This window comes from Brevundimonas nasdae, assembly GCF_016654005.1.
Taxonomy (GTDB): Bacteria; Pseudomonadota; Alphaproteobacteria; order Caulobacterales; family Caulobacteraceae; genus Brevundimonas; species Brevundimonas nasdae.
The window spans coordinates 113,654-169,134 of the sequence record NZ_JAEPWN010000009.1; the positions used below are offsets into that span (position 1 = coordinate 113,654).

Annotated in this window: 58 protein-coding genes and 1 riboswitch (1 of these 59 cut by a window edge); of the genes, 13 read left to right on the plus strand and 45 right to left on the minus strand. The window is 65.2% G+C overall.

Features of this window, described 5'->3' with window-relative positions; translation table 11 throughout:
- Window positions 1-307, plus strand: the 3' portion of a protein-coding gene (locus JKF87_RS13885) for a VOC family protein (protein WP_201100494.1). The gene continues 119 nt to the left of window position 1, outside the view; only the last 307 of its 426 coding nucleotides appear in the window; its start codon lies beyond the left edge, outside the window; its stop codon occupies window positions 305-307.
- Here JKF87_RS13885 and bla read toward each other — a convergent pair.
- From bla to JKF87_RS13905, 4 genes are all read right to left on the minus strand, one after another.
- Complete coding sequence (bla, locus tag JKF87_RS13890) at window positions 304-1,179, minus strand: subclass B3 metallo-beta-lactamase (RefSeq protein WP_201100495.1); 876 nt, start codon at window positions 1,177-1,179, stop codon at window positions 304-306. The genes JKF87_RS13885 and bla overlap by 4 nt on opposite strands.
- Window positions 1,180-1,265: 86 nt before the next feature.
- Window positions 1,266-2,669, minus strand: a complete 1,404-nt coding sequence (locus JKF87_RS13895; protein WP_201100496.1) for a Do family serine endopeptidase — start codon at window positions 2,667-2,669, stop codon at window positions 1,266-1,268.
- 56 nt (window positions 2,670-2,725) lie between these two features.
- Window positions 2,726-4,036 carry a TCR/Tet family MFS transporter gene (locus JKF87_RS13900; RefSeq protein WP_201100497.1) on the minus strand — a complete coding sequence of 437 codons (1,311 nt, stop codon included), beginning with the start codon at window positions 4,034-4,036 and terminating at the stop codon, window positions 2,726-2,728.
- 77 nt (window positions 4,037-4,113) lie between these two features.
- On the minus strand, window positions 4,114-5,358 hold the full coding sequence (locus JKF87_RS13905; protein WP_201100498.1) for an alkaline phosphatase family protein: 1,245 nt from the start codon (window positions 5,356-5,358) through the stop codon (window positions 4,114-4,116).
- Window positions 5,359-5,456: 98 nt separating this feature from the next.
- Between JKF87_RS13905 and JKF87_RS13910 the strand changes: the two genes are divergently transcribed.
- On the plus strand, window positions 5,457-6,368 hold the full coding sequence (locus JKF87_RS13910; RefSeq protein ID WP_201100499.1) for an ABC transporter ATP-binding protein: 912 nt from the start codon (window positions 5,457-5,459) through the stop codon (window positions 6,366-6,368).
- Complete coding sequence (locus tag JKF87_RS13915) at window positions 6,358-7,215, plus strand: ABC transporter permease subunit (RefSeq protein WP_201100500.1); 858 nt, start codon at window positions 6,358-6,360, stop codon at window positions 7,213-7,215. Before JKF87_RS13910 ends, JKF87_RS13915 begins: the two co-directional genes overlap by 11 nt.
- Here the strand turns inward: JKF87_RS13915 and JKF87_RS13920 are convergent.
- The 31 genes from JKF87_RS13920 to JKF87_RS14070 all read right to left on the minus strand — a co-directional run bounded on the left by JKF87_RS13920 (window position 7,187) and on the right by JKF87_RS14070 (window position 24,810).
- Window positions 7,187-8,104 carry a LysR substrate-binding domain-containing protein gene (locus JKF87_RS13920; RefSeq protein WP_201100501.1) on the minus strand — a complete coding sequence of 306 codons (918 nt, stop codon included), beginning with the start codon at window positions 8,102-8,104 and terminating at the stop codon, window positions 7,187-7,189. The two genes, JKF87_RS13915 and JKF87_RS13920, sit on opposite strands and share 29 nt — an antisense overlap.
- Window positions 8,105-8,174: 70 nt before the next feature.
- Window positions 8,175-8,639 (minus strand): GNAT family N-acetyltransferase, encoded by a 465-nt coding sequence (locus tag JKF87_RS13925; protein WP_201100502.1) that lies wholly within the window; start codon window positions 8,637-8,639, stop codon window positions 8,175-8,177.
- Between the two features lie 90 nt (window positions 8,640-8,729).
- The gene (gene rplQ / locus JKF87_RS13930; RefSeq protein WP_201100503.1) at window positions 8,730-9,149 is read right to left on the minus strand and encodes a 50S ribosomal protein L17; all 420 of its coding nucleotides are present in this window, start codon (window positions 9,147-9,149) and stop codon (window positions 8,730-8,732) included.
- 105 nt (window positions 9,150-9,254) lie between these two features.
- On the minus strand, window positions 9,255-10,274 hold the full coding sequence (locus JKF87_RS13935; RefSeq protein ID WP_201100504.1) for a DNA-directed RNA polymerase subunit alpha: 1,020 nt from the start codon (window positions 10,272-10,274) through the stop codon (window positions 9,255-9,257).
- 91 nt (window positions 10,275-10,365) lie between these two features.
- A complete protein-coding gene (gene rpsK / locus JKF87_RS13940; protein WP_201100505.1) occupies window positions 10,366-10,755 on the minus strand; it encodes a 30S ribosomal protein S11 in 390 nt (129 codons plus the stop codon).
- Window positions 10,756-10,769: 14 nt separating this feature from the next.
- Window positions 10,770-11,138 (minus strand): 30S ribosomal protein S13, encoded by a 369-nt coding sequence (rpsM, locus tag JKF87_RS13945; RefSeq protein ID WP_201100569.1) that lies wholly within the window; start codon window positions 11,136-11,138, stop codon window positions 10,770-10,772.
- A gap of 128 nt (window positions 11,139-11,266) precedes the next feature.
- The gene (locus JKF87_RS18530) at window positions 11,267-11,998 is read right to left on the minus strand and encodes an energy transducer TonB (RefSeq protein ID WP_201100506.1); all 732 of its coding nucleotides are present in this window, start codon (window positions 11,996-11,998) and stop codon (window positions 11,267-11,269) included.
- Between the two features lie 51 nt (window positions 11,999-12,049).
- Window positions 12,050-12,610, minus strand: a complete 561-nt coding sequence (locus JKF87_RS13955; protein WP_201100507.1) for an adenylate kinase — start codon at window positions 12,608-12,610, stop codon at window positions 12,050-12,052.
- 41 nt (window positions 12,611-12,651) lie between these two features.
- Window positions 12,652-14,031, minus strand: a complete 1,380-nt coding sequence (gene secY / locus JKF87_RS13960) for a preprotein translocase subunit SecY (RefSeq protein ID WP_201100508.1) — start codon at window positions 14,029-14,031, stop codon at window positions 12,652-12,654.
- A gap of 130 nt (window positions 14,032-14,161) precedes the next feature.
- Window positions 14,162-14,755 carry a 50S ribosomal protein L15 gene (gene rplO, locus JKF87_RS13965; protein WP_201100509.1) on the minus strand — a complete coding sequence of 198 codons (594 nt, stop codon included), beginning with the start codon at window positions 14,753-14,755 and terminating at the stop codon, window positions 14,162-14,164.
- Window positions 14,756-14,899: 144 nt separating this feature from the next.
- Window positions 14,900-15,088: a 50S ribosomal protein L30 gene (gene rpmD / locus JKF87_RS13970; RefSeq protein ID WP_201100510.1), complete on the minus strand. Its 189-nt coding sequence runs from the start codon at window positions 15,086-15,088 to the stop codon at window positions 14,900-14,902.
- Window positions 15,089-15,090: 2 nt separating this feature from the next.
- Window positions 15,091-15,699, minus strand: coding sequence for a 30S ribosomal protein S5 (rpsE, locus tag JKF87_RS13975; RefSeq protein ID WP_201100511.1), 609 nt, complete (start codon window positions 15,697-15,699; stop codon window positions 15,091-15,093).
- Between the two features lie 12 nt (window positions 15,700-15,711).
- Complete coding sequence (rplR, locus tag JKF87_RS13980) at window positions 15,712-16,068, minus strand: 50S ribosomal protein L18 (protein ID WP_201100512.1); 357 nt, start codon at window positions 16,066-16,068, stop codon at window positions 15,712-15,714.
- A gap of 3 nt (window positions 16,069-16,071) precedes the next feature.
- Entirely contained in the window at window positions 16,072-16,605 is a 534-nt protein-coding gene (rplF, locus tag JKF87_RS13985) for a 50S ribosomal protein L6 (protein ID WP_201100513.1), read from the minus strand.
- Between the two features lies 1 nt (window position 16,606).
- Complete coding sequence (gene rpsH / locus JKF87_RS13990; protein ID WP_008262310.1) at window positions 16,607-17,005, minus strand: 30S ribosomal protein S8; 399 nt, start codon at window positions 17,003-17,005, stop codon at window positions 16,607-16,609.
- A 15-nt stretch (window positions 17,006-17,020) separates the two neighbouring features.
- Window positions 17,021-17,326, minus strand: a complete 306-nt coding sequence (gene rpsN, locus JKF87_RS13995; protein ID WP_201100514.1) for a 30S ribosomal protein S14 — start codon at window positions 17,324-17,326, stop codon at window positions 17,021-17,023.
- Between the two features lie 19 nt (window positions 17,327-17,345).
- The gene (gene rplE / locus JKF87_RS14000) at window positions 17,346-17,906 is read right to left on the minus strand and encodes a 50S ribosomal protein L5 (RefSeq protein ID WP_201100515.1); all 561 of its coding nucleotides are present in this window, start codon (window positions 17,904-17,906) and stop codon (window positions 17,346-17,348) included.
- A complete protein-coding gene (rplX, locus tag JKF87_RS14005; RefSeq protein WP_201100516.1) occupies window positions 17,906-18,214 on the minus strand; it encodes a 50S ribosomal protein L24 in 309 nt (102 codons plus the stop codon). The genes rplE and rplX overlap by 1 nt, the downstream gene beginning before the upstream one ends.
- A gap of 1 nt (window position 18,215) precedes the next feature.
- Window positions 18,216-18,584 (minus strand): 50S ribosomal protein L14, encoded by a 369-nt coding sequence (rplN, locus tag JKF87_RS14010; RefSeq protein WP_003164378.1) that lies wholly within the window; start codon window positions 18,582-18,584, stop codon window positions 18,216-18,218.
- 18 nt (window positions 18,585-18,602) lie between these two features.
- Window positions 18,603-18,845 (minus strand): 30S ribosomal protein S17, encoded by a 243-nt coding sequence (rpsQ, locus tag JKF87_RS14015; protein ID WP_017506051.1) that lies wholly within the window; start codon window positions 18,843-18,845, stop codon window positions 18,603-18,605.
- Window positions 18,846-18,855: 10 nt separating this feature from the next.
- Window positions 18,856-19,053 carry a 50S ribosomal protein L29 gene (gene rpmC, locus JKF87_RS14020; protein ID WP_201100517.1) on the minus strand — a complete coding sequence of 66 codons (198 nt, stop codon included), beginning with the start codon at window positions 19,051-19,053 and terminating at the stop codon, window positions 18,856-18,858.
- Window positions 19,053-19,490, minus strand: coding sequence for a 50S ribosomal protein L16 (rplP, locus tag JKF87_RS14025; RefSeq protein ID WP_201100518.1), 438 nt, complete (start codon window positions 19,488-19,490; stop codon window positions 19,053-19,055). Before rplP ends, rpmC begins: the two co-directional genes overlap by 1 nt.
- Window positions 19,491-19,493: 3 nt before the next feature.
- Window positions 19,494-20,249 carry a 30S ribosomal protein S3 gene (rpsC, locus tag JKF87_RS14030; protein WP_201100519.1) on the minus strand — a complete coding sequence of 252 codons (756 nt, stop codon included), beginning with the start codon at window positions 20,247-20,249 and terminating at the stop codon, window positions 19,494-19,496.
- Window positions 20,249-20,629 (minus strand): 50S ribosomal protein L22, encoded by a 381-nt coding sequence (rplV, locus tag JKF87_RS14035; RefSeq protein ID WP_201100520.1) that lies wholly within the window; start codon window positions 20,627-20,629, stop codon window positions 20,249-20,251. Before rplV ends, rpsC begins: the two co-directional genes overlap by 1 nt.
- Before the next feature lie 3 nt (window positions 20,630-20,632).
- The gene (gene rpsS / locus JKF87_RS14040) at window positions 20,633-20,911 is read right to left on the minus strand and encodes a 30S ribosomal protein S19 (protein ID WP_007442184.1); all 279 of its coding nucleotides are present in this window, start codon (window positions 20,909-20,911) and stop codon (window positions 20,633-20,635) included.
- Window positions 20,912-20,913: 2 nt separating this feature from the next.
- On the minus strand, window positions 20,914-21,750 hold the full coding sequence (gene rplB, locus JKF87_RS14045) for a 50S ribosomal protein L2 (protein ID WP_201100521.1): 837 nt from the start codon (window positions 21,748-21,750) through the stop codon (window positions 20,914-20,916).
- A 4-nt stretch (window positions 21,751-21,754) separates the two neighbouring features.
- Window positions 21,755-22,057 (minus strand): 50S ribosomal protein L23, encoded by a 303-nt coding sequence (locus JKF87_RS14050; RefSeq protein ID WP_087119318.1) that lies wholly within the window; start codon window positions 22,055-22,057, stop codon window positions 21,755-21,757.
- Window positions 22,057-22,695 carry a 50S ribosomal protein L4 gene (gene rplD, locus JKF87_RS14055; protein ID WP_201100522.1) on the minus strand — a complete coding sequence of 213 codons (639 nt, stop codon included), beginning with the start codon at window positions 22,693-22,695 and terminating at the stop codon, window positions 22,057-22,059. The genes JKF87_RS14050 and rplD overlap by 1 nt, the downstream gene beginning before the upstream one ends.
- Window positions 22,695-23,444, minus strand: a complete 750-nt coding sequence (rplC, locus tag JKF87_RS14060) for a 50S ribosomal protein L3 (RefSeq protein ID WP_201100523.1) — start codon at window positions 23,442-23,444, stop codon at window positions 22,695-22,697. The genes rplD and rplC overlap by 1 nt, the downstream gene beginning before the upstream one ends.
- Before the next feature lie 21 nt (window positions 23,445-23,465).
- Window positions 23,466-23,771 carry a 30S ribosomal protein S10 gene (gene rpsJ, locus JKF87_RS14065; RefSeq protein WP_003164367.1) on the minus strand — a complete coding sequence of 102 codons (306 nt, stop codon included), beginning with the start codon at window positions 23,769-23,771 and terminating at the stop codon, window positions 23,466-23,468.
- A 259-nt stretch (window positions 23,772-24,030) separates the two neighbouring features.
- On the minus strand, window positions 24,031-24,810 hold the full coding sequence (locus tag JKF87_RS14070) for an acyl-CoA thioesterase (RefSeq protein ID WP_236261389.1): 780 nt from the start codon (window positions 24,808-24,810) through the stop codon (window positions 24,031-24,033).
- A 297-nt stretch (window positions 24,811-25,107) separates the two neighbouring features.
- Window positions 25,108-25,312, minus strand: a riboswitch (cobalamin riboswitch).
- Window positions 25,313-25,560: 248 nt separating this feature from the next.
- On the opposite strand from JKF87_RS14070, the gene JKF87_RS14075 reads away from it, so the two are divergent.
- A complete protein-coding gene (locus tag JKF87_RS14075; protein ID WP_201100524.1) occupies window positions 25,561-26,337 on the plus strand; it encodes a porin in 777 nt (258 codons plus the stop codon).
- 148 nt (window positions 26,338-26,485) lie between these two features.
- Here JKF87_RS14075 and JKF87_RS14080 read toward each other — a convergent pair whose 3' ends face one another.
- The 3 genes from JKF87_RS14080 to JKF87_RS14090 all read right to left on the minus strand — a co-directional run bounded on the left by JKF87_RS14080 (window position 26,486) and on the right by JKF87_RS14090 (window position 29,574).
- On the minus strand, window positions 26,486-27,379 hold the full coding sequence (locus tag JKF87_RS14080; RefSeq protein WP_201100525.1) for a head GIN domain-containing protein: 894 nt from the start codon (window positions 27,377-27,379) through the stop codon (window positions 26,486-26,488).
- 112 nt (window positions 27,380-27,491) lie between these two features.
- On the minus strand, window positions 27,492-28,400 hold the full coding sequence (locus JKF87_RS14085) for a cupin domain-containing protein (protein ID WP_201100526.1): 909 nt from the start codon (window positions 28,398-28,400) through the stop codon (window positions 27,492-27,494).
- A gap of 13 nt (window positions 28,401-28,413) precedes the next feature.
- A complete protein-coding gene (locus JKF87_RS14090) occupies window positions 28,414-29,574 on the minus strand; it encodes a GNAT family N-acetyltransferase (protein WP_201100527.1) in 1,161 nt (386 codons plus the stop codon).
- A 170-nt stretch (window positions 29,575-29,744) separates the two neighbouring features.
- Here JKF87_RS14090 and JKF87_RS14095 point away from each other — a divergent pair, with 170 nt between their 5' ends.
- Entirely contained in the window at window positions 29,745-29,906 is a 162-nt protein-coding gene (locus JKF87_RS14095) for a hypothetical protein (RefSeq protein ID WP_201100528.1), read from the plus strand.
- A 46-nt stretch (window positions 29,907-29,952) separates the two neighbouring features.
- Window positions 29,953-31,005, plus strand: coding sequence for a L,D-transpeptidase family protein (locus JKF87_RS14100; RefSeq protein WP_201100529.1), 1,053 nt, complete (start codon window positions 29,953-29,955; stop codon window positions 31,003-31,005).
- Here JKF87_RS14100 and JKF87_RS14105 read toward each other — a convergent pair.
- The 5 genes from JKF87_RS14105 to rpsL form a co-directional block, all read right to left on the minus strand.
- On the minus strand, window positions 31,002-32,597 hold the full coding sequence (locus JKF87_RS14105; protein ID WP_201100530.1) for a carboxylesterase/lipase family protein: 1,596 nt from the start codon (window positions 32,595-32,597) through the stop codon (window positions 31,002-31,004). The two genes, JKF87_RS14100 and JKF87_RS14105, sit on opposite strands and share 4 nt — an antisense overlap.
- A gap of 177 nt (window positions 32,598-32,774) precedes the next feature.
- Window positions 32,775-33,965, minus strand: coding sequence for an elongation factor Tu (gene tuf / locus JKF87_RS14110; RefSeq protein WP_201100531.1), 1,191 nt, complete (start codon window positions 33,963-33,965; stop codon window positions 32,775-32,777).
- A 110-nt stretch (window positions 33,966-34,075) separates the two neighbouring features.
- A complete protein-coding gene (fusA, locus tag JKF87_RS14115) occupies window positions 34,076-36,154 on the minus strand; it encodes an elongation factor G (RefSeq protein ID WP_201100532.1) in 2,079 nt (692 codons plus the stop codon).
- Between the two features lie 151 nt (window positions 36,155-36,305).
- The gene (rpsG, locus tag JKF87_RS14120; protein ID WP_201100533.1) at window positions 36,306-36,779 is read right to left on the minus strand and encodes a 30S ribosomal protein S7; all 474 of its coding nucleotides are present in this window, start codon (window positions 36,777-36,779) and stop codon (window positions 36,306-36,308) included.
- Between the two features lie 94 nt (window positions 36,780-36,873).
- Window positions 36,874-37,248 (minus strand): 30S ribosomal protein S12, encoded by a 375-nt coding sequence (gene rpsL / locus JKF87_RS14125; RefSeq protein WP_021697983.1) that lies wholly within the window; start codon window positions 37,246-37,248, stop codon window positions 36,874-36,876.
- Window positions 37,249-37,701: 453 nt separating this feature from the next.
- Here rpsL and JKF87_RS14130 point away from each other — a divergent pair, with 453 nt between their 5' ends.
- Both JKF87_RS14130 and JKF87_RS14135 read left to right on the plus strand, forming a co-directional pair.
- A complete protein-coding gene (locus JKF87_RS14130; protein ID WP_201100534.1) occupies window positions 37,702-38,388 on the plus strand; it encodes a hypothetical protein in 687 nt (228 codons plus the stop codon).
- Window positions 38,385-39,206, plus strand: coding sequence for a hypothetical protein (locus JKF87_RS14135; RefSeq protein WP_201100535.1), 822 nt, complete (start codon window positions 38,385-38,387; stop codon window positions 39,204-39,206). Before JKF87_RS14130 ends, JKF87_RS14135 begins: the two co-directional genes overlap by 4 nt.
- Window positions 39,207-39,270: 64 nt before the next feature.
- Here the strand turns inward: JKF87_RS14135 and rpoC are convergent, their stop codons facing one another.
- Both rpoC and rpoB read right to left on the minus strand, forming a co-directional pair.
- Window positions 39,271-43,467 (minus strand): DNA-directed RNA polymerase subunit beta', encoded by a 4,197-nt coding sequence (rpoC, locus tag JKF87_RS14140; RefSeq protein WP_201100536.1) that lies wholly within the window; start codon window positions 43,465-43,467, stop codon window positions 39,271-39,273.
- Window positions 43,468-43,571: 104 nt separating this feature from the next.
- Window positions 43,572-47,687, minus strand: coding sequence for a DNA-directed RNA polymerase subunit beta (gene rpoB / locus JKF87_RS14145; protein WP_201100537.1), 4,116 nt, complete (start codon window positions 47,685-47,687; stop codon window positions 43,572-43,574).
- A 391-nt stretch (window positions 47,688-48,078) separates the two neighbouring features.
- Here rpoB and JKF87_RS14150 point away from each other — a divergent pair, with 391 nt between their 5' ends.
- The 5 genes from JKF87_RS14150 (at window position 48,079) to JKF87_RS14170 (ending at window position 55,450) form a co-directional block, all read left to right on the plus strand.
- Complete coding sequence (locus JKF87_RS14150) at window positions 48,079-49,641, plus strand: thioredoxin family protein (RefSeq protein WP_201100538.1); 1,563 nt, start codon at window positions 48,079-48,081, stop codon at window positions 49,639-49,641.
- A 68-nt stretch (window positions 49,642-49,709) separates the two neighbouring features.
- Window positions 49,710-50,555, plus strand: coding sequence for an alpha/beta hydrolase family protein (locus tag JKF87_RS14155; RefSeq protein WP_201100539.1), 846 nt, complete (start codon window positions 49,710-49,712; stop codon window positions 50,553-50,555).
- Window positions 50,556-50,592: 37 nt separating this feature from the next.
- Window positions 50,593-51,159: an FKBP-type peptidyl-prolyl cis-trans isomerase gene (locus JKF87_RS14160; protein WP_201100540.1), complete on the plus strand. Its 567-nt coding sequence runs from the start codon at window positions 50,593-50,595 to the stop codon at window positions 51,157-51,159.
- 67 nt (window positions 51,160-51,226) lie between these two features.
- On the plus strand, window positions 51,227-53,200 hold the full coding sequence (locus JKF87_RS14165) for a M61 family metallopeptidase (protein ID WP_236261390.1): 1,974 nt from the start codon (window positions 51,227-51,229) through the stop codon (window positions 53,198-53,200).
- A 273-nt stretch (window positions 53,201-53,473) separates the two neighbouring features.
- Window positions 53,474-55,450, plus strand: coding sequence for a M61 family metallopeptidase (locus JKF87_RS14170; RefSeq protein ID WP_201100541.1), 1,977 nt, complete (start codon window positions 53,474-53,476; stop codon window positions 55,448-55,450).
- Window positions 55,451-55,481: the final 31 nt, after the last annotated feature.

Below are 55,481 nucleotides of genomic sequence, written 5' to 3' on the forward strand. Positions count from 1 at the left end.
GCTGGACCGCAGACTGGCCGACGACGGCGAGCGCCTGATCCACGCCCATCTGAAGATCAACGGCGCCAGCGTCATGCTGAACGACGAGTTCCCGGAATACACAGGTCAGGCCAACATCCGCCCCGTCGGCGTCACCCTGCACCTGCAGGTCACAAACCCCGACGCCTGGTGGACCCGCGCCATGGTCGTCGGCGGCGCCGAGCCGGTCATGGACATGGCCGACCAGTTCTGGGGCGACCGCTACGGCCAGCTCCGCGACCCCTTCGGCCACACCTGGTCGATCGGCGGGCCAAAGAAGGACGCTTAAGGCGCAGCCTCTCGGTCCAGTCGCGCTTGCAGTCGTCCCCTCGCCCGTTCGGCATAGGCGCGGCAGGCCGTTGGATCGAGGAAGGGGTTGGGCGTCGCGCCCGCCTCAAGCGCCGCGATCTTGCGGTCGCCGCCCGAATTGTCGGGATGGGCTGAAATCAGCAGGCCGCAGTCCAACCCCTCAATCCGGTCGATTGACGCGCGCAATCCTGCGGTCACCTCTGGATGCCTCGTATAGGTGAAAGGCCCTGCCGCCACCGCATTCAGGCTGGAGGCGAAAACGACGTCCACGCAGGCTTCGCCCTCGCAGGATTTCCACGTCCAGCTGACGCTGCCCGGCGTGTGGCCCGGGGTGAACACCGCCGTCACCGCCGTATTCCCCAGCCGCAGCACTTCGCCATCCGCGATGCCCCGCGCATTGGGCACAGGCGGCGAATTGGAGATGTCGCTCTCCTGCGGGTCGCCCGCGGCGACAAGTCCAGCCCGCAATGCGGCCGCGCCAATCGGGCTGGTGATCACCTGGGCGCCGCTGTCGCGCGCAAGAGCCGCCAGTCCGCCCGCATGGTCGAAGTGGGCTTCGGTGTTCAGGATAAAGCGGATGTCCTCCACCCGGAAACCCAGTTTGCGAATATTCGCCTCGGTCATCGCCACGGTCTGCGGCAAGGCGCCATCGACCAAAATCAGGCCGTCGCCCGTGTCGATCAGCACGATGCTGAGCCCGCCCGTGCCGACAAAATAGGTGTTTGCGTACAGTTTCAGCGGCGCCTGCGGCTTAACCCAATCCGGGTTCGCCGGCAGCGGCTTCGTCAACGGGTCGTCGTGAACACCAGTCCAGGCGCCGGACATCAGGGCGGCCGCGACCGCGAGAGGCATCAGAGCTTTCATGAGCCCATCCCCCACATCGGCGGCGGAAGCACAAGCCGACGTGGGGATGGAGCAGCGACGCGGCCGTGGAAAACCTATCTCAAGACGCCGCGGATCTGACGGCCGCCGCGATTGATCACGACATCCCATGGGCCGCGACCGGCGCTGGCGGCTTCCACGTCGCGGGCCGTGTTGATGGCGCGGCCGTTGATGCTGACGATCAGGTCGTTCTGGCGGAACCCAGCGCGCGCGGCGTACCCCCGACCGGACACGCCGGTGATGATCACGCCCGTGGTGAAGGGATCGCCGCCCAGACGGTCAGCCAGCGCCGGGTTCAGGGCGACGACCGATGCGCCCGAGAACGGCCCCGCCTCAATCGTCGTTCCCTGCTTGGGATCAGCGTCGCCCGGCAGAGGCTGGACACGAGCGTTCAACGTCTGGGCGCGCCCGTCACGCAGGATGGCGACCTGGACCTGATCGTTGGGATTGCGCGATCCGACGCGGTAGTTCAGCCCGCCCTGATCGTTGACCTCCTGGCCATCGACGGCGGTGATCACGTCGCCCTGACGCACGCCCGCGCGGGCGGCCGGACTGTTGGCGTAAACGTCGGTCACCACGATCCCCTGCGGGCGGCTCAGCCCCAGGCTGCCTGCGATGTCGCCGGTGACGGTGTTGCCCTTGACGCCCAGCCAGGGCCGAACCACGGCGGTGGCGCCGCCCAGGGCGGAATCGACCACCCGCTTCACCATCACCGCAGGCACGGCGAAGCCAACTCCCGCCGATGATCCCGAGCGCGAGAAGATGGCGGTGTTGATGCCGATCAGGTTGCCGTCCATGTCCACCAGCGCCCCGCCCGAGTTGCCGGGATTGATGGCCGCATCGGTCTGGATGAAGGAGCCACTGTCGGAAATGCCGGTCTCGGTCCGGTTCAGGGCCGAGATGATGCCGTTGGTCACCGTCTGGCCCACGCCGAACGGGTTGCCGATTGCCAGGACCAGATCGCCGACCTGCTGTTCTTCCTTGTCCTCGATAGCCAGGACCGGCAGGCGGTCGCTGACATTATCAAGCCGCAGCACGGCGATGTCGCTGCGCTCGTCGGCCAGGATGACGGTGGCGGGGAACTCGCGCCGGTCGTTCAGCACGACCTTGATCTGCTGGGCGCCATCGATGACGTGGTTGTTGGTGACGACGATGCCGTCCGAGCGGACGATGACGCCTGAGCCAACGGACTCGGCCACCCGCGCCTGCGGAATGCCGCCGCCGAAGAACTGAAAGAAGGGATCGGCCTGCACCCGCTGGACGCTGCGCGCCGAGATATTGACCACGGCGGGGGCGGCGGCCCGCACCACGGGGGCGAAGCTGGACTTCATTCCCGCCGCGTCATTGGGCGCGGTGCGCGTGGGCTGGGCGAACTCGCCCTCCTGCGCCTTGGAAGGTTGAGGGTTGCCGCAGGCGGTCAGGGCCAGGGCGGCGACAAGCACGATCGATCGGGTCTGCATATTCATCCGGCGTTTGATCTCAAGCATCGCCATTCCGCACCCGATTTCGGGCTGGATCAAGGCCTGCGCGCGGCATCAACGGACGAGGTTTCGGCCCGTTCCGCCCGCCGCGCTGTAATGAAGGCCGCCACGAAAGCCAGCACCAGCACGATGGCGGACAGGTAGAAAGCCAGACCCGGTGCATGAACAAATGCGTCGATCAGCCCCAGCCCGTGCGCGCCCAACCAGTCGGCCAGCGGTTCGAACCCGCCGCCCACCGACAGCGAATAGATCCAGCCGAAGAACAAGGGCGAGGCGACGCCGGCGATGGAGGCGACGCTCATGGTCGCGCCTTGCAGCTGGCCCTGCTCGCTCTCGGACACCTGGCGCGTCATCAATGACTGCAGCGTCGGCATGGCCAGTCCCCAAAGCGCGTTGGGTAACATGGCCGCGACAAAGGCCCAGCCGACCGGCGCCCAGCCCATCAGCGCCATGCCGATGGTGCCGCCGAACAGCCCCAGCAGCATGGTTTTGCGGTCGCCCAGCGCCTTGGTCACCGGCCCGACGACCAGCCCTTGCGTCGCCATATCCAGCAGACCGACCATGGCCAGCAGCATCCCGACCTCCTTGGGTCCCCAGCCGTAGCGGAACTGGGCGTACAGGACGAAGACGGCCGAAAAGACGTGGTGCGAGAAATGCAGCAGGAAGGTCACCCCCGCCAGACCCGACAGCTCGCGATGCCGCCCCAGCAGCACCATCGCCCCGACCGGATTGGCGCGCCGCCAGCTGAACTTCATCCGCTTTTCGCGGGGCAGGCTCTCGGGCAGGATCACCAGCCCATAGAAGAAGGCGATGCCCGACATGGCGGCGGCGGCCCAGAAGGGCGCGCGCGGGTCATAGTCGCCCAGGAAACCGCCGATCACCGGCCCCAGCACAAACCCGCCCGAGAAGGCCGCGCCGATCAGACCATAGGCCCGGGCGCGTTTCTCGGGCGCGGTGATGTCGGCCATATAGGCGTAGATGGTGGTGAAGCTGGACGAGGTGATCCCCGCCACGATCCGCCCCAGCGCCAGCCACCACAGGTTTGGCGCCAGCGCCATCAGCACATAGTCGATGGCCAGGCCTGCACAGCTGATCAGGATCACCGGGCGGCGGCCATACTGGTCCGACAGCGAGCCGATGATCGGCGAGGCGACGAACTGCATCCCCGCCCACAACGCAACGAACAGGCCATTGATTATGCCCGCCCGCGCGTTTGACCCGACGAATTCCTCGATCAGCTGCGGCAGCACCGGAATGATGATGCCCATGGCGACGATGTCCAGCACCGCCGTCACGAAGATGAAGCCGATGGCCGCCTTCAGCCGCTTTTCAGGAATGATCGACATGAGGCGCGCTTCCTAGCCGTGACGGACGGCGGACGACAGGGGAAATCAGCGGCTCCCCTCACCCGCCATGGCCTCCGTCAGGGCTGCGTCACCGCCAGGGTGTCCGCCGTCTTGCCGTCCACGACCGGCCCGGTCAGGCCCAGAACCCGCACTAGGAAGGGCTGGACATCCACGCTCTGCAGACCGGTCAGACGCCGCCCGACGACCACGCCCGGTCCGTGAGCGATGAAGATGGCCTGCATTTCCGGCGCCTGATTGTCATAGCCGTGCGCCCCGCCGTCCTTCTCGACCGGGCGATCACGCGACGTCACTGTCCAGCCCGTCTCGACCAGGCACACCACCTGGGCCACGCGCGGATTGGTTCCATAGGCCAGGCGCGCGGGCACATCCGCCTTGTTCCAGCATTCCAGATGCGGATGCCGCCCCACCAGCTTCTGCTCCATCTCGGCCTCGCGCCCCGGCGCCGGATCGGCCGACACGAAGGCACCCGCCGAGGTGATCTGCAGCGCCGCCGGATCAATGATGTCGTCGATCCACACCACCCGCTCGGGCGAGGTCGCGGCCATGCCGTGGTCGGACACGATCACCAGCAGGGTCTTGTCGTACAGACCCCGCGCCTTCAGCCCCTCAACCAGCCGTCCGATGGAGGCGTCGACCGAAGCGACCGCCGCCCGTGTCTCTTCGGCGTCGGGGCCATAGTGGTGCCCCGCCGTATCGACGATGTCGAAATACAGGGTCTCCAGCTTGGGCCGCTGCCCCTCGGGTAGGTCCAGCCACGACAGGATGCGGTCCACGCGCGCGTCGCCCAGCACGTCCTTGTCATAGGCCTGCCACAGGCTGGGGCGCAGGCCGTGGTTCTCGGTCTCTGATCCGGGCCAGAACATGGTGCCGGTGCGCACGCCCTGACGTTCCGCCGTGATCCAGATCGGCTCGCCCTGCGCCCAGAAGCCGGGCTCCTTGCTGGCCATGGTGAAGACGCCCAGCTCGGCGTCGTTGAACCTGTTGCCGACAATGCCATGGTGATCCGGGTGCAGGCCGGTCACCAGCGTATAGTGGTTGGGAAAGGTCACGCTGGGGAAGGACGGACGCATCGGCCCGAACGCACCACCCGCAACCAGACCATCCATCACCGGCGTCTGGCCCTTGCCCAGATAGTCCGGTCGGAAGCCGTCGATGGAGATCAGGATCACCTGCTGGGGCGCGGCCGCCGGGGCCGTGGCGCTGGCCGGGACCAGCGGCGCCATCGGCGTGCGGTGCGCAGACGGCGCAGTTGTGCAGGCGGCGGCCAGAAGGGCGAAGGCCAGCGGCAGAAGGCGGTTCATGGGACGCTCCGAATACGAATTCGAAGATTGCCTAACCTTAATCCGCGACATACGCACGACGCCTTGTGGGAACACTGTTCCCGCGCCAAGGTCAGGTCATGGAAACCGTCATCGACATTCGCGGTCTGACCAAGACCTATGGCACAGTCAGGGCGCTGGACGGCCTGACCCTGTCGATCCCGCGCGGCGGGGTTTACGGCATTCTGGGACCAAACGGCGCGGGTAAGTCCACGCTGTTCCGCACCCTGCTGGGGCTGATTCGTCCGACAGCAGGCGACGCCACGATCATGGGCGGCCCCATCGGCGCCCCGACTTCGATGCGGCGCATGGGCTCGATGATCGAGACGCCTCGCTTCCCGCCCTTCCTGACCGCCCGCCAGGTGCTGGAATGGCTGGGCCGCGCCCACGGCGGCGTGACATCGACCGAGATCGACCATTGGCTGCAGCGCGTCGGCCTGGCCGAGGCGGCGGACCGGCGGGTGCGCGGGTTCTCGGTCGGGATGCTGCAGCGGCTTGGCGTCGCGGCGGCGCTGATGACCAAGCCGGACCTCGTCATCCTGGATGAACCGACCAGCGGCATGGACCCGCCCGGCATTCAGGAGATGCGCGCCCTGATCCGCAGTCTGGCGGACAACGACGGCGTCACCATCATCCTGGCCAGCCACCAGCTTCAGGAGGTCCAGCGCGTCTGCGACCGCGTGGCCATCTTCAACAAGGGCAAGGTCGTCACCGAAGGCCGCGTCTCCGACCTGACGGCGGCGGGCGAGCGCCTGCGCCTGTCGGTCACGCCCCTGGCTCGCGCCCTGGCTGTGCTAGGCGACCGCGCCAGCCTGGACGGCGACGCCGTTTTGGCCTCTGTCCCGCGCGCCGAAGGCCCCGCCGTCATCAAGGCCCTGGTCGAGGGCGGCGTCGATATCGAAGAGGCCCGCTGGATCGGCGCTGATCTGGAAGATGTCTTCATGGACCAAACCGGCTGGACCGGCGTGCAGGAGCTGAACCATGCTGGCTGACGCCATCCGCTCCGAAACCTATCGCCTGTCCAAGAACCGCACCGCCCTGTTCTGGAGCGTGCTGTTCATCCCGATCATCAGCGTCGTCCTGGGCGTCATCGCCATCATCGTGGCCAAGGCGCATGAGGCCGATCTGGCCGGCAAACTGCCGCCTGAACTGCTGCAGCGCGCCCCGCTCAATCTGGCCGAGTCGCTGGTCAAGTCCGCCGCCGATTTCGCCAATCCGATCGTGCTGCTGTTCATCCTGATCGGCGCGGCGACCATCTATGCCGGCGACTACCGCTGGGAGACCTGGCGTCTGATCAGCGCACGCAACACGCGGCCAAACCTGCTGACAGGCAAGGTCGTCGTCGTCATCGGCCTGACGGTTCTGGCGACCGTGGCGGGCCTGCTGGCCGACATCGTCACCCACCTTGTCCAGGCCGTGATCCTGTCGCGCAGCCTCAGCTTCTCGACTGATGGCGCGGGGTTCACCGACTTCGTGCAACTGACCCTGCTGTCGTGGGCGCGGATCATCCAGTTCACCATGCTGGCCTTGCTGGCGGCGACCGTCACCCGCTCGCTTCTTGCGGCCCTGTTCGTCCCGCTGGTCATCAGCGTGGCCCAGTTCTTCCTGCCGCAGATGCTGATGCAGATGGGCGTCTCGCCGGAAGGCTGGGTAGCCCCCCTGCTCTCGCCCGGCCTGGCTACCGATCTTTTGAAGGCGGTCATTCACGGCGGCATGGAGGCGGCCGGGCTGCCGCCGCAGGCTGCGCTCAAGGCCGTAACCGGCCTGGCGCTTTGGATCGTGGGGCCGTTTGTGGCTGCGGTCGCCTACTTCAAGCGCCAGGACCTGTCGAAGGAATAGGCGGCGGCGGGCTTCGCTCGCCTTCTGCGACCAGCCAGTCGCGGAAGGCGTCCACCGCCGCGTCCCTGCGCCCCTCAGGCCTCAGGAAGGCGAACCACGACGGCCGCTTCACAAAGCCGAACGGCGCGGCCAGCCGTCCCGCCAGCACATCCGGCGCCACAAACAGCCACGGCGCAACAGCGACACCCATCCCGGATATGGCCGCTTCGACCAGCGAATGATTGTGCGCGAACTCCCGCTCCTCCACGGCGGGCGCCAACTCCACCCCCGCAAGTTCGGCCCACGACGCCCAGGCCTGTCGGAATGTCGCAGACCGCAGCCGCGTCGCGCCCGACACCGTCTCAAGGTCAGGCAGGGCCGCCATCAGCGAAGGCGCGCCAACCACGCCCTGGTGATGGTCCAGAAACCGCGTCGCCTCCGCTCGGGCGTGAATGGCGTTCGGCTCGACGATGCGGATGGCGCCGTCGAAGCGGTCCCGCCTGAAATCGACGGGGGCATAGGATTCCGACACCCGGACCCGCACCTCCGGGTGCGCCGCTAGAAATCCCGGCAAACGGGGTATCAGCCATTTCAACGCAAACGTGCCCAGGCACGAGATCTCGATCTCCCGCGCGCTCCCCTGACGGGCCCCCTGCACCGCATCCTCAATGGCGCCGAAAGCAGGCGTCAGCCGGTCGGCCAGGGCCAGCCCCGCCTCGGTCAGCGTCAGGGCATGTCGGGGACCACTGACCAGCACCACGCCCAGCGACGCCTGCAGGGCCGCGATCTGGCGGCTGACCGCGCCGTGGGTCACGCACAACTCGTCGGCGGCGCGGGTCATGCTGCGGTGGCGCGCGAAGACCTCAAAGGTCCGAAGCGCATTCAGCGGCGGTGAAGCTGCACGCTTCATGTGACCTCCCCTCACAAGTCGGCCTTGGCCTAGTCGATTTGGGCGTCAGGGGAAATGCAGGCCGCCTGCCCTACAGACGCTTTTCCATGAACACGTCCACCCGATCCCCGGAATAGGGCGTGTCGCGCGGCGCCAGATATTCAAATCCGAACGTCTCATACAGCCTGATGGCGGGCTCCAAGCGGCTGTTGGTCTCCAGATACAGAAACCTCGCGCCCATCTCCCGCGCTGCGGCTTCACAGGCGGCCAGCAACTTCCGCCCCAACCCGGTCCCGCGTGCAGCGGGCGACACCGTCATCTTGCAGACCTCGAACCCGTCGCCCATGCGGATCAGGGCGCCGCAACCGACGGCCAGTCCCTCGCTCTCGGCGATGAAGATGCGCCCGCCCGTGTCCAGAAACACGCCCTGGGGATCGTCCATCGACTGGCGGTCCTTGGCCTCAATGGCGAAACTGCCCTCCGTCAGCCAGGCTTCGGTCAACCGCGCCCAGGCCTGGGCATGTTCAGGCCGATAGTCGACAATCTCGATGCTCATTTCCACATCCTGATGATAGCGCCATAGCAAAAGGGCGACCGGATCGCTCCGGCCGCCCTTTCAGCGTTCAGTCAGAAAGAGACGTAAGGCTTAGGCCTCGTCGTCGCCTTCGAAGACCAGGACCGGACCGGAGTCCTTGCCCTTGGCTTCCACGTCGCGATCGACAAACTCGATCACGGCCATCGGGGCGTTGTCGCCGTGACGGAAGCCGGCCTTCATGATGCGGATGTAACCGCCGTTACGTTCGGCGTAGCGCGGGCCGAGCGTTTCGAACAGCTTGCCGACCTGCGGAACGTCGCGGACCTGGCTGATGGCCTGACGGCGAGCGTGCAGGTCGCCCTTCTTGGCGAGGGTGACCAGCTTCTCGACGAAGGGACGCAGTTCCTTCGCCTTGGGCAGGGTCGTGGTGATCTGCTCGTGCTTGATCAGCGAGGCGGCCATGTTCGCGAACATGGCGGTGCGGTGGCTGGTCGTACGACCGAGTTTACGGTGGGCGGCGCCGTGGCGCATCTGGGTCTCTCCTACTCCGGCCCCGGTATCTCCTCAGAGACCTAGGGCCGTAATCTTCTAACCGCCCCGGCATTCTCCCAGTGGGAGACGGGCGGAGGGTTGAACTTAGATCTGGTCGTCGAACTTCTTGGCCAGATCTTCGATGTTTTCAGGCGGCCAGTTCGGCACATCCATGCCGAGGCTGAGGCCCATCGTCGCGAGAACTTCCTTGATCTCGTTCAGCGACTTGCGGCCGAAGTTCGGGGTGCGAAGCATTTCGCCCTCGGTCTTCTGGATCAGGTCGCCGATGTAGACGATGTTGTCGTTCTTCAGGCAGTTGGCCGAACGAACCGACAGCTCCAGCTCGTCCACCTTCTTCAGCAGCGCCGGGTTGAAGGGCAGGTCGGGCTTGCCGTCCGACTGCTCGACAGCCTTCTTGGGCTCTTCGAAGGTGATGAAGATCTGCAGTTGGTCTTGCAGGATGCGCGCAGCGTAAGCCACAGCGTCAACCGGCGTAACCGCACCGTTGGTTTCGACTTCCAGCAGCAGCTTGTCATAGTCCAGAGACTGGCCCTGACGGGTCGGCTCGACGCGATAGGCGACGCGCTTGACCGGCGAGTACAGGGCGTCGACAGCGATCAGGCCGATCGGCGCGTCTTCCGGACGGTTGAACTCAGCGGCGACATAGCCCTTGCCGTTCTGCACGGTAAGCTCCATGCGGATCGAGGCGCCGTCGTCGAGCGTGCAGATGACGTGATCGGGGTTCAGAACCTCGATGTCGGCCGGCACGTCGATCTGGCCAGCGGTGACAGCGCCGGGGCCTGTGGCGCGCAGGGTCATGCGCTTGGGGCCTTCGGCGTGCATGCGCAGCGCCAGTTGCTTGATGTTCAGAACGATGTCGACCACGTCCTCGCGCACGCCTTCCAGCGACGAGAATTCATGAACAACGCCGTCGATTTGGATGGCCGTGACTGCCGCGCCTTGCAGCGAGGACAGCAGAACGCGACGGAGCGCGTTGCCGAGCGTCACACCGAAGCCACGCTCGAGAGGTTCGGCAACCAGGCGCGCCTTGCGCTGGGCGTCGGAACCGATCTCGATCTGCGGCTTCTCGGGACGGATCAGCTCTTGCCAGTTTCTTTCGATCATTTTGTCCCTCGAACGGGTTTCGTCGGCTCCGGCCTTGTCGACGAGGCCATGGTGGAGCCGACGGAGATGGGGGTGCTCTTAGCGGGGTCGATTAGACGCGACGACGCTTGGGCGGACGGCAACCATTGTGCGGCATCGGGGTGACGTCGCGGATGGTCGTGATCGTCAGGCCGACCGACTGCAGAGCGCGCAGAGCCGACTCACGACCGGAACCCGGACCCGAGACGTTCACTTCCAGCGTCTTCACGCCGTGCTCTTGAGCCTTCTTGCCTGCGTCTTCAGCCGCCATCTGGGCCGCATACGGGGTCGACTTACGCGAACCCTTGAAGCCCATGTGACCGGCCGACGACCAGGAAATCGCGTTCCCTTGTGCGTCGGTGATGGTCACCATGGTGTTGTTGAAGCTGGCGTTCACGTGGGCGACGCCCGACGTGATGTTCTTGCGTTCGCGGCGCTTTACGCGACCCGGTTCCTTGGCCATCGATCAGCTCTCTCTTACTTCTTCTTGCCGGCGATCGGCTTGGCCGGACCCTTGCGGGTGCGAGCGTTGGTGTGGGTGCGCTGGCCGCGGACCGGCAGGCCCTTGCGGTGACGCAGGCCGCGGTAGCAGGCAAGGTCCATCAGACGCTTGATGTTCATCGAGGTCTCGCGGCGCAGGTCGCCCTCAACCGTGTGATCCTTGTCGATCGTTTCGCGGATCGACAGCACTTCGGCGTCCGTCAGCTGGTTCACGCGGCGGGCAGACTCGATGCCCACCTTCTCGGTGATGTCCTTGGCGGCGGCGGGGCCGATGCCATGGATGTACTGAAGCGCGATGAATACGCGCTTGTTGGTCGGGATGTTGACGCCAGCTATACGGGCCACGAAATTCTCCAGATACGCGTTAGTCAGACGCAACAAACGCTCCGGTCAACAGACCAGGAGCGTGGCGCCCTTCGCGGGAAGCCGCCCTTATACATATGATTCACAGGGCGTCAACGTCTTCGGGCTTGTCAGCGCGGCGGACGGCCGAAGTCGACCCCCACCGTGACCCGCTGTCCCTCGACCGGACGGCCGTTCTCGGTCGGCGGCTGGAAGCGGAAATAGCCCGAGACCTGCAGCCCCGCCGCGCCGAAGCCCATGCCCGCAGGCGTCTCCTCCACCACCCGGCAGGCGTCAAGGCGGCTGTCCAGCCGGATGATGCATGACAACTCCACACGGCCATAGCGGCTGCGGGCGTTGGCGGGATGCAGGGCGCGGATCTGGCCGATGGTCGGGCCGGTCACGATTCGCGGTCCGGTCGATCCGCTGCCTGGACCAGATCCGGAGCCCGTGCCGCTTCCGCTCCCCGTCCCCTGCCCGCCCTGGCCGAAACCGGGCTCTGCGGACGGCGCCGGGGCGATGCCGACGACGGGCGCAGGCTCAGGCGCCTTGACCGGCGGCGCAGGCAGCTCCTGCGGGCGCGGCTTGGGCGGTGGCGGCGGTGTGTGAATAGTGGCGGGCGCAGCGGGCGCGCCTCCCCCGGCCTTGGGTGCTGGCGGATCCCGAGAGATCGGCGGCGGGGGATCGTAGAGGATGACCTCAAACGGCTGCGGGTCGATCACCGGCGCGGGCCTGGGGCCCCTCACCTGTCCCAGCAGAAGGAACAGGCCGATCTCTGCTACGGCGACGGCGGTGAATATGCCCGCCATGCGCCACCGGCGCAGGCGGGACTTATCCGAAAGGCTGGCGGCGCGTTCGGTCATCGGACGATCAATGCCCGAAAACGCGCTTCACGCCAAACCTGCGGCTGAACGTCAGGCCAGCGCCTCATCGATGGCCTTGGCCACCGATTCGATCGAGCCCATGCCGTCGGCCTGGGTCAGCTTGCCCTGCTTCTCATAGTAGGGAAGCAGCGGGGCGGTGTTGTGGTTGTAGGCTTCCAGACGCACCACGAAGGACTCGGGATTGTCGTCAGGGCGGCCCTGCTCGGCATAGCGTTTGGCGACACGTTCCAGCAGGGCGGCGTCGTCGACCTTCAGGCGGACCACGGCGTCGATCTGCTTGCCGCGCTTGGCCAGCATGGCGTCCAGCGCCTCAGCCTGGGCCACGGTGCGGGGGAAGCCGTCGAAGATGGCGCCGCCAGCGGCCTCAGCCTCGTCCAGGCGATCTTCGATCAGGGCGATGACGATCTCGTCGGTGACCAGATCGCCCCGCGCCAGCACGTCCTTGACCTTAAGTCCCAGTTCCGAGCCCGACGCGATCGCCGCGCGAAGCATGTCGCCGGTGGAGAGCTGGACCATGCCCTTCTCTTCCACCAGCCGCTTGGCCTGAGTGCCCTTGCCCGCCGCAGGCGGTCCGAACAGGATCAAGTTCACGCTTTAAGCCCTCCCCTAGGCTTGGTCTTCAAGGTTTAGTCTTAGCGACGGACAGGCGTGGGAGCGCCACGACCGCCGCGACCACGCAGCTTGGCCTTCTTGATCAGGCCTTCGTACTGGTGCGCCAGCAGCTGAGACTGAATCTGGGCCACAGTGTCCATCGTGACCGACACGACGATCAAGATAGACGTTCCGCCAAAGTACAGGCTGTTGCCGAACTGGCTGACGATGAACTCAGGCAGCAGGCAGACTGCGGTGATATAGGCGGCGCCGATCACCGTCAGGCGGGTCAGGACATAGTCCAGATATTCCGCCGTACGCTTGCCCGGACGGATGCCCGGTAGGAAGCCGCCGTACTTGCGCAGGTTCTCGGCCGTGTCTTCAGGATTGAAGGTGATCGAGGTGTAGAAGAAGCAGAAGAAGATGATCAGGGCGGCGTAGAGCACCATGAACAGCGGCTGGCCGTGCGTCAGCTGCGCCGTCACCAGCGGCAGCCAGCTCGCCCAGCTGGGCAGGTCGGCGTTGGCGGTCATGGTCGCAACCGTCGTCGGCAGCATCAGCAGCGACGAGGCGAAGATCGGCGGGATGACGCCCGCGGTGTTGACCTTCAGTGGCAGGAACGAACGCTCGCCCCCTGCCATGCGGTTGCCTTCCTGACGCTTCGGATACTGGATCAGAAGACGGCGCTGGGCGCGTTCCATGAAGACGATGAAGACGACGGTGACCACGGCCAGGATGGCGATGAACAGCAGGGCGAAGGCCGACATCTGGCCTTGCTGAGCCAGGCCCAGCAGGCGGGCGATGGTGGACGGCAGAACCGCCACGATGCCTGCGAAGATGATCAGCGAGATGCCGTTGCCGACGCCGCGCGCCGTGACCTGCTCACCCAGCCACATCAGGAACATGGTGCCGCCGGTCAGAGTGACGACCGTCGAGACGATGAAGAAGATGCCGGGATTGTCGACCAGGCCGGCCTGGGCGTTCAGGCCCGCCGCGATGCCGAAGGACTGCGCCAGAGCCAGGAACACCGTCAGGTAACGGGTGTACTGGTTCAGCTGCTTGCGGCCGCTTTCGCCGCCTTCCTTCTTCAGCTTCTCCCAGGGCGGATACACGGTGCCCATCAGTTGCACGATGATCGACGCCGAAATGTACGGCATGACGTTCAGTGCGAAGATGGCCATACGCTCCACCGCGCCGCCCGAGAACATGTTGAACATGTCCAGGATGCCGCGCTGACCGCTGGGGTCTTGGAAGAACTGCAGGAAGGCCTGCGAATTGATGCCCGGGATCGGCACGTAGGTGCCGATGCGATAAACCAGCAGAGCGCCCAGGGTAAACAGCAGGCGCTTGTGCAGCTCGGTCGCTTTCGCGAACGAGCCCATGTTCATATTGGCGGCGAGTTGTTCTGCGGCCGAAGCCATTTATGCGTCCCCACGACTGAGAGAGTCGTCAGATAGGCGGAAAGCGGCCCTCATGCGAGAGCCGCTTCCGTTCTTTCGTCGTCGCAGGTGTAATCAGGTCACGACCTAATCGCCGCAACGACGGGTTTGCTTATGCTTTGGCGGCCGTACGCTTGGCGCGAGCCGAGATCTTGTTCTCGTCGCCACGCGGCGCCTTGGGAGCCGGAGCCTTGCCCTTGGCGGCGTTGCGCTTCTCGACGCGGGCAGCAGCCTTGGCTTCCGCAGCGATGCGCTCTTGCACCACGGTGCCGCCAGCGGCTTCGATGGCCTTGATGGCGCCCGAGGTGGCCGACCACACGACCAGGTTCAGGGCTTGCTTCAGCTCGCCCGTGCCCAGCAGACGCACGCCGTCCTTGACGCGACGGATCACGCCGGCGGCGACCAGGGCGTCGCCCTTCAGTTCCGACTTGGCGTCCAGCTTGCCGGCGTCGATGGCGTCTTGCAGGCGCCACAGGTTCACTTCAGCCAGCTTCAGCGCGTTCGGGTTGTTGAAGCCGCGCTTGGGCATACGCATGTACAGCGGCATTTGACCGCCTTCGAAGCCCAGCAGGCTGACGCCCGTACGCGACTTCTGACCCTTGACGCCACGGCCAGCGGTCTTGCCCTTGCCCGAGCCCGGGCCACGGCCGACGCGCATGCGCTTCTTGTGTGCGCCTTCGTTGTCGCGGATTTCGTTCAGTTTCATATGCCTGATCCTTTCGGGTGCTAGCGCCCGGAACATTCGTCCGGACTCGGCGGTGAAAAAATGAAGGGCCGCTTCTAGGCGGCCCTTCGGGTATCTGCAAGTGCAGAAACGCCCTCCCCCGGTTTCAGGAGAGGGCGCAACCGCTTACTTTTCGACGATCTCGGTAAGGTGGGCGACCTTTGCGATCATCCCACGAACCGAAGGCGTGTCTTCCAGCGTGGATTCGCGACCCAGGCGGTTCAGACCCAGGCCCACCAGGGTGGCGCGCTGGTCGTTCTTGCGGCGGATCGGCGAACCGGTCTGCTTGATGGTGACAGTCTTCTTCTCAGCCATGATCAGGACTCCACAGCTTCAGGCGTCGATGCGCCGTCGTTGCGACGGCCCATCAGATCCGCGACCTTCTTGCCGCGCTTGGACGCGACTTGACGGGGCGAGGACTGGACCTTCAGTGCTTCGAACGTAGCACGGATCATGTTGTAGGGGTTCGACGAGCCGGTCGACTTGCCCACGACGTCTTGAACGCCGAGGGTTTCGAGGACCGCACGCATCGGACCGCCTGCGATGACGCCGGTGCCGGGAGGGGCAGCGCGCATCATGATCTTGCCGGCGCCCCAACGGCCGTTGCCGTCGTGGTGCAGGGTGCGGTTCTCGCGAAGCGGAACGCGGATCATCGTCTTCTTGGCTTCTTCAGTCGCCTTGCGGATGGCTTCCGGCACTTCACGCGCCTTGCCGTGACCGAAGCCGACCCGACCCTTGCCGTCGCCGACAACCATCAGAGCGGCGAACGAGAAACGACGTCCGCCCTTAACGGTGGCCGCAACGCGGTTGATGTGCACCAGCTTTTCGACGATGTCCGAATCCGGACCGTCGACAGCGGGAGCGTTGCGATTGTCACGACGGTTGCGATCGTTGCCGCCGCCGCCGCGCTGGGGTTGATGCGCCATGCTTCGCGTCCCTTAGAAGTTCAGGCCGGCTTCGCGCGCGGCTTCCGCCAGCGCCTTCACCCGTCCATGATAGATGTACTCGCCACGGTCGAAGACGACGTCCTTGACGCCCTTCTCGATGGCGCGCTCGGCGATCAGCTTGCCGATTGCAGCGGCAGCAGCGGTGTCCGAACCCTTCTTGCCGCGGCCGCCTTCCAGCGACGAGGCAGAAGCGACGGTCACGCCCTGGGCGTCGTCGATGATCTGGGCCGAGATGTTCTTGTCCGAACGGTACACCGACAGACGCAGACGACCGTTGGCGACGGCCTTCAGGCGGCGACGAGTGCGCTCCGAGCGGCGCTTGGCTTGTTGTCGAAGAGAAAGAGCCATGACTTACTTCTTCTTGCCTTCCTTGCGACGCACGGTCTCGCCGGCGTAACGGACGCCCTTGCCCTTGTAAGGCTCAGGCGGACGCAGCTTGCGGATGACTGCGGCGATCTCACCGACAGCCTGCTTGTCCGAGCCCGAGATCTTGATCTCGGTCTGCTTCGGCACGGCGAAGGTGACGCCTGCGGGCGGGTCGATGTCCACGTCGTGCGAGAAGCCGAGCTGCAGCGACAGGGCGTTGCCCTTCATCGCAGCGCGGTAACCCACGCCGACCAGTTCAAGCGACTTCTCGAAGCCCGAAGTGACGCCGACGACCATGTTGTCGACCAGCGTGCGCGACAGACCCCACATCGCGCGAGCGCGGGCGGTGTCCGAGCGCGGGGTCAGCGACAGTTCGTCGCCTTCCTGCTTGATCTCGATCTCTTCGGCGACGGTCCAGGAGCGTTCGCCCTTCGGACCCTTCACGGTGACGTTCTGGCCGTCGAGCGTGATGGTCACGCCCTTCGGCACTGAGATGGTTTTCTTGCCAATACGGGACATATCAGTAGACCCTGCAGAGGACTTCGCCGCCGACGTTGGCGTCGCGCGCAGAAGCGTCAGACATGACGCCCTTCGAAGTCGAGAGGATCGAGATGCCGAGGCCGTTCTTGACGGGCTTCAGATCGCCGATCGCGGAGTAGACGCGGCGGCCCGGCTTGGACACGCGTGCGATCTCGGCGATGACGGGCTGTCCGTCGAAGTACTTCAGCTCGATCTCGAACTGCGGAAACTCACCCGGGTTCTGAACCAGGTTGTAGCCGCGGATGTAGCCTTCGTCCTGCAGCACGTCGAGGACGCGCTGGCGCAGACGGGAAGCGGGGGTCAGCACCTTGGAACGCTTGCGGGTCGCCGCGTTCTTGATGCGAGCGATCATGTCGCTCAGGGGATCGTTGATCATCATGTCTGTTCGCTCCCCTTACCAGCTGGACTTGGTCAGGCCAGGGATCTGGCCCTGGTTGCCGAGTTCACGCAGCGCAATCCGGCTCATCTTGAGCTTGCGGTAGAACGCACGCGGACGACCCGTCACTTCGCAACGGTTGCGAATGCGGCTCGGCGCGGAGTTGCGCGGCAGTTCCGCCAGCTTGAGGCGAGCGTCGAAACGCTCCTCAAGCGGCAGGCTCTCGTCGTTGGCGGTCGCCTTGAGGGCGGCGCGCTTTGCGGCATACTTCGCAACCAGAGCCTTGACGGCTTCGTTGCGGTTTACGGCGCTCTTTTTAGCCATTGTTCTCTTCCCTTCCCGCTCAGTTCTTCACGAACGGGAACTTGAACTCGGTGAGGAGAGCCTTGGCTTCCTCATCGGTCTTGGCCGTGGTGCAAACGACAATGTCCATGCCCCACATCTGGTCGATCTGGTCGTAGTTGATCTCAGGGAACACGATGTGCTCCTTCAGACCCGTGGCGTAGTTGCCGCGACCGTCAAACGAAGTGCCCTTCAGGCCGCGGAAATCCTTCACGCGCGGCAGCGCGATCGTGATGAACCGGTCCAGGAACTCATACATCTGGTCGCCGCGCAGCGTAACCTTGCCGCCGATGACCATGCCTTCACGCAGCTTGAAGCCGGCGATCGAGTTGCGAGCCTTGGTGGCGACAGCCTTCTGACCAGCGATAGCCGTCAGGTCCTTGAGGGCGGCGTTCGCCTTCTTGGAGTCAGCAACCGCTTCGCCGATGCCCATGTTCAGGACGATCTTGTCCAGCTTGGGGATCTGCATCTCGTTGGTGTAGCCGAACTTCGTCTTCAGTTCCGCACGGATGCGGGCCTGATAGTCGGACTTGAGGCGCGGGGTGTACTTTTCGGTAGCCATCAGATGACGTCTCCCGTCGTCTTGGCGATGCGGACCTTCTTGTCCCCATCGATCTTGAAGCCGACGCGGGTCGCCTTGCCGTTGGCGTCGGCGATTGCGACGTTCGACAGGTGAAGCGAGGCTTCCTTGTTCTTGATGCCGCCTTGCGGGTCAGCCTGGCTCGGGCGCGTGTGGCGCTGAACCATGTTGACGCCCTGGACGAGAACGCGGTTTTCGGTGGGCAGGACCTTCAGCACGGAACCCGTGCGGCCCTTGTCCTTGCCGGTCAGGACGACGACGCGGTCGCCCTTTTTGATCTTGGCGGCCATATTACAGGACCTCCGGAGCCAGCGAGATGATCTTCATGTGGTTCTTGGCGCGCAGTTCGCGAGGAACAGGGCCGAAGATCCGCGTGCCGACCGGCTCGTTTTGCTTGTTGACGATGACCGCAGCCGACTTGTCGAAGCGGATGACAGAGCCGTCCTTGCGTTGGATGTCCTTGGCGGTGCGCACGACGATGGCGCGAACGACGTCGCCCTTCTTCACGCGGCCACGCGGGATGGCTTCCTTCACGGACGCGACGATTGTGTCGCCGATCGAGGCGTAGCGGCGCTTGGAGCCGCCCAACACCTTGATGCACATGACCCGGCGGGCGCCCGAGTTATCGGCCACTTCCAGGTTAGTTTGCATCTGGATCATAAGATCAGATCCTTCTGATTACGATGCGGAGGCGTTGGAAAGGACTTCCCAACGCTTCAGCTTGGACTTGGGGGCGCACTCGACGATGCGAGCGATGTCGCCGACCTTGAGCGCGTTGGCTTCGTCGTGCGCGTGGTACTTCTTGGAGGACCGGACAGTCTTCTTCAGAAGCGGGTGGAGCAGCGTGCGCTCCACCTTCACGACGACAGTCTTTTCGCCCTTGTCGGACACGACCACGCCTTCGAGAATTCGCTTGGGCATATTCGTTTCCTTACGAGGCCGCACGCTTCTCGCGCAGAAGCGTCGAGATGCGAGCGATGTCTTTGCGCACTTCACCCACGCGGTGGGTTTTCTCCATTTGGCCAGTGGCCGCCTGGAAGCGCAGGTTGAACTGTTCCTTCTTGAGCTTCAGAAGCTCGTCGGCCAGTTGGTCGTTGGTTTGCGACCGCAGATCAGCAATCTTGGTCATTAGGCTGCTTGCTCCGTGACGATGCCGGCATCCAGGCGGGTGACCACCTTGGTGCGGACCGGCAGCTTGGCGGCGCCGAGACGCAGCGCTTCACGAGCCACATCGTCCGGCACGCCGTCGATTTCGAACATGATGCGGCCCGGAGCCACGCGAGCGGCCCAATGGTCCACAGCGCCCTTGCCCTTACCCATCCGGACTTCGGCCGGCTTGCCCGTGACGGGCAGGTCGGGGAAGACGCGGATCCAGACGCGGCCCTGACGCTTCATCTGGCGAGTGATCGCGCGGCGGGCCGCTTCGATCTGACGCGCGGTGATGCGCTCGGGTTCCATGGTCTTCAGGCCGTAGGAGCCGAAGTTCAGCGAGAAGCCGCCCTTGGCCGAGCCGTGAATCCGGCCCTTGAAGGCCTTGCGGTACTTGGTCTTCTTCGGTTGCAACATGACTTAGTTCTCACGTCCCCGGTCGCGACGCGGACCGCGGTCGCCACGGGGGCCGCCGCGTTCGCGGCCTTCGTTCGAGGAAGGACCCGAGGCTTCCTGGGCCCAACGCTTGTCCTGGGCCATCGGGTCGTGCTCGAGCACTTCACCCTTAAACACCCAGACCTTCACGCCGATGATGCCGTAGGTCGTCTTGGCTTCATAGAAGCCGTAGTCGATGTCGGCGCGCAGGGTGTGAAGCGGCACGCGGCCTTCGCGGTACCATTCCATGCGAGCGATTTCGGCGCCGCCGAGGCGACCCGAGACGTTCATCCGGATGCCCTTGGCGCCCAGACGCATGGCCGACTGCATCGAACGCTTCATGGCGCGACGGAAGGCCACGCGGCGTTCCAGTTGTTGCGCGATGTTTTCAGCGATCAGCTGCGCATCGGTTTCCGGCTTGCGGACTTCGATGATGTTCAGGTGAACTTCACCTTCGGTGCGCGCCGAGATGTCCTTGCGGAGCTTCTCGATGTCAGCGCCCTTCTTGCCGATCACGACACCCGGACGGGCGGCGTAGATGGTGATGCGGCACTTCTTGTGCGGGCGCTCGATGATGATGCGCGACACGCCGGCGGCGGCCAGGCGTTCCTTCAGCCACTCGCGCAGCTTCAGGTCCTGGTGCAGCAGGCGGGCGTAGTCTGCGCCGCCGGCGAACCAGCGGCTGTCCCACGTGCGGTTTACGCCGAGGCGCAGACCGACCGGATTGATTTTCTGTCCCATCAGGCGGCCTCGCCGGCTTCACGGACCACGATCGTGATCTCGCTGAACGGTTTCAGGATGCGCGACGAGCGACCACGAGCGCGGCTCGCGAAACGCTTCATCACCAGGTTCTTGCCCACGAAGGCCTCGGCGACAACCAGGTTGTCGATGTCGAGGTTGTGGTTGTTTTCGGCGTTGGAGACGGCCGAATACAGGACCTTGCGGACGTCGCCAGCGATGCGCTTCCGGCTGAATTCCAGCTCGTTCAGCGCCTTCTGGACCGGCATGCCGCGGATCGAAGCAGCAACCAGGTTCAGCTTTTGCGGGCTGATGCGCACGTTGACCAGCTTGGCGCGGGCCTCGGTCGGGGCGACCCGACGGGTGTTCTTGGTCTGGGCCATCGGTTACTTCCTTTTGGCCTTCTTGTCCGCCGCGTGACCCGGGAAGTTCCGGGTCGGGGCGAACTCGCCGAACTTCATGCCGACCATCTCTTCCGAGACCGACACGGGAACGTGCTTCTGACCGTTATGGACGCCGAACGTCAGACCGACGAACTGCGGCAGGATGGTGGAACGACGCGACCAGGTCTTGATCACATCCTTGCGGCCCGACGATTGAACGGCGTCGGCCTTCTTGAGCAGATACCCGTCGACAAACGGGCCTTTCCAGGAGGAGCGGGCCATTCTTAGCGAGCCTTCTTAACGTGGCGGGTACGGATGATGTACTTGTCCGTAGCCTTGTTCTTGCGGGTACGAGTGCCCTTGGTGTCCTTACCCCACGGCGTGACAGGGGTGCGACCACCAGAGGTCCGGCCTTCACCACCACCATGCGGGTGGTCGATCGGGTTCATGGCGACGCCGCGAACGTGCGGACGCCAGCCCATGTGACGCTTACGACCGGCCTTGCCCAGGTTCTGGTTCATGTGGTCGGGGTTCGAAACCGCGCCCACAGTGGCGATGCAGCCGTCCAGGACCATGCGCAGCTCGCCCGAGCCGAGACGGATCTGGGCGTAGCCCTGATCGCGACCGACCAGCTGGGCGTAGGCGCCAGCCGAACGGGCCAGTTGAGCGCCCTTGCCGGGCTTCATTTCGATGTTGTGGATGATCGTACCCACCGGCATCGAACGCAGCGGCATGGCGTTGCCAGGCTTCACGTCGGTCTTTTCACCCGCGATGATCGTGTCGCCAGCCTTAAGGCGTTGCGGCGCGATGATGTAGGTCTTTTCACCGTCTTCGTAGGTCACGAGGGCGATGAAAGCCGTGCGGTTGGGGTCGTACTCCAGACGCTCGACCGTGCCGACCGCGTCCCACTTGCGACGCTTGAAGTCGATCTTGCGGTACAGGGTCTTGGCGCCGCCGCCGCGGAAGCGGACCGCGATGCGACCGCCCTGCCCGCGTCCGCCCGACTTGGTCAGGCCTTCGGTCAGCGACTTTTCCGGACGGCCCTTGTGGAGCTCCGAACGGTCGACCAGCACGAGGGCGCGACGGCCCGGCGAAGTCGGATTGTAGGTTTTCAAGGCCATCTGATCAGAGCCCCGTGGTCACGTCGATCGACTGGCCTTCGGCCAGCGTCACGATAGCTTTTTTGATGTCGACGCGACGGCCGAGGATACCCCGGAAGCGCTTGGTCTTGCCCTTTTGAACCAGGGTGTTGACCTTGACGACGTTGACTTTGAACAGGCTTTCGACCGCAGCAGCGATCTCGTCCTTGGAAGCCGTGTCCGCAACGCGGAAGACGACCTTGTTCTGCTCCGACAGGATCGTGGCCTTCTCGGTGATCACCGGAGCCAGGATGGTGTCGTAGTGCTTGGCGGTAGGTTGAGCAGCCATTACGCAGCTTCCTTATCGCTGAAGCGGGCTTCGATCGCCTCGATAGCAGCCTTGGTCAGCACCAGCTTTTCAGCCCGCAGGATGTCATAGACGTTCAGGCCGGCGTTCGGCAGCACGTCGATGTGCGGGATGTTGCGTGCGGCCAGGCCGAAGTTCGTGTCGACTTCCGGACCCGCGATGATGAGAGCCTTGGTCCAACCCAGCTTGCCGAAGGTCTCGCGCAGCGAGGCCGTCTTGGCTTCCTTGACCGAGACGCTGTCGACGACGATCAGGTCGCCGGACTTCGCCTTGGAGGACAGGGCGTGACGCAGAGCAAGCGCGCGGATTTTCTTCGGCAGCGAGAAGCCGTGGTCGCGAACGACCGGACCGAAGGCGCGCGAGCCGCCGACGAACTGCGGTGCACGGCGCGAACCGTGACGAGCGCCGCCGGTGCCCTTTTGCTTGTACATCTTCTTGCCCGTACGAGAGTTCTCGTTGCGGGTTTGAACCTTGTGCGTACCGGCGCGGCGCTTGGCCAGTTGCCAGTTCACGGTGCGGGCCAGGATGTCGCCGCGGATGTCAGCGATGCCGAAAACGGCGTCCGACAGCTCCAGGTCGCCAGCAGCCTTGCCGTCGAGTTTGATGACAGAGAGTTTCATTACGCTTCACCGCCTTCGGTCGCTTCCACCGGGGCTTCTTCAGCCGGGGTCGATGCGGGTTGAGCAGCAGCCTTCGACGACTTGACGGCGCCCGGGAACGGGGCGTCAGCCGGACGGGCCTTCTTGATGGCGTCACGAACCTTGACGTAGCTGCCGTCGTGACCGGGGACAGCGCCCTTGATCAGGATCAGGCCACGCTCGGCGTCCACGCGGACGACGGTCAGGTTCTGGGTAGTGACGGTCTCGGCGCCGTAGTGGCCGGCCATCTTCTTGCCGCGGAAGGTGCGGCCCGGATCTTGACGTTGACCGGTCGAACCATGCGAGCGGTGCGAAATCGACACACCGTGCGTGGCGCGAAGGCCGCCGAAGTTCCAGCGCTTCATCGCGCCGGCGAAACCCTTACCGATGGTTTCACCTTGGATGTCCACCTTCTGGCCGACCAGGAAGTGTTCAGCCGAAATCTCGGCGCCCACGTCCAGCAGACCGTCCGCATCAACGCGGAACTCGGTGACATAGGCCTTGGGTTCGACCTGGGCCTTCGCGAAGGTTTCGCGTTGAGCCTTAGCCGTGTTCTTGGCCTTCTTGGTGCCAGCGCCCAGCTGGAGAGCGACGTAGCCGTCACGCTCCTGGGTACGTTGGCCGACGACTTGGCAGCCGTCGAGCTGCAGCACAGTGACCGGTACGTGCGCGCCGTCTTCGGCGAACACGCGGGTCATGCCCAGCTTCTTGGCGATCACGCCCGTGCGCATCGGATCCCGCCTCTTTCTACTTTAAATCTTGATCTCGACGTCCACGCCGGCGGACAGGTCGAGCTTCATGAGCGCGTCCACGGTCTGCGGGGTGGGGTCGACGATGTCGAGCACGCGTTTGTGCGTGCGGATTTCAAACTGCTCACGCGACTTCTTATCGACGTGCGGCGAGCGGTTCACGGTGAACTTTTCGATCAGGGTCGGCAACGGAATCGGACCGCGAACGGTCGCGCCGGTGCGCTTGGCTGTATTGACGATTTCGCGCGTCGAGAAATCGAGGACGCGGTGATCAAAGGCCTTGAGCCTGATGCGGATGCTTTGATCCATATCGGTGCTAACTTCCAATGCGGTCGGAGGACCGCGTCCCTGTGAACTATTTCAAAGACCGAAGGCCTTCGGGCAAAAAGCCCTCAGGAAACGCAAATCCGCAAAAACGAGCGGCCCACGCAGTTGCCCGCGAAGGCCGTGAAATCCCAAGAAGCTGCAAAGAACAGTGACTTAGGTCGTTCTTGCGAACCGCGTCTGCACCGAAGTGCACAGCCGGTCCAACAAGAGTGGTGGCTTATGCCTGCCGATTCCGATTTCGTCAAGCGGCGAAACCGTGTCCTGGCGGGCTGTTTTCGGGTTTTGCAATCGGGCTGGATCGACCCGCCTTATCGACCGCCACCATGACGAATTCGGCCACTGCGGAGCGGCGGCGTTCGCCGGTCAGCAGGGCCTCGGACCACAGCTCGACCTCTATGGTTATGGAGGACCGTCCAACCTTGGTGGCGCGTGACGCCAGTTCGATCATGTCGCCCTCTCTTATAGACTCGGAGAAGTCGATGCGGTTCGACGCCGCCATCACCATCACCGCCCGCGCCTCCTTGGTGGCGCAGACAAAGGCGGCCTTGCCCATCAGCTTCAGGGCGTCGCCGCCGTACAGGGTGCCATAGTGATTGGTCCAGGCGGGGAAGACCATCTCCACCGCCCGCAGCCAGCCGTCGCCGACATTCTGACCATTGGCGGGCAGAGGCGGCAGATCGCCCTGCCCCTCCTGGCGCGGCGCCACCATATTAAAGACGCCCCGCGTGCACAGCCGCCGTTCGCTGCTGACCGGCGCCTCAGCCCACAGATCGACCTCCACGCCCATTGATGTCCGCCCGACGCGCACGACGCGGCCCGTAGCCTCGACCATCTCGCCTATCCGGGCTGGCGCAGCGAAGTCGATCCGCTCGCAACTGGCCGTCACCGTCGGCCGTCGCGCATGACGCGCCGCCGCCAGGAAGGCCACCTTGTCCAGATGCGCCAGGCCGACGCCGCCGAACAGAGTGCCGTGGTGATTGGCGTCGCCGGGAAACACCATGTCGATCAGGGTGACGCTCATGACCGGTCTCCCTCGTCTCGCCGGGATCTGACCACTTGCGTCATGTTCATCAGGCCGCACAGATCCGCCGCTGCGGACAGCAGCGAAGCGGCCTTGAACCTTACGGCCCACTGGGCGCCGCGCGTGTTCGTCCGCTCAGGGCCGATGCTGGAAAGGCGTGGGGTCGCCACTTGGGGAGTTGGGCGGGGCATGGCTGAAACCTGTGTTGCGGCCAGGTCTCGAACAGGAACGCGCGAACGACCGCGCGGACATGCGGGTCCGGCGGCGCATTTGCGGCCTGACCGGGCACCCCGCCGGAGGACGTTATCTGTCGGGGCAGGTCTCCTGGCTCACGGGTCGACATCTCGGATCCGGCCTTCCCGGCGCCGGAACGCCAGTGACACGATATGGACCCTCGACTCGCCGCTTACAGTTGCGGGGGCAGCGCCGGTTTCACACCGGCTTCCCTCTTAGCTCCACGCAGCCCGAAGACCGCGTGCAGACCACGACACATTCAGATGACCTGAGATCATCTGCGCGTCAATCACACGGACACCCCTTAATCTGATGACGGAATTGCCGCCTGTTAACCCCTTGCCCCAAGTCCTCCGCGAGCGTGACACATTGCAGACACAACCCGTGGCCGAACCGTCACAGTACTGTTGCAAGTGCTTAATCTAACGGCGGTTTCATGCCGGAATCGTCCGGGTCCTGATAGCAGCCCCCTCCCCGGCTCCCCTCCGGGGCACAGACTGCTAAGGAAAAAGAACAATGAAGACGATCCTCCTCGCGACGGCCGCCGCCGCCACCATGATCGCCGCTCCGGCTTTCGCTCAAGACGCCATCGGTTCGGTCGCTGTCTCCTACACCAACCCGTCGGTCGACGCAGACGGCTTCAACAAGGTCGCTGCTGACGTATGGTCGGTCGACGGCACCGTCGCCCTGCCCGTCAAGGATTGGACCGTGACCCTGAACGGCGCTGTCGACTACACCAAGGCTCTGGGCGCCGACGACACCTCGGCCATGCTGGCTGCTCACGGCACCAAGCTGTGGACCTCGGACGTCCGCGCCGGCGCCTTCGTCGCCGCCAACACCATCGGCACGGGCGACACCGTCTGGACCGTCGGCGCTGAAGCCCAGAAGTACCTGGCCAACGCAACCCTGACCGGCGCTGTCGCCTGGAGCGACACCAGCATCGGCGACGTCTGGACCGTCGGCGGCGACGCTGCCTACTACGTCCTGCCGAACCTGCGCCTGAACGCTGGCGTCAGCTACAACAACGTCGACGTCACGGGCGGCAGCGTTGACGCCTGGACCTACGGCGTCGGCGCCGAGTACGAAATCAAGGACACGCCGTTCTCGGTCGGCGCCGCCTACACGCGCGCTGACATCAAGTCGGTCGACGTCGACACCTGGTCGTTCAACGTCCGTTACGCCTTCGGCGGCGGTCTGCAAGCTCGCGACCGCGCTGGCGCCAACCTGGGCGTCCCCGCGATCACGCGCGTCCTGACGGGCTTCAAGGCTCCGGCCAAGAACGTCTCGATGTAAGACCTTCGGGTTTTCGAATGCAGAAGGCCCCGGCGGAGCGATCCGCCGGGGCTTTTTCATGCCCGTCGTCCGCTGGGCTGCGGGCGCGAAAAAGGCCCCCGGGGTTCCACGACCGGGAGCCTTCCTCTCGCGGCGGAGAGTTCGGGTCTTAGCGCCCGATGTTCAGATTCCCGGAGCCGACGACCGAGCGTTTCACCTGGCCTGTCGCGGCGCCGACATTCACATTGCCCGAGCCTGCGATGGAGACGTCCAGATCGCCGGTCGTTCCACCGAACCGCACGTTGCCCGAACCGCCGATGGCGACCGAGAAGCGCGGCATCTGGCCCTCGCGGATGGCGATGCCGCCTGAACCGCCGACCGCCGCTTCGCCGCGCCCGTCAACGCGCGCCACGGTGATGTTGCCCGATCCGCCGACCGAGGACTTCAGCCTGTTGGTGGCGCCGGCGTAGATCGAGCCCGATCCGCCGACCGAGGCCTCCAGTTCCTGCGACGTGCCCGTGCGGATCGTGCCGGAGCCGCCCAGACCCACTTCCAGCTTGCCGTCGACATTGGCCACCGTCCAGTCGCCGCAGCCGCCTGCGCCCAGATCGACCGAGCGCGCGCCACGGCCGACGGCGCCATAGACGGCGCCGCTGGCGCTCAGGTCGACGTCTCGCGGGCTGCGCACGACGATCAGCGGCGCATCCTCCAGACGGATGCGTCCCACGCCCCCGCCGACGTTAACCGTGGCGCCTTCGCCCGGCTGCCGCGCATTGGCCGGGCCGCTGTTGCAGGAGCGGATCGCATCGCTGCTGCCGAACACGCCGCCGCGGCGCAGGCCGCCGTCGATGCGGACGTTGCGCCCCTCGCGACGCACCTGGACGGTGGGAAGGTTGGAGGCGCCCTGGGTGATCTCCACGCCGATGTCGTTACGATCCTCGACGATCACCACGACGCGGGCCACCGCATTGCGAATCTCGACATCGGCGGCGGACGCAGGCGCGGCGGCGGCGCTGACGGCCAGAGCGGCGGTCGCGGCGGCGATGAACAGTGCTGACTTCATGAACTTTCCCTTCCCGGATCTGATGAGAAGGTGCGCGAGCAGGCGCCGAAAGTCATTTTAACTCGGCGTCATGAATCCAATTTAACATTGGCGAACGCCGGGCGTCGCGGGTTCAGGAGCGCAAGGCGCCTGCGCCGTCTTCGACGCCGACTTCCGGCTCGAAGTCCCGCTCGAAATGGGCGATCCGGCTCTTCATCGCCCCCACCTTCTTCAGCGCCAGCGACGCGGCCCAGCGCGCGGCCAGTTCAGGCGTCGACATGCCGTCCGTGAACCTGGGCGAACCGCCCCGGCTGCGGATCACCGCATTGGTGAAAAGCGCACCCTTGCGGAAGCGCGACGGCCAGGTCTGGAAGTCCATCGACAGGCTGACGCAGAACCGGTCCAGATTCTCGACCCGGTGCGGCGCATACAGCGGCCACGTCAGGGCGCCGCCCGGCTCCAGGTCCATGACCTGGGCGTCGTTCTCGAACGCCAGCCTATAGGGCAGTTCCTCGGTCGTCTGGCGCGTGACCACCTGCTCCATGTTCTTCTCGGGCAGGTGCTGCTCGTCGCCGGGATAGATGAACAGGCGCTTCCTGCCCCGCAGGTGGAACAGCACCACCCCCGCCGCGTCGAAATGATAGGGCACCCGGGCCTTGGGCGACGACAGGATCAGCTGCCCCGCGTTCTTGACCGCCCGCATCCCCGGATAGGTCGCCTGGATGGCCTTGAAGTCCGCCATGGCCGCCGCCCACAGTTCAGGCCAGCCGGTCTCGACCTCGCGCAGATTGACCCACAGCCGTCCCTGCTTGATCGCCTCCAGCAGTTCCGCGCCCGACAGCCGCCCGCGCGCGCCGGTGCGCAGCGAGACCTGCCCTTCGTCATCATAGTCGTACAGGTTGATGTCGAAATGCTCGGCCGGATAGCGGTCCAGCATGGCGGCCAGGGCCGCATCCTCTGCGAACCCCTGCTCCACCAGGGTGTGCGGATGGATCTTCGCCTCGGCTATGGGGCCGGGATACCGGGTGCGACGGTCGGACATGATCTGTTTCCCCTCAGGCGTGGGCGACGCGCGCAGGCGTCTTTTTGCGTGACGCCAGCTTGGCGACGGCGGAACGGGCGGCGGCGGCGGCCCCCCTCAACCGGCCAGCAGGCGAGGCTTCGCAGGCTTCGATGGTGGACCAGCGACGACGCAGCGAGGCGCGGATCGCCTCGCCCCTGCCGCCTGCCGCGCCCAGTACGGCGGCGGCTGCATCATTCAGCGCGGCGCTCAGCCCCGGCTGCATGACCACGGCCTCGCGCACGGTCCGGCGGGCGTTGACGAAATACTTCTTGTAGGTCTCGCCCTCGAAACCGAAGTCGAACACCCGCACCCCTTCGGCACCAGCCAGCCGCATGGTGTCCATGCTCAGCAGAATGCCCGGCGAGCATCTGGCCAGCGTCGGCTCATAGGCCGGGAACCAGAAATGATAATGGTCGCCCGCGTGCAGCGAGAACTCGATCGCCACCCGTTTGTCGCCCGCCGTCATGACCGCCAGGGACGCACCGAAATCCGGCCGCTGATCCATCATCAGCGCGTGCAGCAGATCGCGCGTCCAGCCGCAGGCGAAGATGTCGTGCAGGCCCGACCGGCGATACTGCGCCGCCTTCAGGTCGATCAGATGATCCAGCAGCAGGGGATCGCGCACATTGCGCCGAACCTGCGTCTCGCCCAATTCGGCAGCGAGGCTGCGGCGCGCGCGCTCCTTGTCCTTGAAATACTTGCCATAGGCCTGGCGGCGTTCGGCGTACCAGCCGTCATAGCCGCCCGCAGGCAACTCCACCTGCACCGTGCCGCGTTCCTCGCCCGTCTCGCCCGCGCCGATCCAGCCCGGCACATTCAGGCGACGCCCCTTAACCAGACGCGCCACATCCTCCAGCGTGATGTCCGATCCGACCGGCGCGATCACCCCGTGATAGTCATTCATCGGCGCGCCCAGCGGTTGGACCGAACCGCCGCGTCTCTGGTGCGGGAAGAAGCCGACGATCTGTCCGCCGCGCCGGAACACAGCCACCGCCGCGCCGGGGCAGACCCTGGCGGCGATCTCGGTGTAATCCCAGCGGAAATAGGGGCTGCTTAGGGCAGGATTGGTCGTGGACCACGCGCGCCACAGCGCGACGGCGGCGGCGTCCAGCGCCTCCGCCTTCACGATCTCGACCAGCAGTTCGTCAGTCATAAACATCTCGCAGCAACCCCGTGTCCGAGGCCGTTTCAGCCCATCCTCTATACCGAACCCTGTTTCACTAGGGTTCATCGGCATGGTGAACAGGTGTTGACGGGAGCCTGCGCGCGCCAGGGGCGTTTGCATCCTGCGGACATCCAAGTTCCGCGCCGAGAGACACGGTCATGACCGATCAACGCCCTGATGACCACGCCGTCGAGGATGAAAATCTTCGCCCCGACCACAATGGCCAGCCCCCGCGTCCCGCCACCGAACCCAAGGGCTCCGAGGGCTCCAGCAACTCCGGCACGACCCCGACCGATCCCGCGACCGGATCACAGAACTGACCGCCCCCTGCCTTCGCCTTTCCCTGCCGACTGACTGAGTGACTTGATGATCCGCCGCCTGACGCCCGCCGCCCTCGCCAGCCTCGCCGTTCTCACCGCCTGCAGCCCCTCCCCCGACAATCGGTCGGGCAACCAGACTGAGCAGGCGGGCGCGGCCGGCCCGCTGTCCGCCCAGGCCATCGAGAACGCCGCCTATAGGCCTGTTCTCCCGGACGCCCAGCCTCAGTCCCCCGGCGCCGCTCAGACGACGCCCCAACCCGATCCGGCGCTGATCCGGGCGCAGGTTCTGCTGGAGCGCGCCCGCTTCTCGCCCGGCGCCATCGATGGTCTGGCGGGCTCCAACATGCGTCAGGCCATCACCGCCTATCAGAAGGCCAAGGGGATGAAGGACGACGGCCAGCTGACGCCCGAGGTCATGGATCGTCTGCGGGCCGAGGGCTCCGGCGCCGTCACCACCACCTACGAAATCACCCAGCAGGACATCGACGGCCCCTATATGGGCGTCGTCCCGACGGACCTTGAGAAACAGGGCCAGGCGGCCGCAATGAGCTATGGCGACATCGTCGAGGCCCTGGCCGAAAGGTTCCACGTCACCGAGGATCTGCTGCGCGCCATGAACCCGCGCGCCGACTTCAACCGCGCGGGCCAGAAACTGCTGGTTCCCGCCGTCGACAACCGCCCTCTGGCCGCCGATGTCGCCCGCATCGACGTGAACAAGGCCGAAGGCTCGGTGAAGGCCTTCGCCGCCGACGGCGCCCTGCTAGCCTATTTCCCCGCCACCATCGGCAGCACCGACAATCCGACGCCCAGCGGCACGCTGCGCGTCAACGGCGTCGCCCGCAATCCCGACTACACCTATGACCCGTCCAAACTCAGCTACGGCAGCGTGGGCAGGAAGGTCGTGGTCAAGCCCGGCCCGAACAACCCGGTCGGCGTGGTCTGGATCGATCTGAACAAGCCCAGCTACGGCATTCACGGCACGCCCGACCCGCATCTGGTCGGCAAGACGGCCTCGCACGGCTGTGTGCGCCTGACCAATTGGGACGTCTGGAAGCTGGCTGACAAGGTCAAGCCCGGCGTGACCGTCCGCTTCGTCTAGTGAACGGCCCCGAACGGCGTCCCGTCCCAGAAGTCGCAGTGGCGCCGTTCAAAGAAGTTGTCATCCAGCCGATCGCCCTGCGGCTGAAACACCCGCACTGGCCCCGCCCCCTCGACGCGGGGCCAGTCAGGACCAAAGTCCTTCTGGCCGAACCCGGCCCACAGGCCGCGCATCCGCGCCGAAAGCGCCTTCTGCTCCGGCGTGAACCGCTTCACGTCGGCGAAGATCCAACTGGTCCCGAACACATAGGCCAGTTCGCTGGCGTGATAGGCGCCCAGGTCCAGTCCCACGATCCGCTTCGGCAGGACGAAGGGCGCGTCCCGGTCTGCAAATTCATAGCCCCACACCGGCACATAGCGCGCCAGCTGACGCCGAAGAGCCTGTGACGGACAAGCGAACCTCTGATCGGTGAAATGTTCCGCGATGGCGTAGGCGGGGCCGTCCGGGCCGACCGGATATCGCGCCAGCACTCGTTCGCCGACATCGCCATACATCCAGATCGTCTCCTTCTGATAGCGGTCCACGTCCTTGACCTCATTGGCGAACAGTCGGCCCTCATCGCGGTTCGTGCCGATGATCACCGGCACGCGCGTGAACCGCCCTTCGTGGAAGGCCACGGCGGGGTTCTCCGGCACGGTGGCGTCCGTATGCACCGGCCCCCAGGAGCCATGGCCGTTCAGCCCTTCACGCACCGACGGCGCCCGTTGCACGCGCCATGCCGGCAGGCCCTTCAAGCAGGCCGCCTGCCCAGGTCCATCCTCGCACCCCAGGCTTCTGGCGAACTCCGGCCCCGCCCTGGCCGTCGCCTCGGCGCTGACCAGTGATGACGGCTCCAGGCACCCGCCGCTCTGCATGATGACGCGCTGAAACAGGCCTTCCGAACCGGGCGACGTCATCAGGTAACAGGCGCTCCACGCCCCCGCGCTCTCGGCGAAGAGTGTGACATTGCCCGGATCACCGCCGAAGGCCGCGATGTTCCGATGCACCCATTTCAGCGCGGCCTGCTGATCCATCAGCCCGAAATTGCCGCCATAGCCCTCGCCGTCCGCCTGAAAACCTGGATGGGCCAGCCAGCCCAGCGCGCCTAGCCGGTAGTTCAGCGTCACCACCACCCGGCCCTGCTCACGCGCCAGCAGCGACGGGTCATAGTTGGCGCCTGCCCCGATCGTGAAGGCGCCGCCGGGGATATAGACCATCACCGGCTTGGCTTCGTCCACTCCGGCTGGCGCATAGATGTTCAGATACAGGCAGTCTTCGGACCCGACGACGATGCCGCCGCCCCCGCCCAGGATCGCTCGCCGCCCGATGGCCTGGGTGCAGTCCGACCCCAGCCGCCTCGCATCCCTGACGCCATCCCACGCCGGGACCGGTTGCGGCGCCCGCCAGCGCAAGGCCCCGACCGGCGGCTGGCCGAACGGCACGCCCAGAAAGGCGCGAACGCCCGCCCCCTCGACGCCCCGCACCGTCCCCGCCTCGGTCGTCGCCAGCACAGGCCTGGCGTCGCTGGCGTAACGCACAGGATCCACCTTGCCCGGATGGGTGGCGCACGCGCCAAGCGCCAGAAGACAGATAAGCAGGGAAATCAGACGCATCAAAAACACAGACTGTTCGCGAGAAGGCGATAATGCCCGCCTCTCCCTTCCCCGTCATCCTCGGGCTTGCCCCACGATGACGCAGCCATGACGGTCGTCCCACAGCAAAACGGCCCCCGGATTTCTCCGGGGGCCGTTCTGTTACGCTACTGTTCGGCCCGAGGGCCGGATCTTCGATTACTCGACGATCTTGGCCACGACGCCGGCGCCGACGGTGCGGCCGCCTTCACGGATGGCGAAGCGCAGGCCCTGGTCCATCGCGATCGGCGTGATCAGCTCGACGTTCAGCTCGGCGTTGTCGCCGGGCATGATCATCTCAACGCCTTCCTTCAGCTGCACGATGCCGGTCACGTCCGTCGTGCGGAAGTAGAACTGCGGGCGGTAGTTCGTGAAGAACGGCGTGTGACGGCCGCCTTCTTCCTTGGTCAGGATGTAGGCTTCAGCCACGAACTTGGTGTGCGGCGTGATGGAGCCCGGCTTGCACAGCACCTGGCCGCGCTCGACGTCTTCACGCTTGGTGCCGCGCAGCAGAACGCCGACGTTGTCACCCGCTTGACCTTGGTCCAGCAGCTTGCGGAACATTTCAACGCCCGTGCAGGTCGTCTTCTGGACCGGACGGATGCCGACGATCTCGACTTCCTCACCGACCTTGACGATGCCCTTCTCGACGCGGCCCGTGACCACGGTGCCGCGGCCCGAGATCGAGAACACGTCTTCCACCGGCATCAGGAACGGCAGGTCCACCGGACGTTCCGGCTGCGGGATATAGGCGTCGACCGTCTCCATCAGCTTGATGACTTGCTGTTCGCCGATTTCCGGGTTCACGCCGTCGGTTGCAGCCTTGGCCGAACCCTTGGTGACCGGAATGTCGTCGCCCGGGAACTGGTACGAGCTCAGCAGCTCGCGCACTTCCATCTCGACCAGCTCAAGCAGTTCTTCGTCGTCGACCAGGTCGACCTTGTTCATGAAGACCACCAGGGCCGGCACGCCGACCTGACGGGCCAGCAGGATGTGCTCGCGGGTCTGCGGCATCGGGCCGTCAGCGGCCGAAACCACCAGGATCGCGCCGTCCATCTGCGCCGCGCCCGTGATCATGTTCTTCACATAGTCGGCGTGGCCGGGGCAGTCGACGTGCGCATAGTGACGGTTGGCCGTCTCATATTCCACGTGCGACGTGTTGATCGTGATGCCGCGGGCCTTTTCTTCCGGCGCAGCGTCGATGTCGGCGTAGTTCATCGCCTTGCCGCCGCCGGCCTTCGCCAGCGTCATCGTGATCGCAGCCGTCAGCGTCGTCTTGCCGTGGTCAACGTGGCCGATCGTGCCGATGTTGCAGTGCGGCTTCGTGCGTTCGAACTTTTCCTTGGCCATTCTCTAGCTCCTAAGGTCCCCGAACCGGGGGTTCCTGCAGTTTGGGGGTTAAGGACGCCCGGTCCTTACGGTCCGGGCGCTTTTAGGTCCGCTTTCCGAAAAGGGAAAGCTTAGGCGTACTTCTTGATCACTTCGTCGGCGACGTGTTGCGGCACCGGCTCGTAGTGATCGTATTGCATGGTGAACTGGGCGCGGCCCTGCGACATGCCGCGCAGCGTGTTCACATAGCCGAACATGTTGGCCAGGGGCACGAAGGCGTTAACAACCGTGGCGTTGCCACGCATGTCTTGGCCCTGGATCATGCCGCGACGTCCGTTCAGGTCGCCGATGACCGAACCGAGGTAGTCCTCGGGGGTCACGACCTCCACCGCCATGATCGGCTCGAGCAGCTTGGGAGCGCCCTTTTCCTTCAGTTCGCGGAAGGCCGCGCGGGCCGCGATTTCGAACGCCAGCACGCTGGAGTCGACGTCGTGGAACTTGCCGTCCGTCAGGGTCGCCTTGAAGTCGATCAGCGGGAAGCCGGCCAGCAGACCCGAATCCTTGATGGAGTTCAGACCCTTTTCGACGCCCGGGATGTATTCCTTGGGCACGGCGCCGCCGACGATCGAGTTCTCGAACACGAAGCCCGAGCCCGGCTCGCCGGGTTCGAAGGTGATCATGACGCGGGCGAACTGACCCGTACCGCCGGTCTGCTTCTTGTGCGTGTAGTCGATGTCGACCTTGCGGCCCAGCGATTCACGGTAGGCGACCTGCGGGGCGCCGATCGTTGCGTCGACCTTGTAGGTGCGGCGCAGGATGTCGATCTTGATGTCCAGGTGCAGTTCCCCCATGCCCTTCAGGATCGTCTGGCCCGACTCGTGGTCGGTCGAGACGGTGAAGGACGGATCTTCCGAAGCCAGCTTCGCCAGAGCGATGCCCAGCTTCTCTTGGTCAGCCTTGGTCTTGGGCTCGACCGAGATTTCGATCACGGGCGCCGGGAATTCCATCTTCTCGAGGATGATGGGCGACTTGATCGGATCGCACAGGGTGTCGCCCGTGCGGGTTTCCTTCAGGCCGGCCAGAGCGACGATGTCGCCGGCGTAGGCTTCCTTGATGTCCTCGCGGTTGTTCGAGTGCATCTGCAGCATGCGGCCGACGCGCTCTTTCTTGTCACGCGACGAGTTCAGCAGCGACATGCCGGTTTCCATCTTGCCCGAGTACAGGCGGCAGAAGGTCAGCGAGCCGACGAAGGGGTCGTCCATGATCTTGAACGCCAGAACCGACAGGGGCTCATCGTCCGAAGCCTTGCGGGTGACCGGCTCTTCCGTCTTGAAGTCGATGCCCGGGGTCGCCGGGATGTCGACGGGCGACGGCAGGTAGTCGATGACCGCGTCCAGCAGGGGCTGCACGCCCTTGTTCTTGAACGCCGAGCCGCCCAGGATCGGGTAGAAGGCGCCGGTCAGAACGGCTTTACGGATGCACTTCTTCAGGGTTTCGACCGAAGGCTCGTTGCCTTCCAGGTAGGCTTCCATCGCCTCGTCGTCGAGTTCGACGGCGTTGTCGATCAGGTACTGGCGGGCAGCGGCGACTTCGTCAGCCATGTCAGCCGGGATTTCGCGCACGTCAGCGTCGGCGCCGACGGTGTCGGTTTCCCAGACCAGGGCCTTCATCTCGACCAGGTCGATGACGCCCTTCAGCAGGTTTTCTGCGCCGATCGGCAGTTGGATCGGCACAGCCTTGGCGCCCAGACGGTCGCGGATCGATTCGACCGAGGCGTTAAAGTCGGCGCCGATCTTGTCCATCTTGTTGACGAAGACGATGCGCGGAACCTTGTACTTGTCGGCCTGGCGCCAGACGGTTTCCGTCTGCGGCTCAACACCGGCGTTGCCGTCCAGCACCGTCACGGCGCCGTCGAGCACGCGCAGCGAACGCTCGACTTCAATGGTGAAGTCCACGTGTCCGGGGGTGTCGATGATGTTGAGGCGCTTGCCTTTCCAGAAGGCGGTCGTCGCGGCCGACGTGATGGTGATGCCGCGTTCTTGTTCCTGGTCCATCCAGTCCATGGTGGACGCGCCATCGTGCGTCTCGCCCATTTTGTGGTTACGGCCGGTGTAAAACAGGATCCGCTCAGTCGTCGTCGTCTTGCCCGCGTCGATGTGGGCCATGATGCCGAAGTTGCGGTAGTCTTCGATTTTATGCGTGCGGGGCATAGGAGCGTCCCTTGAGGGCTTAGGACGCCCTGGAGCGCCCTCGGAAATGTCGGATAAGACGGCGCGGGCGATTTAGCTCAAACCGCCCGCGCCGGATAGTCTTAGATAGGAACCGTCCCATACCTTCGAAAGAGGGACGGTTTTAAGACACTTACCAGCGGTAGTGGCTGAACGCGCGGTTGGCTTCGGCCATCTTGTGGGTGTCTTCGCGCTTCTTGACCGCGGTGCCGCGGTTGTTCGAGGCGTCCAGCAGCTCGGCGGCCAGCTTTTCCGTCATGGTGTTTTCACCACGCTTGCGCGCAGCGTTCACCAGCCAACGGATGGCCAGGGCGCGGCGACGGTCCGGACGGACTTCGACCGGCACCTGGTAGGTGGCGCCGCCAACGCGACGCGAACGGACTTCGACCGAAGGCGCGACGTTGTCGAGGGCGGTGTGGAAGGTTTCGACCGCAGTGTGGTCTTTCTTCTTCTCAGCCAGAATGTCGAAGGCGCCGTAAACGATGTTTTCGGCGACGGCCTTCTTACCTTCGTACATGACGTAGTTCATGAACTTGGTGACGATCAGGTCCCCGAACTTGGGATCCGGCAGAACTTCACGCTTCTGGGCGCGGTGACGACGCGACATGGAGTATTCCTTGCAGTGCCCGACCTAGGCCGGGAAGATCTCGAAAGGCCTCCAGACCCGATGGGTCCAGAGGCGAATGATTGCCGCGAATGGCTTACTTCGGACGCTTGGCGCCGTAGTGCGAACGGCGCTGCTTGCGGTCCTTGACGCCTTGCGTGTCGAGCACGCCGCGCAGGATGTGGTAGCGAACGCCGGGCAAGTCCTTCACGCGGCCGCCGCGGATCAGAACAACCGAGTGTTCTTGCAGGTTGTGGCCTTCGCCGGGGATGTAGCAAACGGCTTCGTAGCCGTTCTTGGCCAGACGAACCTTGGCGACCTTACGCAGAGCCGAGTTCGGCTTCTTCGGGGTCGTGGTGTAAACGCGGGTGCAGACGCCGCGACGCTGGGGCGAACCCTCCAGAGCCGGAACCTTGTTACGGACGGGCTTGGGCTTGCGCGGCTTGCGGATCAGTTGGTTGATCGTAGGCATTGAGACAGGTCTCGACTTCTATTGGGGGGCGTGTGTCTTTCGACCGAAGCGCCCCGCGCCTTCTTGTGAACGAGGGACCATTCCCCCGCCCGGGTGTCATCGAGACTGATGTCGTAACGACAAACAGAAAAACCGGAACGCGCGCTTTGGGCGTTCCGGCGGCGCACAGGCCGTCCGTTCAATTGTCACGATCTCAGCAACCGGCGAACCGGCCACGCCTCGAAAGTGCGCGGCTTCTACGCCTGAAGGGGCAAAAGGTCAATATGCGTCGACCGCCCTGGAACCCGGCCACGTCTGCTCCACGAGTGACAGCACGACCGACCCAGAACGCGCTCGCCCGCCACTGCCCGAATCGCCTCATGCGGCAGCGACCACAGCCCTCGCGTGAATAAGTCCGAGACTCGCCTGAATCCAGCCATGCTTGCAGCCCAGCCTGATCGAACGGGAGGATGAATGGCTGGGCAGGACGGCGGCATTTCGGGCCTGAACTGGCGCACGACGGCGATCGTAGGCCTGTCGGCGGGCTTCAATGGCGTATTGATCGCCGCCCTGTCGTTCACTGATGCTGCAAGACCGCCCCAGAGAGGCGGCCCAATGCCGACGATCTTTGTCGAGATCGAACCACGCCCGCTGCTTGCCTATGAACGCACCCCGACGCTCGAGCGCGCAACAGCCACCGCCCCGGCGCGGAACGGGCCCGCTGAAGCGCCCAGCCCACCGGCCACCACAAGCGCGAGCGCGAGCGCCCTCAGCCCCCCTGTTCCCGCTTCGTCAGATATAGAAGACCGATGGCGCGTGGCGCCACGCGCGGACACTCCTTCCTTACGCATCCTCTCGTGCGACGCCCCTCAACACCTGTCGCCCGAGTTTCGTCGGCAATGCGATGACCGTCGTCTGCGGCTGGCGTCCGACGCGCGCTCCATCACCGGCACAGGCGATGCGGATCGTGATGCCGCTTTCGCCCGACAAGGCGCCCGGCGCCTGGCCGCGTGGGAGGCCCAGCGCGCCGATCCTTCACGCGTAGCAGCGACCTGCGAAAGCCCCAGTCCCGTCGCCGGTTGCGCCGACGTTAATATTCAGGTCGAGTTGTTCTCCAGTCGGGATGGCTTCCTGCCCAATCTCAGAAAGCGTCGTGAGTGAGCGTGTCGACCTATCCTGCACCATCAAGAATGGACTGGCGCAAGATCGGCCTGGGCACGGCTTCAGTGGGCATCAACCTGGCCCTGCTCGCCGCCCTGTCCTTCACCACACTGGGCATCAAGGGCCGTGCGCCGGTTGTCGAACCGCCCCTCATCTATCTCGATATCGAGCCTCGCCCCCTGCTGCCTGACGAGCGCCCGCGCCCGGCCGTCAGCGCGCCGGTGCAGGCGCAGACCCCACGATCTGAAACCCCAAGCCGCGCTCTGGTTCACGGCCCTACGACGTCCACGCCGACGACAACGCCGCAGGACCGTCCCTCCCCCATCAATCCGCGTATCGCCGCACCTGCGCCGCAAAGCGTTCCCGCGCCCGACAACCAATGGACGGTCAGCTCCGACCGCACGACCGCCATGGGCCGTGCGCTGCGCCAGGGCCTGTCAGGCTGCACAAATCCTCAGATGCTCAGTCGAGAAGAACGTCAACAGTGCGAGGACAGGCGGGCCCAGATCGGGCGGAACGCCGCCCCCATCACCGGCACCGGCAATCCAGCCCGCGACGCTGCCTTCGCCCGTGAAGGCGCGCGCAGACTGGCGCAATGGGAAGCAGATCGCCGTCCCCTGTCCGGCGGCGTCGGCATCGTCGGCCCGGCGGACTGTGTGGGCTCGAACTTCGGCACGGGCTGCGCGGGCGCGCAACTGGACCCCAGCCTGGCCCCGGACTCTTCCACCAACGTCCAGACCCGCCGCGACGGTCACCGTGCGGGCGGCGCGCCGATCACCCCCGGCGCCCCCGCTCCTCGGGAACGCTGGAAGGATTGAAAGAAAAAGGGCGGCACTGTCACCAGCGCCGCCCTCTTCATGTCGTCACTTCCGTAACCGCAGATCAGCCTTCGCTGCTCTCCAGCTCCAGTTGCAGATCGGCCGGCAGCGGCTCGATCGCGTCTTCGCGGGCCTGGGTCAGTTCCGCATCACGCTCGTTGGCGATCTTCTGCAGGCTGCGAAGGTAGGCGCCCGTACCGGCCGGGATCAGGCGGCCGACGATGACGTTTTCCTTCAGGCCTTCCAGCATGTCCTTCTTGCCGTGGACCGAGGCGTCGGTGAGGACGCGGGTGGTCTCCTGGAAGGACGCCGCCGAGATGAAGCTGCGGGTCTGCAGCGACGCCTTGGTGATGCCCAGCAGGACGGGCTGGGTGGTGGCCAGACGGCCGCCGCGCTTCTCGACCTTGGCGTTCTCGAGCACGGCTTCAGCCACTTCGACGGTGTCGCCGCGGATCAGGGTGGTTTCACCCGAATCCAGCACTTCAACCTTCTGCAGCATCTGACGCACGATGACTTCGATGTGCTTGTCGTTGATCGGCACGCCCTGCAGTCGATAGACCTCCTGCACTTCGTTCACCAGATACTCGGCCAGCGCCTCGACGCCCTGAATACGCAGCAGATCGTGCGGATCGGGGTTGCCGTCGATGATGTAGTCGCCCTTCTGGATCAGATCGCCGTCGTGGACGGAGATGTGCTTGCCCTTCGGGATCAGGAACTCGACCGGTTCGCCCTGCACGCCGTCGGCGTTGACTTCCGGCGTGATCTTGATGCGGCGCTTGTTCTTGTAGTCGCGGCCGAACTCAACCCGACCATCCATTTCGGCGATGACCGCGCAGTCCTTCGGACGACGGGCTTCGAACAGTTCGGCGACGCGCGGCAGACCGCCGGTGATGTCGCGGGTCTTGGCGCCTTCGGTCGGAACGCGGGCGATGATCTCACCCGGCTTGACCTCGTCGCCGTTCGACACGGACAGAACCGCGCCCACCGGCAGCAGGTAGCGGGCGTCGGAGCCCGACGACAGCTTGGCGTAGGCGTCGCCCAGGGTGACGCCCATGGCCGGACGCAGGTCCGAACCACGCGGGCTGGCGCGCCAGTCGGAAACCACGCGCTGGGCGATGCCCGTCGCTTCGTCGGTCTCTTCCTTGACGGACAGGCCTTCCACCAGGTCCTCAAAGCGGACGACGCCGCCCACTTCGGTCAGGATCGGGGTGGTGTAGGGGTCCCACTCGGCCAGACGTTGGCCGCGCTTCACTTCGCCGCCGTCCTTGACGCGGATGCGCGCGCCGTAGGGCGCCTTGTGCGTCTCGCGGTCCTTGCCGTCGACAACAACGGTCACGGTGACGTTGCGGCTCATGGCCACCAGATCCCCGTGGGCCGCGACAACGGTCGGACCGGCGATGCGAGCGACACCGGCGTTGGTCGCCTCCATGAAGGAGGTTTCCGCAACCTGGGCCGTACCGCCGATGTGGAAGGTCCGCATCGTCAGCTGGGTGCCCGGTTCGCCGATCGACTGGGCGGCGATGACGCCGACCGCTTCGCCGATGTTGACGTTGGTGCCGCGCGCCAGGTCACGGCCGTAGCAGTGGGCGCAGATGCCGGCGTCGGCTTCACAGGTCAGGGCCGAACGGACCTTGACCGACTGAACGCCAGCGGCGTCGACGGCCTCGACCACTTCTTCCACCAGATAGGTGTCAGCAGGGAACAGGACCGTATCGGTGCCCGGCTCCTTGATGTCCTCGGCCGCATAGCGACCCAGGATGCGCTGACCCAGCGAGACCAGAACGTCGCCGCCCTCCATCACCGCGCGCAGGGTGATGCCGCGCGTCGAGCCGCAGTCCTGTTCGGTGACGATGCTGTCCTGCGCCACGTCCACCAGACGGCGGGTCAGGTAACCCGAGTTGGCGGTCTTCAGCGCGGTGTCGGCCAGACCCTTACGGGCGCCGTGGGTGGAGTTGAAGTATTCAAGGACGGTCAGGCCTTCCTTGAAGTTCGAGGTGATCGGGGTCTCGATGATCTCGCCGGAAGGCTTGGCCATCAGGCCGCGCATGCCGCCCAGCTGCTTCATCTGCGCCTGCGAACCACGGGCGCCGGAGTTGGCCATCATGAAGACCGAGTTGATGTCGGGGTTTTCACCCTCGATCAGAACGCGCGGTTGCGCGATCTCGGCCATCATGGCGTCAGCGATCCGGTCCGTCGCCTTGGCCCAGGCGTCAACCACCTTGTTGTACTTCTCGCCGCGCGTGATCAGGCCGTCGGCGTACTGTTGTTCGTACTCCTCGACTTGGGTGCGCGTTTCAGCAACCAGTTCAACCTTCTTGGCCGGAATGACGATGTCGTCCTTGCCGAAGGAGATGCCGGCCTTGGCGGCTTCGCGGAAGCCCAGGCCCATCATCTGGTCGGCGAAGATCACCGTCGCCTTCTGACCGCAGTGGCGATAGACCACGTCGATCAGGTTGCCGATTTCCTTCTTGGTCAGGTTCTTCTCAAGCAGGCGGTAGCCGACGTTCGGGTTACGCGGCAGCAGGGCGCCCAGCTTCATGCGGCCCGGCGTCGTGTCGATGACCTTGGTCACCTCATTGCCTTCGGCGTCCTGTTCCGTCCAGCGCGCCTTGATGCGCGTGTGCAGGGTCACGACCTTGGCGTCCAGCGCTGCGTCGATCTCGCCGATGTTGGCGAACAGCTTGCCTTCGCCCGGCTCGCCGTCCTTGACCAGCGACAGGTAGTACAGACCCAGGACGATGTCCTGCGACGGCACGATGATCGGCTTGCCGTTGGCGGGCGACAGGATGTTGTTCGTCGACATCATCAGGACGCGCGCTTCCAGTTGCGCCTCCAGCGACAGCGGCACGTGGACAGCCATCTGGTCGCCGTCGAAGTCCGCGTTGAACGCCGTACAGACCAGCGGGTGCAGGCGGATGGCCTTGCCCTCGATCAGCTTGGGTTCAAACGCCTGGATGCCCAGACGGTGAAGCGTCGGCGCGCGGTTCAGCAGAACCGGGTGCTCGCGGATGACCTCGTCCAGGATGTCCCAGACCTGCGGCTGCTCGCGCTCGACCATGCGCTTGGACTGTTTGACGGTGCCCGACAGGCCCTTGGCGTCCAGACGCGCGTAGATGAACGGTTTGAACAGCTCCAGCGCCATCTTCTTGGGCAGGCCGCACTCGTGCAGCTTCAGTTCCGGACCCACGGTGATGACCGAACGGCCCGAATAGTCGACGCGCTTGCCCAGCAGGTTCTGACGGAAGCGGCCCTGCTTGCCCTTCAGCATGTCGGCCAGCGACTTCAGCGGACGCTTGTTCGCGCCGGTGATGACGCGACCGCGACGGCCGTTGTCGAACAGGGCGTCGACGGATTCCTGCAGCATCCGCTTTTCGTTGCGGATGATGATGTCCGGCGCGCGGAGCTCCATCAGGCGCTTCAGGCGGTTGTTGCGGTTGATGACGCGGCGATACAGGTCGTTCAGGTCCGACGTCGCGAAACGGCCGCCGTCCAGCGGCACCAGCGGACGCAGTTCCGGCGGGATGACCGGCACGATGGTCAGGATCATCCACTCAGGTTTGTTGCCGGACTCGAGGAAGGCCTCGATCAGCTTCAGGCGCTTGGAGGCCTTTTTGGCCTTCATTTCCGAGGGGTTGTCGGCCAGTTCGCCACGGTGCTTTTCAGCCTCGGCGTGCAGGTCGATGCCCATCAGCAGGTTGCGGACGGCCTCGGCGCCGATCTCGGCCGTGAAGCCGTCGTCGCCGAATTCTTCCTGATAGCGATAGAACTCGTCTTCCGTCAGCAGTTGGTTCTGCTTCAGCGGCGTCAGACCCGGCTCGGTGACGATGTAGTTTTCGAAGTACAGGACGCGTTCCACGTCCTTCAGCGCCATGTCCAGCATCAGCGAGATGCGGCTCGGCAGCGACTTCAGGAACCAGATGTGGGCGACCGGGGCGGCCAGGTCGATGTGACCCATGCGCTCACGGCGAACGCGCGCCAGCGTAACTTCAACGCCGCACTTCTCGCAGATGATGCCCTTGTACTTCATGCGCTTGTACTTGCCGCACAGGCATTCGTAGTCCTTGGTCGGACCAAAGATACGGGCGCAGAACAGGCCGTCACGCTCGGGCTTGAACGTGCGATAGTTGATGGTTTCCGGCTTCTTGATCTCACCAAACGACCACGACCGGATCTTCTCGGGCGAGGCCAGAGCGATCTTGATCTGGTCGAAGGTCGGCGCGACCGGGACCGGGTTGAAGATGTTCAGGACTTCCTGGTTCATCTTTATTCCTTCTGCGGGGAAGACCCGCGAAAATTATTCAGAACGGAGAGGCAGGCGGCGGGACCGCCCTCCCCCGCCTTGGCGGGAGAGGGCTTTGATCCGGCTCAGCTGTTCTCCAGCTCCACGTTCAGACCCAGCGAACGCATTTCCTTGATGAGAACGTTGAAGCTCTCGGGAATGCCGGCTTCGAAGCTGTCGTCGCCACGGACGATGGCCTCGTAAACCTTGGTCCGGCCGGCGACGTCGTCGGACTTCACCGTCAGCATTTCCTGCAGGGTGTAGGCGGCGCCGTAAGCTTCCAGAGCCCAGACCTCCATTTCCCCGAAGCGCTGACCGCCGAACTGCGCCTTACCGCCCAGCGGCTGCTGGGTGACGAGCGAGTACGGGCCGATGGAGCGGGCGTGGATCTTGTCGTCGACCAGGTGGTGCAGCTTCAGCATGTAGATGTAGCCGACCGTGACCGGACGCTTGAACTGCTCGCCGGTCTGGCCGTCGTACAGGATCGACTGGGCCGACTTGTTCAGACCAGCTTCTTCCAGAAGACGTTCGATGTCGCCGATGTGCGCACCGTCGAAGACTGGGGTCGCGAAGGGCACGCCCTTGGACAGGTTGCGGGCCAGCTCGACCAGTTCTTCCTCATCCTGCGGCAGAGGGGTGTCCTCGCCGTAGATATGCGTCAGGCGGTCGATCAGGGCCTGCTTCTGACCACCCTGCTGCCAGGCTTCCAGCAGACCGGAAATCTGCTTGCCCAGGCCAGCGGCGGCCCAACCCAGGTGGGTTTCGAAGATCTGGCCGATGTTCATGCGCGACGGCACGCCCAGCGGGTTCAGAACGACGTCCACGTGGGTGCCGTCTTCCAGGTGCGGCATGTCCTCGATCGGCAGGATCTTGGAGATGACGCCCTTGTTTCCGTGACGGCCGGCCATCTTGTCGCCCGGCTGCAGCTTGCGCTTCACGGCCACGAAGACCTTGACCATCTTCATGACGCCAGGCGGCAGCTCGTCACCGCGCTGCAGCTTCTCGACCTTGTCTTCGAAACGACGGTCCAGTTGCTTGCGGGCGTCTTCGAACTGACGCTTCATGGCTTCCAGTTCGCCCTGGGTCTTCTCGTCGTCCAGAGCGATCTGCCACCACAGGCCGCGGCTGACTTCGGCCAGCTTCTCGTCGGTCAGTTCGCCGCGGCCGATGCCCTTCGGACCCGACACGGCGTTCTTGCCGATGATCAGCGGCTTCAGGCGGCCATAGACGTTGCGCTCAAGGATCTTGAGCTCGTCGTCGCGGTCCTTGCCGAGACGTTCGATTTCAGCGCGTTCGATGGCCAGGGCGCGTTCGTCCTTGTCCACGCCGTGACGGTTGAAGACGCGAACGTCAACGATCGTGCCGGCGACGCCGGGCGGCAGGCGCAGCGAGGTGTCACGGACGTCCGAAGCCTTCTCGCCGAAGATGGCGCGCAGCAGCTTCTCTTCCGGGGTCATCGGGCTTTCGCCCTTCGGCGTCACCTTGCCGACCAGGATGTCGCCCGGCTGGACTTCGGCGCCGATGGCCACGATGCCCGCTTCGTCGAGGTTGCGCAGGGCTTCCTCGCCGACGTTGGGGATGTCGCGGGTGATTTCTTCCGGGCCCAACTTCGTATCACGCGCCATCACTTCGAATTCCTCGAGGTGGATCGAGGTGAAGACGTCGTCGCGCACGATGCGCTCGGAGATCAGGATGGAGTCTTCGAAGTTGTAGCCGTTCCAGGGCATGAAGGCGACGAGGGCGTTGCGGCCCAGCGCCAGTTCGCCCAGGTCCGTCGACGGGCCGTCAGCAATGACGTCGCCGAACTTCACCTGGTCGCCCACGCGCACGATCGGGCGCTGGTTGATGCAGGTCGACTGGTTGGAGCGTTGGAACTTCGACAGGCGGTAGATGTCGACGCCCGAACGGGCGGCGTCCACGTCACCGGTGGCGCGCACGACGATACGCGTGCCGTCGATCTGTTCGACAACACCGTCACGACGCGCGACCACGACAGCGCCGGAGTCCACAGCCACGACCGCTTCCATGCCGGTGCCGACCAGCGGCGCGTCCGACTGCACCAGAGGCACGGCCTGACGTTGCATGTTCGCGCCCATCAGTGCGCGGTTGGCGTCATCGTTTTCCAGGAACGGGATCAGGGCCGCAGCGACCGAAACAACCTGCTTCGGCGACACGTCCATCATGTCCACGGCGTCCTTGTTCAGGAGCTGGGATTCACCGTTGATCCGGCCTGGAACCAGTTCTTCGACGATCTGGCCGTTCTTCAGTTCGATGTTGGCCTGAGCGATCGTGTACTTCGACTCTTCCATGGCCGAGATGTAGACCACCTCGTTCTGAGCCTGACCGTCCTTCACGCGACGATACGGGCTCTCGATGAAGCCGTACTTGTTGACGCGCGCGTGGGTGGCCAGCGAGTTGATCAGACCGATGTTCGGGCCTTCCGGCGTTTCAATCGGGCAGATGCGGCCGTAGTGGGTCGGGTGAACGTCGCGGACTTCGAAACCAGCGCGCTCACGCGTCAGACCGCCCGGGCCAAGCGCCGAAAGGCGACGCTTGTGGGTGATTTCCGACAGCGGGTTCGTCTGGTCCATGAACTGCGACAGCTGCGACGAACCGAAGAACTCGCGAACCGCAGCGGCGGCAGGCTTGGCGTTGATCAGGTCGTGCGGCATGACCGTGTCGATATCGACCGAGGACATGCGCTCCTTGATGGCGCGCTCCATGCGCAGCAGACCGACGCGGTACTGGTTTTCCAGCAGCTCGCCGACCGAACGGACGCGACGGTTGCCCAGGTTGTCGATGTCGTCGATCTCGCCGCGGCCGTCCTTCAGGCCGACCAGGATCTGGAGCACCTTCAGCACGTCGTCCTTGCGCAGGACGCGGATCTCGTCCGAAACCTCAGGGGTCTCCAGACGCATGTTCATCTTGACCCGGCCGACGGCCGACAGGTCGTAGCGTTCACTGTCGAAGAACAGCGAGTTGAACATGGCTTCGGCAGCCTCAGGGGTGGGCGGCTCGCCCGGACGCATCACGCGATAGACGTCGAACAGGGCGTCTTCACGGTTGTCGTTCTTGTCCACGCGCAGGGTGTTGCGCATGTAGGCGCCGACCGTGACGTGGTCGATGTCCAGCACTTCGATGGTGGTGAAGCCGTTTTGCTCCAGCACTTCGATGGTCGGAACGTCCAGTTCGTCGCCGGCTTCGGCGTAGATTTCGCCGGTTTCGTAGTTGACGGCGTCGTTGGCCAGATACTTGGTGACCAGGGCGTCAGCGGCCAGCGAAAGCGAGGTGGTTGTTTCACCCAGCTTCTTGGCGGCGCGCGCGCTGATCTTCTGACCAGCCTGGGCGATCACTTCGCCGGTGTCGGCGTCGACCAGATCGAACTCCGGCTTCACACCGCGCCAGCGTTCGGCCTTGTACGGCGTGACCCAGCCCTCGCCGCGCTTCTCGTAAGGCACGGTCTCGTAGAAGGTCTTCAGGATTTCTTCGCCGTCCATGCCCAGACCCATCAGGAAGGTCGTGGCGGGCAGCTTGCGGCGGCGGTCGATGCGGACATAGACCACGTCCTTGGCGTCGAACTCGAAATCGAGCCACGAACCGCGGTACGGGATCACGCGGGCGGCGAACAGCAGCTTGCCCGAGGAGTGGGTCTTGCCCTTGTCGTGGTCGAAGAAGACGCCCGGCGAACGGTGCATCTGCGAGACGATCACGCGCTCGGTGCCGTTGACGATGAAGGTGCCCTTGTCCGTCATGAGCGGGATGTCGCCCATATAGACGTCCTGCTCCTTGATGTCCTTGACCGAACGGGCTCCCGTTTCCTCGTCGGTTTCGAACACGATCAGGCGCAGCTTGACCTTCAGCGGCGCGGCATAGGTCATGTCGCGCTGAATGCACTCTTCAACGTCGTACTTGGGATCTTCGAACTCGTACGAGACGTATTCCAGGATCGCGCGTTCGTTGAAGTCCTTGATCGGGAACACCGACTTGAAGACCGCTTCGATGCCCTGCTCCTTGCGCTGGCCCGGACGGACCTCGCGTTGCAGGAACTGTTCGTAGGAGGCGCGCTGAACCTCGATCAGGTTCGGCATCTGCACCGCTTCGGGAATACGCCCGAAGGATTTGCGGATGCGCTTCTTGCCGGTGAACGAGGTGGCGGAAGCGATCTGACCGTTGATGGCGAGATCGTGGGAGGCGTCGGTCATTCAGTGTTTCCCATGCGCACGGTCCGGGAAAACCATGCGTGAAATGCAGCAGCCACGGCACGCGTTTCCACGTCCGCAGCCAGTTTTTTCGGCATCCACCCTCGGCCCGCTGCCGGGCCAGGACGCCTGAAATGTACCGGCTCCCTGGGAAGGAGCCGCGCCTTCGCTCCGGTCGGAGGGCGACGGACCGGGCCTCGGCGCTGAACGCGCAGACTCAATTGGAGTGTTGCGGGGAGGCGCACATATACGCGCTTCTTCGGCAAAATAAAGACCCTCGCAGAAGTCAAATTCGAACTTGGCGCCTATCCCCAATTTCTTTTGTCAGTTTCTTTGGCCGGAACGTCAGGTTTTCTCGCTTGCTCCAGGCCCGGCGGATCGCGTCCCTAGACAGATGCGCCCACTCCTCGCCTCGCTCGCCGCCCTCTCCGTCCTCGCCGTCGCCGCCTGCGGCCAGCCGGACAAGCCCGCCGATCCCGCCGCCGCCGCCGCCGCCGCGGGCGCAGAGGCGCACAAGATCGACTGGCGCGAGGGCGATGTCGAAGACGCCTTCGCCGAGGCCGCAGAAGCCAACAAGCCGGTGCTTCTCTATTGGGGCGCGGTCTGGTGCCCGCCCTGCAATCAGTTGAAGGCTGGCCTGTTCCAGGACCCGGAGTTTGTCGCCCGCACCCGCGATTTCATCCCCGTCTATCTGGACGGCGACTCCAAGGGCGCCCAGGCCTGGGGCCAGAGGTTCGGCATCAAGGGCTATCCGACCCTGATCGTCCTGCGCCCCGACCGGACCGAGATCACCCGCCTATCGGGCGGCGGCGATCCTGAAAAGGTCGAGGCCGTGCTGAAGGCCGCCCAGCGTGGCGGTCCGAACGCCAGCGAACTGCTGCAACGCGCCCTGGCTGATCCCGGCCGCCTGTCCGCCGACGACTGGACCCTGCTGTCCGAATACGGCTGGGCGGTGGATGCGGGCCGTCTGGTCAAGCCCGATGAGGCGACCGGCGTTCTTGAACGACTGGCCAGGGCCGCGCCCACCCTGATCCTGCAGCACCGTTTCGCCTTAGCCGCCCTGGCCCAGCGCCCCAAGGACGCGCCCGCCCTGCCCGCCGCGCGTCAGGCCGAGGTCCGCGCCCTGCTGGACGCCGTCTTGTCCAGTCCCGCCGAGGTCCGCGCCAATCGCGGCGCCCTGATCTACAGCGGCGTCGACGTCATCAAGGCAGCAGCTCCCGCCGGACCGGAACGCGCCCGCCTGTCCGCCGCCCTGATCCAGGCGCTGGACCGCGTTTATGACGACGCCACTCTGGGAACCCAGGACCGGCTCTCGACCACCTATGCCGACATCGCCGTCTTCCGCGCCCAGGCAGGCAAGGACGCCGCCGTTCCCACTGCTCTGCGCGACAAGGTGCGCCAGCGCGCGGCCTGGGCCGACCAGTCCGCCAAGACCGCCTATGAGCGTCAGTCCACCATCAGCACCGCCGCCAACCTTCTGTCCGAAGCAGGCGACAAGACGGGCGCCGAGGCCCTGCTGACCGCCGAACTCCAGAAGTCCAAGACCCCGTATTATTATATGCCAGAACTGGCGGATCTCGCCGAGGCGCGCGGGGACAAGGCCGCCGCCGTCGATTGGCTGCGCAAGGGTTATGAGACCGCCGAAGGCCCCGCCACCCGCGCCCAGTGGGGCGTCCTCTATGTCGACGGCTTGATTCGCCTGACCCCGCGCGACAAGACCGTCATTGAGACCGCCGCCGGTCAGGTCATCGGCGAACTGTCCGGCCAGCCCGACAGCTATCACCAGCGCACGCGCCAGCGGTTCGACACCCTGGGCAAGAGCCTGACCGACTGGAGCCGCGCCAACAACGGCGCCGCCGTGCTGGAGCGCCTGCGCGGACGCATCGCCGAAGCCTGCGCCGCCCAGACCGACGCCGACGCCCGCGCCGCCTGCCAGTCCTGGCTCAAGCCCGCCTGACCTGACGCCGCTGCATTGACAGTTCCGCCCTTGGCGTCATCCATGATCGCCAAGGGAGACGCCTTCGCATGAACACACGCCGGCTTGGCCTGATCGCCGTTTCAACCCTGGCTCTGTCGGCCTGCAAGGCGGTCAATGTGCCCGAAGACGCCTTCTTCTATCCCGACACCCGGATGCAGGCGGAGAAGATCGTCCTGCCGCCAGACGCGCCGATGCGTTTCCAGGCCGACACCTTCACCATTCCCTATGCGGGCGGAACCATCGGCGCGACGCGGGTGCGCACCGGACGAACCGACACGCCCCTGATCCTGTTCTGCGGGGGCAACATGTTCCGGCGCAGCGCCGCCGCAGGCCTGACCGCCGCCAAGCTGACGCCCTTCGGCGACGTGCTGATGTTCGACTATCCCGGCTCTGGCGAAACGCCGGGTCCGGCCGAATATGAAGCCTTTATCGCCACCGCCAGAGCGGTCGCCGATGTCGCCCGCGCCCAGGCCGACGCCGAAGGCCGCAAGCTGATCGCCTGGGGCCATTCGCTGGGCGGCATCGTCTGTCCTCAGATCGTACAGCACGTCCGCGCCGACGCCGTGGTGCTGGAGACCACGACCCCCAACGCCCGCGCCGTTGTCGAAAACGCAGCGGGTTGGGCCCGTCCGTTCATCCGCATCAACCTGGCCCCCAATCTGGCCGCCGTAGATGTGCCCACTGCGTTAAAGGGCTACGCCGGCCCGGTCGTGGTGCTGGAGGCCAGCCACGACACCACCCTGCCGCCCGCGCTCAGCCAGAAGCTTGTCCGCGATCTCAGGGCCGAGGGCGTCACCGTCGATCGTCTGGTCTTCCCGGACGCCGGTCACGGCGATGTCGGCGCCCAGCCGGACTTCCAGTCCCGTGTCGCAGCCGCGCTCGCCGCTCACTGACTGGACGCGCATCACTCTCAGCCCTAGCGTCACCGCCATGAATCGCATCGCCCTGCCCCTGATCGCCGCCGTCGCCCTTTCCGGCGCCCTGTCCGCCTGCGCGACCAAGCGTGAGCCGGTCACCTATGCCGAGACGGCCGCCGCCGCCGCGCGCGCCGCTTCTCAGGTCGAGGGCCAGGCGTCGCTGTCGCCGCAGGAGGTGTGGGATGCGGGCAATATCGCCTATCTGGACTGGAACGGCGCCCGTCGCGGCTGGACCACGACCGAGAGCGGCCTGCAATATCGTCGCGTCGGCAAGGCGCATCCGAACGCCGCCCAGCCCACCGCGACCGACACGGTCAAGGTCCACTATCGCGGGACCTTTATCGACGGACGCGAGTTCGACAGCTCTTACGCCCGCAACGCACCGGCCGAGTTCCCGCTGAACCGCGTCATCAAGGGCTGGACCGAGGGTGTGGCCCTGATGCACGTCGGCGAAATCTATGAGTTCGTGATCCCCGCCTCGCTAGGCTACGGCTCGCGCTGGGTCGGCGGCGGCGAGCTTCCGCCCAACTCCACCCTGCGTTTCAGCGTCGAACTGCTGGAAGTGAAGCCCGCGTCCTGACGGACTTGACGACGGCGCCCCTGCGGCAGAGGGTCGCACCTTCCCCTGAGTATCCGTAGAGCGTGAAATGAAGATCATCCGTCCCGCCGCCATGCGCGCCGCCGGTTTCGCCCTTCTGCTGGCGACGACCGCCCCCGCCGCCTTCGCCTCTGCGGCCATGGCTCAGGACGCATCGACCTATCCGCCAGCCCTGCCCGCGCCCCAGCCCGCCATCCCTGCGGTGCGCGACGCGCCCTATCCGGGCGTCATCAAGCTGGATGTGGACGCCACCAATCTGAACCAGCGCATCTTCTCGGTGACCGAGACGATCCCCGTCGCCAGCGCCGGTCCCCTGACCCTGTTCTTCCCCGAATGGCTGCCGGGCAACCACGGTCCGGTCGGCCCGGTCGCCCAGTTAGCGGGCATCGAGATCACCGCCAACGGTCAACGCGTGGAATGGGTGCGCGACACGCTTCACCCCCTCGCCTACCACCTGACCGTCCCGGCGGACGCGTCCGAGATCGTGGTCCGGATGCAGCACCTGTCGCCCACGACCGGCAATCAGGGCCGCATCACCATGACGCCGGAAATGCTGAACGTGCAGTGGGAGAAGATGCTGCTCTATCCCGCAGGCCACTGGTCGCGGAACATCACGCTCCAGCCCACGGTCAAGCTTCCGACCGGCTGGCGGTTCGGCACGGCGCTGGAGCCGCTGGAGAAGGACGGCGATGTTCAAAGCTTCAAGCCCGTCAATCTGGAAGTCCTGATCGACAGCCCGATCTTCGCCGGCGCCCACTATCGCCAGATCGACCTTGATCCCGGCGGTCGCTCGCCCGTCCGCGCCAATTTCGTCGCCGACGATCCCGCCAGTCTGGCCGCCACCGACGAGCAGATCCAGATCCTGCGCAATCTGGTGGTTCAGATGGACCGCCTGTATGGCGCGCGCCACTTCGATCACTACGACTTCCTGATCGCCATGACCGACAAGCTGGGCGGCATCGGGCTTGAGCATCACCGCAGTTCCGAGAACTCGGTCGATCCCGCCTTCTTCACCGGCTGGGCCACCCATCTGGGCGACCGCGACCTGCTCAGCCACGAGATGAACCACTCGTGGGATGGCAAATGGCGCCGCCCTGCCGACCAGTACGTCCCCAACTTCAACAGCCCGCTGCAGAACAGCCTGTTGTGGGTCTATGAGGGTCAGACGCAGTATTATGGCCAGGTCGTCGCCGCCCGTTCGGGTCTGCTGACCAAGCAGCAGGCGATGGACTCCCTGGCCATCACCGCCGCCACCTTCGACAATCGCGTCGGTCGTGAATGGCGCGCCATGCAGGACACGACCAACGACCCGATCATCAGCCAGCGTCAGCCCAAGGGCTGGCTGTCATGGCAGCGGGACGAGGACTATTATTCGGAAGGCCAGCTGATCTGGCTGGATGTCGACACCACGATCCGGGAAAAGACCAACGGCCGCAAATCCCTGGATGACTTCGCCAAGGCCTTCTACGGCGTCGAGGACGGCAGCTATGATCCCAAGCCCTATACGTTCGAGGATGTCGTCGCGGCCCTGAACGGCGTTGTCTCCAACGACTGGGCGACCTTCCTGCGCACGCGCCTGGACGGCCACGGCCCCGGTGCACCTCTGGACGGTCTGGTGCGCGGCGGCTGGCGGCTGACCTATGCGGACACGCCGACCGACTATCAGAAGACCCTGTACGCCGAGCTGAAGCGCAACGACTACACCTACTCGCTGGGCATCCAGACGACGGGCGCCAATGTCATTCGCGCCCTTCAGTGGGATAGCCCCGCCTTCAAGGCTGGCCTGGCCGTCGGCATGGAGATCGTCGCCGTCAATGGCGAGGCCGCCAATATGGATCGCATCAACGCCGCCATCACCGCGGCGAAAGACCCGGCCAAGACCGTGGACCTGATCGTCAAGGACGGCGACCGCTATCGCACCGTCAGCTTCGACTACCACGACGGCCTGCGCTACCCACGGCTGGAGCGCATCCCCGGGACGCCCGACCGTCTAGGCGACATCCTGACGCCGCGCACGCGATAGGTCCAATGGCCACAGACTGACCTCACGGCTCGTCATTCCGGGGCGTCCGAAGGACGAACCCGGAACCCAGGCGTTTTGCATCCAGCGGCAGACGCATTCAGCGGCGGCATCGCAGCCCTGGATTCCGGGTTCTTCGCTTCACTCAGCCCCGGAATGACGGTTTTGGGCTGAGTGTCGTTTGGACTCCGGACAAGGACCTCGCGGCCTTCTGTCCCTTGACGCCGCCCCCGACGCCCACGACGGTGCAGCTCTGCTGCAATACCGGATGACCTGATGTCGCGTTCACGCCTGCCCGCCGCCTGCCTCGCCCTTCTGCTGACGGGCGCCGCCGTCCCGGCCCTGGCGCACAGTTTCCAGTCGACCCCGATCATCGCCGATGCGACCCAGGCGCCCCTGGCCCTGCCCCGCGCCCAGCCCGCCATTCCGGTCCCGCAGGACAGGCCCTATCCCGGCGTCATCCAGTACCGCGCCGACGTCACCGATGTGGACCGCCGCATCGTCAATGTGACCCAGACCATCCCGGTCGCCCAGGCCGGTCCGCTGACCCTGCTCTATCCGAAATACCTGCCCGGCAACCACGCTGCGACCGGCCCGATCCAGCTGATCTCCGGCCTGACCGTGACCGCCAACGGCCAGCGGATCGAGTGGCTGCGCGACACCCTGGACCCTTACGCCTTCCATCTGGACATCCCGGCGGGCGTGACCAGCATCGACGTCGCCTTCCAGTGGCTGACCCAGCCGGACAATTCCAACTGGCGCGTCACCATGACCCCGGCCCTGGTCAATCTGCAGTGGGAGAAGGCCATCCTCTATCCGGCGGGCCACTACAGCCGCCAGATTCAGGTCGCCCCCTCCATCGTCCTGCCTTCTGGCTGGCAGTACGGCACCGCGCTGGCCACCGCCGCGCGTGAGGGCGATGTGGCGCGGTTCGAGACGACCGACCTCTACACCCTGATCGACAGCCCGGTCTTCGCAGGCGCCCACTATCGCCGCGTCGACATCGACCCGACAGGTGACCGCGTCCATCTGAACATCCTGGCCGACGAGGCCAAGGGCCTGGCCGCCACCGACGATCAGATCAAGCTGTTCAAGAACATGGTTCAGCAGGCCGACCGTCTGTTCGGCGCCCGCCACTTCGACCGCTACGAGTTCCTGTTCGCCCTGACGAACCAGCTGGGCGGCATCGGGCTGGAGCATCACCGCAGTTCGGAAAACACCGGCGCCCCCGACTTCTTCACCAACTGGTCCAAAAGCGAGGGCGACCGGGGCCTGCTGCCCCACGAATACACCCACTCGTGGAACGGCAAGTTCATGCGTCCGGCGGACGAACTGACCGCCAACCACAACGTCCCGACCCAGAACACCCTGCTGTGGGTCTATGAGGGTCAGACCGAATACTGGGGCGATGTCCTGGCCGCCCGCGCGGGCCTGCACAGCCGCGAGGTGGCGCTGGCCACCCTGGCCGCCATCGCCGCCTTCTATGACAACCAGCCCGGCCGCGAATGGCGCGCGCTTCAGGACGTCAACAACCACAATCTGCTGGGCTACCGCGTGCCGGGCCAATTCACCTCATGGATGCGCGGCACCGGCGATTACTACCGCGAAAGCGCCCTGATCTGGCTGGACGCCGACACCCTGATCCGTGAGGGCACCAACAACCGCAAATCCCTGGACGACTTCGCCCGCGCCTTCTTCGGCCACGACGACGGCCAGTGGGCGCCGCAGGGCTATACGTTCGAGCAGGTGGTCGCGGCCCTGAACGCCGTCTATCCGCACGACTGGACCGGCTTCCTGCGCGGGCGGCTGGACGCCGTCGGCCCCGACGCTCACGCCCCTCTGGCGGGCATCACGCGCGGCGGATACCGGCTGACCTACACCGACACGCCGTCGGCGGCGGAAAAGGCGGTCCAGACCGGTTGGGCCAATGATTTCCAGTATTCGCTGGGCTTCACCCTCAGCGGCGATCGCCTGACCAACATCCGCTGGGGCGGCCCTGCGTTTGAACAACGCATCGGCGCGGGCTGGCAGCTGGTCGCGGTCAACGGCGTCGCCGGGTCCGCCGAGGCCCTGCGCAACGCCGTCACCGCCGCCAAGGGAACGGACGCCAAGATCGAACTGCTGATCAAGTCCGGCGACCGTTTCCGCACCGTCGCCTTCGACTATCACGACGGCCTGCGCTACCCGCGCCTTGAGCGGATCGAGGGCACCCCCGACCGTCTGGGCGCCATCCTGACGCCGCGCAGCCGCTGAGGCCGAACAGCAGCCCATCTCCAATCGGATC

Coding starts and splice junctions, on each gene's coding strand:
- bla (WP_201100495.1), bottom strand. CDS start 1,179: ATGCCTCTCGCGGTCGCGGCCGCCCTGATGTCCGGCGCCTGGACTGGT.
- JKF87_RS13895 (WP_201100496.1), bottom strand. CDS start 2,669: ATGCAGACCCGATCGATCGTGCTTGTCGCCGCCCTGGCCCTGACCGCC.
- JKF87_RS13900 (WP_201100497.1), bottom strand. CDS start 4,036: ATGTCGATCATTCCTGAAAAGCGGCTGAAGGCGGCCATCGGCTTCATC.
- JKF87_RS13905 (WP_201100498.1), bottom strand. CDS start 5,358: ATGAACCGCCTTCTGCCGCTGGCCTTCGCCCTTCTGGCCGCCGCCTGC.
- JKF87_RS13910 (WP_201100499.1), top strand. CDS start 5,457: ATGGAAACCGTCATCGACATTCGCGGTCTGACCAAGACCTATGGCACA.
- JKF87_RS13915 (WP_201100500.1), top strand. CDS start 6,358: ATGCTGGCTGACGCCATCCGCTCCGAAACCTATCGCCTGTCCAAGAAC.
- JKF87_RS13920 (WP_201100501.1), bottom strand. CDS start 8,104: ATGAAGCGTGCAGCTTCACCGCCGCTGAATGCGCTTCGGACCTTTGAG.
- JKF87_RS13925 (WP_201100502.1), bottom strand. CDS start 8,639: ATGAGCATCGAGATTGTCGACTATCGGCCTGAACATGCCCAGGCCTGG.
- rplQ (WP_201100503.1), bottom strand. CDS start 9,149: ATGCGCCACGGCGCCGCCCACCGTAAACTCGGTCGTACGACCAGCCAC.
- JKF87_RS13935 (WP_201100504.1), bottom strand. CDS start 10,274: ATGATCGAAAGAAACTGGCAAGAGCTGATCCGTCCCGAGAAGCCGCAG.
- rpsK (WP_201100505.1), bottom strand. CDS start 10,755: ATGGCCAAGGAACCGGGTCGCGTAAAGCGCCGCGAACGCAAGAACATC.
- JKF87_RS18530 (WP_201100506.1), bottom strand. CDS start 11,998: ATGACCGAACGCGCCGCCAGCCTTTCGGATAAGTCCCGCCTGCGCCGG.
- secY (WP_201100508.1), bottom strand. CDS start 14,031: ATGGCTTCGGCCGCAGAACAACTCGCCGCCAATATGAACATGGGCTCG.
- rplO (WP_201100509.1), bottom strand. CDS start 14,755: ATGAAACTGAACGAAATCCGCGACAACGAAGGCGCACACAAGAAGCGC.
- rpmD (WP_201100510.1), bottom strand. CDS start 15,088: ATGGCTGAGAAGAAGACTGTCACCATCAAGCAGACCGGTTCGCCGATC.
- rpsE (WP_201100511.1), bottom strand. CDS start 15,699: ATGGCGCATCAACCCCAGCGCGGCGGCGGCGGCAACGATCGCAACCGT.
- rplR (WP_201100512.1), bottom strand. CDS start 16,068: ATGGCTCTTTCTCTTCGACAACAAGCCAAGCGCCGCTCGGAGCGCACT.
- rplF (WP_201100513.1), bottom strand. CDS start 16,605: ATGTCCCGTATTGGCAAGAAAACCATCTCAGTGCCGAAGGGCGTGACC.
- rpsH (WP_008262310.1), bottom strand. CDS start 17,005: ATGATGATCAACGATCCCCTGAGCGACATGATCGCTCGCATCAAGAAC.
- rpsN (WP_201100514.1), bottom strand. CDS start 17,326: ATGGCTAAAAAGAGCGCCGTAAACCGCAACGAAGCCGTCAAGGCTCTG.
- rplE (WP_201100515.1), bottom strand. CDS start 17,906: ATGGCTACCGAAAAGTACACCCCGCGCCTCAAGTCCGACTATCAGGCC.
- rplX (WP_201100516.1), bottom strand. CDS start 18,214: ATGGCCGCCAAGATCAAAAAGGGCGACCGCGTCGTCGTCCTGACCGGC.
- rplN (WP_003164378.1), bottom strand. CDS start 18,584: ATGATCCAGATGCAAACTAACCTGGAAGTGGCCGATAACTCGGGCGCC.
- rpsQ (WP_017506051.1), bottom strand. CDS start 18,845: ATGCCCAAGCGAATTCTCGAAGGCGTGGTCGTGTCCGACAAGGGCGAA.
- rpmC (WP_201100517.1), bottom strand. CDS start 19,053: ATGACCAAGATTGCTGATCTGCGGTCGCAAACCAACGACCAACTGGCC.
- rplP (WP_201100518.1), bottom strand. CDS start 19,490: ATGTTGCAACCGAAGAAGACCAAGTACCGCAAGGCCTTCAAGGGCCGG.
- rpsC (WP_201100519.1), bottom strand. CDS start 20,249: ATGGGACAGAAAATCAATCCGGTCGGTCTGCGCCTCGGCGTAAACCGC.
- rplV (WP_201100520.1), bottom strand. CDS start 20,629: ATGGCCCAGACCAAGAACACCCGTCGGGTCGCCCCGACCGAGGCCCGC.
- rpsS (WP_007442184.1), bottom strand. CDS start 20,911: ATGGCCCGCTCCTCCTGGAAAGGCCCGTTTGTCGACGGGTATCTGCTC.
- rplB (WP_201100521.1), bottom strand. CDS start 21,750: ATGGCCTTGAAAACCTACAATCCGACTTCGCCGGGCCGTCGCGCCCTC.
- JKF87_RS14050 (WP_087119318.1), bottom strand. CDS start 22,057: ATGGCTGCTCAACCTACCGCCAAGCACTACGACACCATCCTGGCTCCG.
- rplD (WP_201100522.1), bottom strand. CDS start 22,695: ATGAAACTCTCTGTCATCAAACTCGACGGCAAGGCTGCTGGCGACCTG.
- rplC (WP_201100523.1), bottom strand. CDS start 23,444: ATGCGCACGGGCGTGATCGCCAAGAAGCTGGGCATGACCCGCGTGTTC.
- rpsJ (WP_003164367.1), bottom strand. CDS start 23,771: ATGGATCAAAGCATCCGCATCAGGCTCAAGGCCTTTGATCACCGCGTC.
- JKF87_RS14070 (WP_236261389.1), bottom strand. CDS start 24,810: ATGAGCGTCACCCTGATCGACATGGTGTTTCCCGGCGACGCCAATCAC.
- JKF87_RS14075 (WP_201100524.1), top strand. CDS start 25,561: ATGAAGACGATCCTCCTCGCGACGGCCGCCGCCGCCACCATGATCGCC.
- JKF87_RS14080 (WP_201100525.1), bottom strand. CDS start 27,379: ATGAAGTCAGCACTGTTCATCGCCGCCGCGACCGCCGCTCTGGCCGTC.
- JKF87_RS14085 (WP_201100526.1), bottom strand. CDS start 28,400: ATGTCCGACCGTCGCACCCGGTATCCCGGCCCCATAGCCGAGGCGAAG.
- JKF87_RS14090 (WP_201100527.1), bottom strand. CDS start 29,574: ATGACTGACGAACTGCTGGTCGAGATCGTGAAGGCGGAGGCGCTGGAC.
- JKF87_RS14095 (WP_201100528.1), top strand. CDS start 29,745: ATGACCGATCAACGCCCTGATGACCACGCCGTCGAGGATGAAAATCTT.
- JKF87_RS14100 (WP_201100529.1), top strand. CDS start 29,953: ATGATCCGCCGCCTGACGCCCGCCGCCCTCGCCAGCCTCGCCGTTCTC.
- JKF87_RS14105 (WP_201100530.1), bottom strand. CDS start 32,597: ATGCGTCTGATTTCCCTGCTTATCTGTCTTCTGGCGCTTGGCGCGTGC.
- tuf (WP_201100531.1), bottom strand. CDS start 33,965: ATGGCCAAGGAAAAGTTCGAACGCACGAAGCCGCACTGCAACATCGGC.
- fusA (WP_201100532.1), bottom strand. CDS start 36,154: ATGCCCCGCACGCATAAAATCGAAGACTACCGCAACTTCGGCATCATG.
- rpsG (WP_201100533.1), bottom strand. CDS start 36,779: ATGTCGCGTCGTCACCGCGCCCAGAAGCGTGAAGTTCTGCCGGATCCC.
- rpsL (WP_021697983.1), bottom strand. CDS start 37,248: ATGCCTACGATCAACCAACTGATCCGCAAGCCGCGCAAGCCCAAGCCC.
- JKF87_RS14130 (WP_201100534.1), top strand. CDS start 37,702: ATGGCTGGGCAGGACGGCGGCATTTCGGGCCTGAACTGGCGCACGACG.
- rpoC (WP_201100536.1), bottom strand. CDS start 43,467: ATGAACCAGGAAGTCCTGAACATCTTCAACCCGGTCCCGGTCGCGCCG.
- rpoB (WP_201100537.1), bottom strand. CDS start 47,687: ATGACCGACGCCTCCCACGATCTCGCCATCAACGGTCAGATCGCTTCC.
- JKF87_RS14150 (WP_201100538.1), top strand. CDS start 48,079: ATGCGCCCACTCCTCGCCTCGCTCGCCGCCCTCTCCGTCCTCGCCGTC.
- JKF87_RS14155 (WP_201100539.1), top strand. CDS start 49,710: ATGAACACACGCCGGCTTGGCCTGATCGCCGTTTCAACCCTGGCTCTG.
- JKF87_RS14160 (WP_201100540.1), top strand. CDS start 50,593: ATGAATCGCATCGCCCTGCCCCTGATCGCCGCCGTCGCCCTTTCCGGC.
- JKF87_RS14165 (WP_236261390.1), top strand. CDS start 51,227: ATGAAGATCATCCGTCCCGCCGCCATGCGCGCCGCCGGTTTCGCCCTT.
- JKF87_RS14170 (WP_201100541.1), top strand. CDS start 53,474: ATGTCGCGTTCACGCCTGCCCGCCGCCTGCCTCGCCCTTCTGCTGACG.